The 42,169-nt window shown below is 46.4% G+C and carries 39 protein-coding genes and 3 other annotated features; of the genes, 35 read left to right on the top strand and 4 right to left on the bottom strand.

The window, feature by feature from the left end; all coding sequences use genetic code 11:
- Positions 1–434: 434 nt before the first annotated feature.
- From rplU to leuS, 10 genes are all read left to right on the top strand, one after another.
- A complete protein-coding gene (rplU, locus tag A7D23_RS09950) occupies positions 435–746 on the top strand; it encodes a 50S ribosomal protein L21 (protein ID WP_019226555.1) in 312 nt (103 codons plus the stop codon).
- 51 nt (positions 747–797) lie between these two features.
- Entirely contained in the window at positions 798–1,073 is a 276-nt protein-coding gene (gene rpmA / locus A7D23_RS09945; protein WP_015044630.1) for a 50S ribosomal protein L27, read from the top strand.
- 76 nt (positions 1,074–1,149) lie between these two features.
- Positions 1,150–1,662, top strand: coding sequence for a Spo0B domain-containing protein (locus tag A7D23_RS09940; RefSeq protein WP_019226556.1), 513 nt, complete (start codon positions 1,150–1,152; stop codon positions 1,660–1,662).
- Positions 1,663–1,760: 98 nt separating this feature from the next.
- Complete coding sequence (gene obgE, locus A7D23_RS09935; RefSeq protein WP_019226557.1) at positions 1,761–3,038, top strand: GTPase ObgE; 1,278 nt, start codon at positions 1,761–1,763, stop codon at positions 3,036–3,038.
- Between the two features lies 1 nt (position 3,039).
- Complete coding sequence (yhbY, locus tag A7D23_RS09930) at positions 3,040–3,330, top strand: ribosome assembly RNA-binding protein YhbY (protein WP_019226558.1); 291 nt, start codon at positions 3,040–3,042, stop codon at positions 3,328–3,330.
- Positions 3,331–3,471: 141 nt separating this feature from the next.
- Positions 3,472–4,113 (top strand): nicotinate-nucleotide adenylyltransferase, encoded by a 642-nt coding sequence (nadD, locus tag A7D23_RS09925; RefSeq protein ID WP_019226559.1) that lies wholly within the window; start codon positions 3,472–3,474, stop codon positions 4,111–4,113.
- 81 nt (positions 4,114–4,194) lie between these two features.
- Positions 4,195–4,449 carry an RNA-binding protein gene (locus A7D23_RS09920; protein WP_019226560.1) on the top strand — a complete coding sequence of 85 codons (255 nt, stop codon included), beginning with the start codon at positions 4,195–4,197 and terminating at the stop codon, positions 4,447–4,449.
- A gap of 203 nt (positions 4,450–4,652) precedes the next feature.
- Positions 4,653–5,237, top strand: coding sequence for a bis(5'-nucleosyl)-tetraphosphatase (symmetrical) YqeK (gene yqeK / locus A7D23_RS09915; protein ID WP_019226561.1), 585 nt, complete (start codon positions 4,653–4,655; stop codon positions 5,235–5,237).
- A 3-nt stretch (positions 5,238–5,240) separates the two neighbouring features.
- Complete coding sequence (gene rsfS / locus A7D23_RS09910) at positions 5,241–5,588, top strand: ribosome silencing factor (protein ID WP_019226562.1); 348 nt, start codon at positions 5,241–5,243, stop codon at positions 5,586–5,588.
- Positions 5,589–5,616: 28 nt separating this feature from the next.
- Positions 5,617–5,811, top strand: a binding site (T-box leader).
- Between the two features lie 119 nt (positions 5,812–5,930).
- The gene (gene leuS, locus A7D23_RS09905) at positions 5,931–8,423 is read left to right on the top strand and encodes a leucine--tRNA ligase (RefSeq protein ID WP_019226563.1); all 2,493 of its coding nucleotides are present in this window, start codon (positions 5,931–5,933) and stop codon (positions 8,421–8,423) included.
- Positions 8,424–8,429: 6 nt separating this feature from the next.
- Here the strand turns inward: leuS and A7D23_RS09900 are convergent, their stop codons facing one another.
- Positions 8,430–9,149, bottom strand: a complete 720-nt coding sequence (locus tag A7D23_RS09900) for a type II toxin-antitoxin system Phd/YefM family antitoxin (RefSeq protein ID WP_019226564.1) — start codon at positions 9,147–9,149, stop codon at positions 8,430–8,432.
- A 233-nt stretch (positions 9,150–9,382) separates the two neighbouring features.
- Positions 9,383–9,679, bottom strand: coding sequence for a hypothetical protein (locus tag A7D23_RS09895; protein ID WP_025205217.1), 297 nt, complete (start codon positions 9,677–9,679; stop codon positions 9,383–9,385).
- Between the two features lie 200 nt (positions 9,680–9,879).
- Between A7D23_RS09895 and A7D23_RS09890 the strand changes: the two genes are divergently transcribed.
- The 6 genes from A7D23_RS09890 (at position 9,880) to holA (ending at position 16,025) form a co-directional block, all read left to right on the top strand.
- Entirely contained in the window at positions 9,880–10,452 is a 573-nt protein-coding gene (locus A7D23_RS09890) for a helix-hairpin-helix domain-containing protein (RefSeq protein WP_019226566.1), read from the top strand.
- A gap of 189 nt (positions 10,453–10,641) precedes the next feature.
- Positions 10,642–11,247: a DUF4131 domain-containing protein gene (locus A7D23_RS09885; protein ID WP_242837016.1), complete on the top strand. Its 606-nt coding sequence runs from the start codon at positions 10,642–10,644 to the stop codon at positions 11,245–11,247.
- A 72-nt stretch (positions 11,248–11,319) separates the two neighbouring features.
- Positions 11,320–13,170, top strand: a complete 1,851-nt coding sequence (locus A7D23_RS09880; RefSeq protein WP_019226568.1) for a ComEC/Rec2 family competence protein — start codon at positions 11,320–11,322, stop codon at positions 13,168–13,170.
- An 86-nt stretch (positions 13,171–13,256) separates the two neighbouring features.
- Complete coding sequence (locus A7D23_RS09875) at positions 13,257–13,775, top strand: peptidylprolyl isomerase (RefSeq protein ID WP_019226569.1); 519 nt, start codon at positions 13,257–13,259, stop codon at positions 13,773–13,775.
- 288 nt (positions 13,776–14,063) lie between these two features.
- The gene (locus A7D23_RS09870) at positions 14,064–14,924 is read left to right on the top strand and encodes a methyl-accepting chemotaxis protein (RefSeq protein ID WP_019226570.1); all 861 of its coding nucleotides are present in this window, start codon (positions 14,064–14,066) and stop codon (positions 14,922–14,924) included.
- A gap of 36 nt (positions 14,925–14,960) precedes the next feature.
- A complete protein-coding gene (gene holA, locus A7D23_RS09865) occupies positions 14,961–16,025 on the top strand; it encodes a DNA polymerase III subunit delta (protein WP_019226571.1) in 1,065 nt (354 codons plus the stop codon).
- A gap of 124 nt (positions 16,026–16,149) precedes the next feature.
- On the opposite strand, the gene rpsT is transcribed toward holA, so the two are convergent.
- The gene (rpsT, locus tag A7D23_RS09860) at positions 16,150–16,422 is read right to left on the bottom strand and encodes a 30S ribosomal protein S20 (RefSeq protein ID WP_019226572.1); all 273 of its coding nucleotides are present in this window, start codon (positions 16,420–16,422) and stop codon (positions 16,150–16,152) included.
- 269 nt (positions 16,423–16,691) lie between these two features.
- Positions 16,692–16,955: a binding site (T-box leader), on the top strand.
- 239 nt (positions 16,956–17,194) lie between these two features.
- Here rpsT and A7D23_RS09855 point away from each other — a divergent pair.
- The 6 genes from A7D23_RS09855 (at position 17,195) to A7D23_RS16080 (ending at position 22,312) form a co-directional block, all read left to right on the top strand.
- Positions 17,195–18,385 (top strand): ABC transporter substrate-binding protein, encoded by a 1,191-nt coding sequence (locus A7D23_RS09855; protein WP_019226573.1) that lies wholly within the window; start codon positions 17,195–17,197, stop codon positions 18,383–18,385.
- A 34-nt stretch (positions 18,386–18,419) separates the two neighbouring features.
- On the top strand, positions 18,420–19,295 hold the full coding sequence (locus A7D23_RS09850; RefSeq protein ID WP_019226574.1) for a branched-chain amino acid ABC transporter permease: 876 nt from the start codon (positions 18,420–18,422) through the stop codon (positions 19,293–19,295).
- Between the two features lie 85 nt (positions 19,296–19,380).
- Positions 19,381–20,376: a branched-chain amino acid ABC transporter permease gene (locus A7D23_RS09845; protein WP_025205218.1), complete on the top strand. Its 996-nt coding sequence runs from the start codon at positions 19,381–19,383 to the stop codon at positions 20,374–20,376.
- A gap of 80 nt (positions 20,377–20,456) precedes the next feature.
- The gene (locus A7D23_RS09840) at positions 20,457–21,224 is read left to right on the top strand and encodes an ABC transporter ATP-binding protein (RefSeq protein ID WP_019226576.1); all 768 of its coding nucleotides are present in this window, start codon (positions 20,457–20,459) and stop codon (positions 21,222–21,224) included.
- The gene (locus A7D23_RS09835; RefSeq protein ID WP_019226577.1) at positions 21,217–21,936 is read left to right on the top strand and encodes an ABC transporter ATP-binding protein; all 720 of its coding nucleotides are present in this window, start codon (positions 21,217–21,219) and stop codon (positions 21,934–21,936) included. Before A7D23_RS09840 ends, A7D23_RS09835 begins: the two co-directional genes overlap by 8 nt.
- 193 nt (positions 21,937–22,129) lie before the next feature.
- Complete coding sequence (locus tag A7D23_RS16080) at positions 22,130–22,312, top strand: hypothetical protein (protein ID WP_156804699.1); 183 nt, start codon at positions 22,130–22,132, stop codon at positions 22,310–22,312.
- A 91-nt stretch (positions 22,313–22,403) separates the two neighbouring features.
- Here the strand turns inward: A7D23_RS16080 and ileS are convergent, their stop codons facing one another.
- The gene (gene ileS, locus A7D23_RS09830; RefSeq protein WP_019226578.1) at positions 22,404–25,505 is read right to left on the bottom strand and encodes an isoleucine--tRNA ligase; all 3,102 of its coding nucleotides are present in this window, start codon (positions 25,503–25,505) and stop codon (positions 22,404–22,406) included.
- Between the two features lie 97 nt (positions 25,506–25,602).
- Positions 25,603–25,871 (bottom strand) — a binding site (T-box leader).
- Between the two features lie 356 nt (positions 25,872–26,227).
- On the opposite strand from ileS, the gene spoIIP reads away from it, so the two are divergent.
- From spoIIP to A7D23_RS09765, 13 genes are all read left to right on the top strand, one after another.
- Positions 26,228–27,073 carry a stage II sporulation protein P gene (gene spoIIP, locus A7D23_RS09825; RefSeq protein WP_242871518.1) on the top strand — a complete coding sequence of 282 codons (846 nt, stop codon included), beginning with the start codon at positions 26,228–26,230 and terminating at the stop codon, positions 27,071–27,073.
- 55 nt (positions 27,074–27,128) lie between these two features.
- On the top strand, positions 27,129–28,688 hold the full coding sequence (murJ, locus tag A7D23_RS09820; protein WP_025205219.1) for a murein biosynthesis integral membrane protein MurJ: 1,560 nt from the start codon (positions 27,129–27,131) through the stop codon (positions 28,686–28,688).
- Between the two features lie 123 nt (positions 28,689–28,811).
- Positions 28,812–30,617 carry a translation elongation factor 4 gene (gene lepA, locus A7D23_RS09815; protein WP_019226581.1) on the top strand — a complete coding sequence of 602 codons (1,806 nt, stop codon included), beginning with the start codon at positions 28,812–28,814 and terminating at the stop codon, positions 30,615–30,617.
- A 135-nt stretch (positions 30,618–30,752) separates the two neighbouring features.
- Complete coding sequence (gene hemW, locus A7D23_RS09810; RefSeq protein WP_019226582.1) at positions 30,753–32,090, top strand: radical SAM family heme chaperone HemW; 1,338 nt, start codon at positions 30,753–30,755, stop codon at positions 32,088–32,090.
- Positions 32,091–32,248: 158 nt separating this feature from the next.
- The gene (hrcA, locus tag A7D23_RS09805; RefSeq protein WP_019226583.1) at positions 32,249–33,298 is read left to right on the top strand and encodes a heat-inducible transcriptional repressor HrcA; all 1,050 of its coding nucleotides are present in this window, start codon (positions 32,249–32,251) and stop codon (positions 33,296–33,298) included.
- Between the two features lie 21 nt (positions 33,299–33,319).
- Positions 33,320–33,895 (top strand): nucleotide exchange factor GrpE, encoded by a 576-nt coding sequence (grpE, locus tag A7D23_RS09800; RefSeq protein WP_019226584.1) that lies wholly within the window; start codon positions 33,320–33,322, stop codon positions 33,893–33,895.
- Positions 33,896–33,986: 91 nt separating this feature from the next.
- Positions 33,987–35,846 (top strand): molecular chaperone DnaK, encoded by a 1,860-nt coding sequence (dnaK, locus tag A7D23_RS09795; RefSeq protein WP_019226585.1) that lies wholly within the window; start codon positions 33,987–33,989, stop codon positions 35,844–35,846.
- Between the two features lie 315 nt (positions 35,847–36,161).
- On the top strand, positions 36,162–37,304 hold the full coding sequence (gene dnaJ / locus A7D23_RS09790) for a molecular chaperone DnaJ (RefSeq protein ID WP_019226586.1): 1,143 nt from the start codon (positions 36,162–36,164) through the stop codon (positions 37,302–37,304).
- Positions 37,305–37,348: 44 nt separating this feature from the next.
- Positions 37,349–38,275 (top strand): 50S ribosomal protein L11 methyltransferase, encoded by a 927-nt coding sequence (gene prmA, locus A7D23_RS09785; protein WP_019226587.1) that lies wholly within the window; start codon positions 37,349–37,351, stop codon positions 38,273–38,275.
- Between the two features lie 22 nt (positions 38,276–38,297).
- Positions 38,298–39,035: an RsmE family RNA methyltransferase gene (locus tag A7D23_RS09780; protein ID WP_015044595.1), complete on the top strand. Its 738-nt coding sequence runs from the start codon at positions 38,298–38,300 to the stop codon at positions 39,033–39,035.
- Positions 39,036–39,153: 118 nt separating this feature from the next.
- A complete protein-coding gene (gene mtaB, locus A7D23_RS09775) occupies positions 39,154–40,566 on the top strand; it encodes a tRNA (N(6)-L-threonylcarbamoyladenosine(37)-C(2))-methylthiotransferase MtaB (protein WP_176714411.1) in 1,413 nt (470 codons plus the stop codon).
- A gap of 86 nt (positions 40,567–40,652) precedes the next feature.
- The gene (locus tag A7D23_RS09770) at positions 40,653–41,510 is read left to right on the top strand and encodes a hypothetical protein (protein WP_019226589.1); all 858 of its coding nucleotides are present in this window, start codon (positions 40,653–40,655) and stop codon (positions 41,508–41,510) included.
- Positions 41,511–41,601: 91 nt separating this feature from the next.
- Entirely contained in the window at positions 41,602–41,946 is a 345-nt protein-coding gene (locus A7D23_RS09765) for a histidine triad nucleotide-binding protein (protein WP_019226590.1), read from the top strand.
- The last annotated feature ends 223 nt before the right edge of the window (positions 41,947–42,169 follow it).

The following is a 42,169-nucleotide window of genomic DNA, read 5'->3' as shown; positions in this document are numbered from 1 at the left end:
GTAGACGCTCCGAATCAGTGAGATGCTTGTTTTTTGCCATGGTAAATTCTCCTTTGACTCAAAGATTCCCGCAGAACACATCCTAAAGTTCTTGTCGGAATATTGCCAGACTAAATGCAATCACTCCCCCATGGGGGAGTGAAGAAAAAGGAGACTTTCGATTGTAAGACTTAATGCCACTATTCTGTTTGAAGATTTAAATGCAATCACCCAGTAATGTATAGGTTGCATTTACAAAGTCAATTGAGGCGAGAGACGAATGAATTGAACTGTAGGATCAACTGATTGACGAATATAAGGAAAAATGCTAAAATGTTAGAACGTGGTGGCTTCTCACCACAACCGCACTTATTAGGTATGAACTGGTTTCTTGCCGTTTATGCGGCAGCGGGCCGACCTACGCAGGCGAGTCTGGGACTGGGAGGTGTAGAAAAATGTATGTAATTATCGAAACAGGAGGCAAACAGTACAGAGTCAAGGAAGGCGATGTCGTCAATGTTGAAAAACTTGATGCAGCTGTCGGCCAGGTTCTCGACCTGAATCAGGTACTGCTTGTTGAAAAAGATGGTAATGTAACGGTTGGAGCTCCAGTTGTTGCCGGCGTGACAGTTGTCGCAAAAGTTCTGGAACAGGGCAAAGGCGACAAAGTCATTGCATTCCGTTATAAACCCAAAAAACACGTTCGTGTTAAAAAAGGCCATCGTCAGCCTTACACGAAGCTTTCAATTGAAACAATCAATGCTTAATGGTTGAAAATTAGAATACGATCAGCATGTTCTTTTTAGGAGGTGATCTTCATGGCCCACAAGAAAGGTGTAGGAAGTACACGAAACGGCAGAGACAGTAATGCGCAAAGACTCGGAGTCAAACGCTCTGACGGACAGTACGTTTTGGCAGGAAATATTCTTGTTCGCCAACGTGGAACCAAACTCCATCCTGGCAAAAACTGCGGCATTGGCAAAGATGATACGCTGTTCGCGCTCACAGATGGTTACGTAAAGTTCGAACGCAAAGATAAATTCCGCAAGCAGGTAAGTGTTCATGCGGAAAACGGGATTACTCAAGCCCAATAACAGATTACACGTCATACCCCTGGGTTAGCCCGGGGGTATGTTTTATTGTTAATTATCTTTGGTGAGGAGAAGAAAAATGGTCAATCTTGATAAAAAGATCCTTTATGAGCAGTTGGATAATTTCCAGATCCTTCGGCATGATTTTCTGAATTATTTTCAGGTCATCAAGGGGTATTTGCAGCTGAATATGCCGGACAAAGCGTTGGCTTATATTGATGAAGTCTTGGTGGAGATTCGGCCGCAGCAAGATATTTACAAGATTGGCCAAAAAACACTGCTTGGTATTCTCCTGGGATGGTATTTTAAGCTGCGTCTGAAAGGTGCAGAATTTGTGTTGGATTTTCCTCCGGAAATGAAAAATGAAGAATTTTGGCTTGATCATTGGCAGGAAGAATATGCCCTGAGTTTTTCTGGATACACTAAAGACTGTTTAGACCTATTCGTGCAGGGAGATCAGGATGTTGAAACATTAACGGCAAAGATCCAGTTCGGCGTTGTCGGCGGAGGATTTTCCTGCGAATTCAGACTATATAAAGAAGACAATCTTTTTGAGCAGAATGTATATTCCCCAGTCTACCAGAAAGCATGAGTTACTTTCTGATAGGTCTAAGCGCAGCTAAGGCTGACGTCAAAGGCTTGGCGCCAGCCAAGTTTTCTTTAGAAAAATCCGAATGAAGGGGTTAACGAATGTTTTATGATCGCGCAAAAATATATGTAAAAGCTGGGGACGGCGGAGCAGGAGCTGTATCTTTCCGCAGGGAGAAGTATGTCCCGTTGGGAGGGCCTAATGGCGGAGACGGTGGCCGTGGCGGGGATATCATCCTCGAAGCGGATGAGGGCCTGCGGACCCTGGTGGATTTCCGCTATCGCCGCCATTATAAGGCAGACCGCGGCGAACACGGGCAAGGCAAGGATATGCACGGGAAAGGAGCAGAAAACCTGGTGTTGCGTATACCGGCGGGAACGATAATCAAAAATGAAGGTACAGGCGAAATTATGGCTGATCTTACCCGGCATGGGCAAAGGGTCACCATTGCCAAAGGCGGCCGCGGCGGCCGTGGAAATGCCCGTTTTATGAGTAATACAAACAAGGCTCCTACAGTGGCGGAGCGCGGAGAACCAGGGGAAGAGCTTTGGCTTCTGTTTGAACTGAAGCTTCTGGCAGATGTCGGCCTGGTCGGATTCCCAAACGTCGGAAAATCCACACTGATCTCGAGGGTATCGGCTGCCCGTCCGAAAATCGCAGACTATCATTTCACGACCCTGGTACCGAATCTTGGCGTCGTTCAGGTAGAGGATGAGAGTTTTGTCATGGCGGATATCCCGGGAATTATCGAAGGGGCTCATTCCGGCGCAGGACTTGGACATGAATTTCTGCGTCATATCGAGCGTACCAGACTGCTTCTTCATATTCTGGACATTTCGGGTTCCGAGGGCAGAGACCCGCTGGAAGACTTTAAAATCATCAACCAGGAACTCAAACTGCACAGTCCGGCTCTTGCTGAAAGGCCGATGCTGGTTGTTCCGAACAAAATTGATGTTAACGGTTCCGAGGAGAATCTCCGGCGTCTCCGCGAGGAATTTGGGGATGCCTATGAAATCTACCCAATTTCGGCGGTAACCGGAGAGGGAATCGATAAATTACTGCATAAGATGATACAAATTCTTCCTGAGGTACCGCTGATTGGACTTTCAGCTGATCCTGATGAACATCGCATGGTTCAGGTCCAAAGCGAGGACAGATTTGTCATTACGCGTGAAGACGGCATGTATATCATTACAGGCAAAGAGATTGAAAGACATGCGGCGATGGCCTACCTCGATACGGATGACGGTGTCATGCGCTTCCAGAATATCCTTAAAGTGATGGGAGTCGACGATGCACTGAAGGAACAGGGGATCAAAGAAGGCAATAAAGTATCGATCGGAAAGTTGGAGTTGGAATGGTCGGAGGGAGGACAATAGCATGCTGACAGGCAAACAGAAAAGGTTTTTAAGGGCTATGGGGAATGAAATGGAACCTATTTTAATCGTTGGCAAAGATGAAATTACAGATAATATGATTAAACAGGCCGCCGATGCGTTGGAGGCAAGAGAGCTGATTAAAGGACGGGTGCTCCAGAATTGTGCCGATGCCCCGAAAAATATCGCCTCCGGGCTGGCCGAAGCTACCCATTCAGAATTGGTTCAGGTGATCGGGCGGAATTTCCTGCTCTATCGGAAGGCCAGCGAAAAACCAAAAATAGAGCTGCCCTGACATATTTTCTTGGTAAATGAGGACAATTTGCAGGCGGGATATTTCTCAGCATATTTTACTTAAGTATTCTCCTGAGATCAGTCTCCGTTATAGACAGTGTTACGGAGACTTGTCTAATAATAAAAATTTAGGAGATAAATAATGGAACGGAGTGTTCGCGAGTCAATCGCTGGCGGATGCCGGATTGGCATCATGGGAGGAACGTTTAATCCAATTCATTACGGCCATCTGGTGGCTGCGGAGACAGCCAGGGTCGAATTTGCGCTTGATAAGGTCTTATTCATCCCCACAGGCATTCCTCCGCATAAAGTCCATCATCAGATTGCAAATTCGGATCTGCGTTTTGCGATGGTCGAAATGTCTATCCGCGACAATGAGAATTTTATCGCATCCAGAATTGAGATCGACAGAGAAGGCCCTTCATACACCTATGACACTTTAAAAGCCTTGCATCTGTTGTTCCCCGAACAGGAACTTTTTTTTATCACCGGTTCCGATGCGCTCCGGGATATTTTGAGCTGGCGGGAAGCAGAAGGAATTATTGGAATATCCAAAATTATCGGGGCTTCAAGACCGGGGTATGAAATTGGTGGTTTTTTGGGAGAATTATTTGACAGATATCCTTATGCCCAAAACAGAATATTCGAGATGGAAATTCCCGCTCTGGCTATATCTTCGACAGATATCAGAAAAAGGATCTGGAATAACAAGTCTATTCGTTATTTGCTTCCAGAAGAAGTACGGCGTTTCATCATAGAAAATAATATTTACATCAGTAAATAAACATTTGACTTCCGATAGGATTGTATACTATAGTAATAGTTGTTTCATACTATAAACAAAATTATTTTAGAGGTGAATTCCATGACAAAAACCCTGTACGTGGGCAATCTCCCCTGGAGTACGACTTCAGAGGAACTGACTGAGTACTTTGCTCGGTTTGGCAATGTAATCGGCAGCAGAATCATTACCGACAGAGAAACCGGTCGCTCAAGAGGCTTTGGCTTTGTAGAAGTTGCTTCAGAGGATGCCGAGCGCTTAGCAGAAGAACTTAACGGTAGTGAGTTCAATGGCCGTTCATTGACAGTAAACGAAGCGAGACCTCGCCAAACTGTCTAATGTTTTTGGTTGGGGGTTTCTGTTAAGATAAATTCTGATCTTTAATGAGTCGTAGGACTCTATATAAATAGCATGAAGAATCCTGGTTTATCTTACATTCTCAGACCCTGGACCCGAGAGAATACGGTACAGCAAACTGTACCGTATTCTTGTATGACGCCCATGGATGGCAAGGAGCGGTAAAATAAGAGAGGTTGAACGTTGTGAACGACCGGCTGGAATATTTCAGAACTTTAGCCTCACAAAAACTTTCGCTGGAAAGATTTCAGCACACGCTTGGGGTAGAGGCTCTGGCCGTGGAACTTGCCCCGAGGTTCGGTGTAAAAGAGGGAGATGCGGGCTTAGCTGCCCTTACCCATGACCTGGCTAAGGAGTACACTTATTTGGAGCAGCTGAAAAAAGCCCGGGAATGGAACCTTATTCTTTATCCGGAAGATATGGAAATTCCCCAGGTCATTCACGGAAGAGTCGCAGCTTATATGCTGCAGATTCTTTACGCGATAAAAAACGAGGATGTCCTGAATGCGGTTGCGAATCATACCTTGGGGAGACCGGGGATGTCCCCTCTGGAAATGTTGATCTACAGTGTCGATCTCACGGAACCCGGGAGGAATTTCCCCGGTGTAGACAAGCTTCGCCAGAAGTTGTATCATGACCTTAAGACAGGTACACTGGCTTGTGTGGAGCATACCTTGTACTATCTGAAGGAGAACAATAAACCGATTCATCCGCTGACAATTCTGACGTATGAAGATTTGAAAAATGGAAAAGCGTCTAAAGGAGGTTAGAATTTGGAAATAAGTCATGACCAGCTGCAGAAAGTAGTTGACTTTATTGACGATAAAAGAGGCGGAAATATTCTGACCCTTGACTTAAAGGGAATATCCGTCATTGCAGATTATTTTATGATTGCCACGGGAAACAGCACGACTCAGACCAAAGCAATTATCGAGTACCTTGCAGAAAAATTGCCCGAGGTCGGGATTCCGGTTTTAAGGATAGAAGGGCTTCCTGAAGCTCAGTGGGTGCTGATCGACTGTGGTGATCTGGTTATACATATTATGACACCAGATACCAGAGAGTTTTATAGTCTGGAAAGACTGTGGGGCGATGCCCGGGAAGTCGTATTATATAATTAGATTTTAATTTGGATATCCAATCTAATATTTTTACGCTTTGAAGGAAAGCAGTACCTGAAAGGGATGGATCAGAGAGACGGCGGTTGGTGTGAGCCGTTTTCACCAGGCGGGGAACTCGTTCCTGAGCAGTGTCCGGGCAGCAACGGATGCCGGTGAGAACCGTTATAATCTTTAAGCGCACAGAATTAGGGTGGTACCGCGGGAGCAAACTCTCGTCCCTTGGGGATGGGGGTTTTTATCTATTTTTGGACTAGTAATATCTACCAGAAGAATGAACATTTGAAACATAAGGCAGGACAACTAAAGGCTGTTCTGTTGGAAAGAACTTTGGAGGTCGGATCTATGCAGGAAAGATATTTATTCAACGAGATTGAGTCAAAATGGCAGAAAGCCTGGCTGGAGAACAAAGCAGGAAAAACTGAGGAGAATAGCGGTAAAGAAAAGTTCTATGCACTTGCCATGTTTCCATACCCATCTGGAAACTTACATATGGGACATGTCCGCAATTATTCGATCGTTGATGTGATTGCCCGCTTCAAAAGGATGCAGGGCTATGATGTGCTGCACCCGATTGGCTGGGATGCCTTCGGCCTTCCCGCTGAAAACGCCGCGATCAAGCATCAGACACCGCCGGCAGAGTGGACCTGGAAAAATATTGCGAACATGAAGCGACAGCTTCAGGAAATGGGTATTTCTTACGATTGGGATAGAGAAGTTGCAACCTGCCACCCCGAGTATTACCACTGGACGCAATGGATTTTTAATCAGTTCTATCAACATGGTTTGGTCTATAAGAAGAAAGCCGCTGTAAACTGGTGCCCGTCCTGCGCGACAGTGTTGGCTAACGAACAGGTCGTGGACGGTGCCTGCGAGCGTTGCGACACACCTGTTACCAAAAAAGATCTTGAACAATGGTTTTTCAAGATTACGGATTATTCGGAACAGCTCTTAAACGACCTTGATAAGCTCACCGGCTGGCCGGAAAAAGTAAAAACCATGCAGCGCAACTGGATTGGCCGCTCTGAAGGGGCCGAAGCCAATTTTAAAATTGAAGGCACCACAGATATGATCACTGTATTCACAACCAGAGTCGATACGATTTTTGGCGTGAGCTATGTGGTTCTTGCCCCCGAACATCCGCTGGTTACACAGCTCGTCAAAGGAACACAGTATGAACAAGGCGTGCTCACTTTTATCGAGAAGATGAAAGGTTTGAACGAAATTGCGAGAACCTCATCGGAAGCAGAAAAAGAAGGGATGTTTATCGGACACTACTGCATCAACCCATTAAGCGGAGAAAGGATCCCGATCTGGATTGCCAATTACGTTCTTCTCGAATATGGAACCGGGGCTGTTATGGGGGTCCCGGGACATGATGAAAGAGATTTTGCCTTTGCCGGGAAGTACGGTCTGCCGATTGCGAGAGTCATTCTTGATCCTAAAGTTTCCGCTGCAGATAAAGATATGCCGATGAAAGAAGCTTATATTGAAGACGGGACCATGGTCAACTCCCTTGATTTTGACGGACTGGATAACCGGACGGCCTGGGGCAAGATGGCTGCCAAACTGGAAAAGCTGCAGCTTGGTGAGCGTAGAATCAATTACCGCCTTAGGGACTGGCTGATTTCCCGTCAGCGCTATTGGGGTGCGCCAATTCCGATGATTTACTGTGATACGTGCGGCGTTGTGCCTGTGCCGGATGATCAGCTGCCGGTGATGCTGCCCGATGATGTCGTGTTCAAGGCCGGTGAGAATCCGCTGACCACTTCCCAGAGCTTTGTGCAGACAACTTGTACGAAGTGCGGAGGCCCTGCCAGAAGAGAAACCGATACGATGGACACCTTCATGTGCTCTTCGTGGTACTATCTGAGGTATTGTGACCCGCGGAATCCGGATAAGGCTTTTGACGAGAAAAACGCGGCCAAATGGATGAACGTCGACCAGTATGTCGGCGGTGTTGAGCATGCGATCCTGCATCTGCTCTATTCACGCTTTTTTACTAAAGCCCTGAGAGATTTTGGCTACCTCCAGGTGGATGAGCCGTTTGCAAATCTGCTTACCCAGGGAATGGTCTGCATGGACGGTTCCAAGATGTCCAAATCCAAAGGAAATGTCGTCAGCCCTGAGGAGATCATCAGCAAATATGGTGCAGACACGGCCAGAATGTTCATTCTGTTTGCTGCCCCGCCTGAACGGGATCTGGAGTGGAGCGAACAGGGTGTTGAAGGTTGCTACCGCTTTTTAAACCGTGTCTGGCGGCTTATTGTCCAGTATCAAGCTGCCTTGGCTTCTGCAGGAAATGGCAGTACTGCACGTGAATCCTTCACGGAGCTCGATGCCAAAGCCAAACAAATGCGTTTTACCACACACAGTACCATCAGAAAGGTTACCAATGATGTCGGCAGCAGATTTAATTTCAATACCGCGATCAGTTCCATTATGGAATTGGTTAACGCACTTTACCTGTATAAAGAAGAAAAGGATGCCAACCTGGCCGTTGCCAGAGAAGGCATTGAAACACTGCTGAAGATCTTGGCACCGTTTGCCCCGCATATCACCGAAGAGCTCTGGGGAGAACTTGGAAACACCGAAAGCATTCATAAACAGGCCTGGCCCATTGAAGATGAGACGGCGCTGATCGAAGAGGAGATCACGATTATTCTCCAGGTAAACGGAAAAGTTCGCGACAAGGTTCAGGTCCCAGCCGAAATTTCTAAAGAGGAACTGGAAAAGATGATTCTGTCTTCAGAAAAAGTCAAACAGCACCTTAAAGGAAAAACCGTCATCAAAGTGATCACGGTTCTGGGTAAACTGGTGAATATCGTTGTGAGGTAAGACAGTTTAAGAAAATAGCTGTTCAAGAGGGACAGACAAGCCTTCAAAATATAGAGACTTGATCGTATCACTGCTCTGATAAACGCGGTATTCCCTGATGTCCAGTTCGGCAAAGCAGTATAAATAGACTTCTTTGCGCCAGGGATTCACAATCCAATATTCCGATATACCGGCCTGCAGATATAAATTTAGTTTTTTCAGCAGGTCTTTTTTTTGTGTGGAATCGGACAATACTTCAAGAACTAGGGTAGGTACGCCGGTATACCTGCCTTTTTCATTGATATTTTCAGTATCGCAAATCACAATCATATCAGGCTGGACAACATTTTTATTGTCACTGACTGAAAGGGTTACGTCGAACGGAGAAGTCAACGGACGGCATTTCTTGCCTTTGAAATAGTTGTACAGGACATTGGATATTTCCATGATGATGCACTGGTGGTCATAAGTAGGTGAAGCCAAAAGGTAGACCTCTCCGTCAATATACTCGTAGCGGTTTTCACTTGATTCAGAAAGCATTAAAAAGTCTTCATACGTGATCTTCTCTTGGTCCCAGAAATAGATTTCAGCTTTTTCAGCAACGACTGAAACATCTTTTCCGGGCTCCTCATAGCGTCTAACAACTACTGTTTTTTTGCCGTTTTTCGTGATGATAATGTCTTCAAACCAGGCTAGCTTCAGATAGCGGCCAAAATTATTCTGGGCTTCAGTTGAGGTAATTTCCATTAGAGCACCTCCGCGTTAGCTAATATAAAAAATTAGCTAATACAATTGTAACATATTTACCAGTTGTGTCAAATTAAAATAATACAGTTAAAACCAGCCACGATTCGAATAGAGAATCGTGGCTGGTTTGCCACGGACAATGACACGAAGTGCCTGGTGTCAACACGTTAGGGATAACAAAGTGTTCAACTGGCCTAATGCTGCGGTGCAATTCAGAAGATCAGAATGAGGAATCAATAATAAGGGTATGGCCTGTAAGGCCCGTACGGGTAGGGGCCATAAGCAAAACGGGAACCGTAGGCCAGGCCTGCGCCGTAAGCAAAAGGAACACTTAGTGCTAAAGCGGCTATAGCCAGGAACGGAAGAAACAGAAATCCTGGGTTATTGGAATGAAACAGAATACCGTCCTGACGGACTTCAACAATTTGTCCGTGGTAGCTTTTACCGTCAAAGAGACTTACTGTGGCCTGATTCCCTGCATAAGGAGCAACAAGCTCATAATTCAGATGGGTTCCTCTAAATAATGTCATTGGGAGTAAGAGCACCTCCTTGTAAAAATTTGCCAGTTTCGGCTGATATATTCTATGTTTTGGAATAGAAATGGGAACATTCTCATGATCAGGTTTAAAGTTTAAGCGCGCTGATTAACTTGGAAACGGCAAAAAAGTAATCCACACAAAGGAATTTGAAAATAAATGGAGAATAATGGAAAAAGAGGAGGTATGGACGATTGGAGAAAAAGCTGAGGCTGCTTTGGTGGGGCATTTTGGGTGTATTACTGGTTCTGGCCGCTGTGAAACTGTTTTTGCCAGTAAACAGTCCGGTTGAAGTTAATCAGGCAGAAGAAAACAGGGAGATTGTAGTTTATATTTCGGGTGCAGTTGTGCATCCCGGTCTTTTGCACCTCTCTTTGAATGCCAGGTTGGATGATGCGCTGCAGGCAGCGGAACTGACAGCTGAAGCTGACCTTGAAGTATTGAATCCTGCCCAAAAGCTCAAGGATGGACAAAAAATAATTGTGGCCTCAAAGAGTACCGGAACGGGTCAATTAACCGGAAAGACCGAAAACAGCGCAGCTCAGCCGGGTACAACAGGTGGATTATCGACAAAGGTCAATATCAATACCGCAGGTATTAATGAACTGGATACTATTCCGGGGATCGGTCCGGCCTTAGCCCAGCGAATTATTGATTATCGTACGGAAAACGGGTGGTTCTCCGCACCGGAAGAGATTCAAAATGTTTCGGGGATCGGTTCAAAGACCTATGAGAAAATGGAGAAGTATATCTCTGTCGGTTCGTAACGTGATAAAGCAGTATGTTTGAGGCAAGTCTGCGGGCCACAATATCCGCATGCCATGAATGGCACAATCCGCAAATAGCTGCGCTGCGTTATCCTATTCCGCTCATAGCGGAACTGTAGCTCTCGGACTGAGCATAGGGTGTTTGCATACCAAAATGAGAAAAAGGTCATGAAGGGGCATGAAAGCGTCATGAAAGATAAACTGGTCAGTCAGGCTATAGCTGTGCTGACAGGTGGATTGCTGGCCGTTCAAAGTGAAAAAGAAGTAAGAATATTCATATTGGCCATTTGCTTGCTTTTAGCTATAGGAATTGTGGTTATATGGAAACCGCTCGATTTTTTTGGTAGGGCTTCCAAACCTGAAGCGGTACTGCTGGCCTGCGGGCTTTTAACAGGTTTTTTGTATGGGATGCCGGCAGAGAACAATATCGCTTCTCCGCTGCTTATAGAAAGAATTGAGATACAGGGCAGATTATCGGATTGGCGGATTAATGATAAGACCGGCCAGGGTATTTTCATCCTGGAAGATGTCTATCCCGGAACGGAAGAACGCTTGGGGGAAAAATACAATTTTCGTGTTTATCCCGAAAAAGATGGGGTATATATGAAGGGATGGGATCGAGTTAAGCCCGGAGACACCATCTTGGTCACAGCCAGACTGGAACATCCCAAACCTCCGGGAACAGAGGGCGAATTTGACCTTCCGCTTTATTATGCCGTAAGAGGCTTAAGCGGTACGATTACAGCCTTCGGGGAAGCTGATGTACTGGAGGAAGGTGTTCCGGGTTTTACCTGAAGGATACGTCAGCATGTACATGATATTCTGACCGCGTCCTGGCCGGAGCAAGCCGGTATTCTTGAAGGAATTTTGTTTGGGGATTCCAGCGGGATATCTGCGAAAACACTGGAGATGTACAAGGCCGCAGGAGTCATGCATGTTTTTGCGGCTTCGGGATCTAATGTGGCCTTTGTGATGGCCCTGGCATGGCTGTTTCTGTTTGGCCTGCCCCGGAAAGCCAGGATTGTCGCAACGATTGGAGTTATCTTGTGTTATGCAGTCTTATGCAACGGTAATCCGCCTATCTTACGGGCAACCATTTTAGGAACCTCAGTCTTAATCGGCCGCTTAGGCAGTGGAAAGATGTCGCCGCTTAGATGGCTTCTCTTTGCTGCGTTGATTCTTTATTTATGGAATCCTTTATTTTTGCGTGATATAGGTTTTCAGCTTTCCTTTGCTGCTACTTGGGGAATGCTGGTTCTATCACCCCAGTTGATGAAAAATGCCTGGTTCGGCAGGCTGCCTGAATTACTGAGACTGCCTGCAGCAGTATCATTTGGGGCTCAGATTGCCGTGATACCCATTATGATGAATGTTTTTCACAAACTGTCTCTGGCTGGGCTGGTCACCAATATATTTATCCTTTTTATGCTCGGCGCAGTTCTGCAGATCGGGCTTATTGGAACGGTACTGATTTTTGTTCCGGGTATCCCATCCGTTTTTTTTCAAGCTGCAGTATGGCTGCTTGAGATCTCTGACCGTATATTGACGCTGATTGCATCTTTCCCTTGGGCCTATTTCTGGGTATTAAACCCCGGCCTGGCCTTTTGGATAGCCTGGTATGGATTTTTGGCAGCGATGCTATTCGGTACAGAAAGAATACAATTCATTTCGAACGTACAGGTCAGAAGACTCAGAACGACAGCGAAGAGATTACAATTTCTGCCCTACCTGTACAGAATGGTTGACACGCTCAAACTTGGAAAGAACGAAAATAAGCCACACCATATGGGATATTCTAATCTGTGGTCTGCAAAGTTCCTAGATTCTGCCAAACAACTAATTCCTGCGAAACTGTTAAGTTTTATCAAATTTAGACATGTCTTTGCTTTGCTTATGATGCTGCTGCTCTGGCACCCCTGGTCGGCCGGCAATGCCCTGGAAATTTCGTTTATTGATGTGGGCCAGGGGGACTGTATCCTAATTCAGACAGCCCGAGAGAACCTGCTTGTCGATACCGGTCCCCGTAGGGAGAACTACAATGCAGCGGAAAAAATTGTGCTTCCTTATTTGATGGAAAAAAGGATAGGTCAACTGGATTTTCTTTTTATCACGCACGAGGATGCTGATCATTTGGGAGGGGCGCAATATCTGCTGGCCAATTTGCCTGTGGCAAAAGTCGCAGTACCCGAAGCGGGTGATAGAATAACAAATGAAGAATGGCAGTCGGGAATTCCAGCGGAATACTACCGGAACGAAGAAAAGTTTGTAACGCTCAAGGCAGGGGATTATATCCATTTTTCTTCCGGTTTGCAGATTGAGATTATGGCCCCGGTCGAAGAAATGAACAACACCGGCGCTGATTCGAATAATAATTCTCTGGTGATACAGATGGAATATCTGGGAAAGAAAATCCTATTGACGGGAGATATGGAAGCAGAAGAAATGGAATCCATCTCAGACAGAGGAACTGACTGGAATTCGAATTTTATAAAAGTTCCACATCATGGCGGAAAAGGCTCTCTGGATACAGCTTGGTTTGACAGTACCAATCCCCGGGCGGTGTTTGTTTCTGTAGGCAAAAACAGCTTTGGTCATCCTTCCCGGGAGGTTATCAACTACTGGGAAGAAAGAGGTGTACCTATATATCGGACAGATATGGACGGGACAATACAATTGATGATCAATAAAAAGGGCTGTCAGATAACGACAGGCAGGTGACAGCTGCAAATTTCTTTTTTATCCAAATTTATGCTATAATCAACAACTGAACGAATAATTCACACGTTGAAAAGGAGTTATCGATCATGGAAAAACCGATTGTAACAATTGAAATGGCCAACGGGGATGTCATTAAGGCCGAGCTTTATCCTGAAATAGCCCCAAATACTGTCAATAATTTTATTTCATTAATTAAAAAGGGCTTCTATAACGGTCTGATTTTTCACAGAGTCATTCCTGGTTTTATGATTCAGGGAGGATGCCCGCAGGGTTCGGGAATGGGCAATCCAGGCTACAGTATTAAAGGGGAATTCTCCGGTAACGGCTTCAAGAATGATCTGAAACATAGCCGTGGAGTCCTGTCTATGGCCCGCTCCAGAATGGAAGATTCAGCCGGTTCTCAGTTTTTTGTCATGGTTAATGATGCACCTCATCTTGACGGTCAATATGCAGCTTTTGGCAAGGTGATCGAAGGCATGGAATCTGTTGATCATATTGTTTCTGTCGAAAGTAACTATCAGGACAGGCCCAATCAGGAACAGGTAATGAAAAGCGTAACCGTCGACACCAAAGGTGTAGATTACGCTGAACCAGAAACCGTCTAAATATTTTGGTCTGAAACATCAAATTAGTCCAGTAAAGACTAATTTTATACGGAAATACAAAAAATATCAAAGAACATGAATAAAAAGAGGAAGTGCATGGAAATAATACCAAATGAACATCTCTTTTCTCCTCCTCTTTCTTTCCCCTTCATCCGTTGAGGGGGACTTTTTTTGTTGTAAGATCCCAATGATCTTTGGTTGAAAAGTTATTTGTTCTGCGTTATAGTAGAGATAATTCAAAATAATTACTAAATAGGTCATTTTGGGAAGAGAGAGGAAGATATTTTAATGGATTTTGCAGAAAATCATGTAAAAAGCTATGAAGAAATCTTGGAAGCCTACGTGATGGTATTAGCCGATTTAAAAGAAATAATGCAGGAAGACATCATGGTGCTGATAACAAATAGGACGGACGCGCTCTGTCATTACTCCGGCTATAAACTTCATACGAAGGTGGATCAAAGTTTTAAGGTTAGTGATCACGCTCACCTTGTTGAAGCGATGAGAACAGGTAAAACCAGATCGGATATTATGTCCAAAGAGAGATACGGTATTCCGTTTGCGTCATTCACATACCCAATTAAAGCACCCGATGGAGAAATCATCGGCTGTGTCGGAATCGGTAAAAGCCTAGAAAAAGAGGGTAGAGTTGAAGAAATTTCTCAAGGTTTAGCAGCAACGCTTCAGCAAGCAAACGCTGGATTGCAGGAAGTTGCCTCAGGATCACAAGGGCTTTCTTTCAAAATCAGCAATGTGGTAAAATCCGCAAATGAATCCGCCGTGAAAATTAAAGAAATTAATAAGGTCATTAGCGCTATTTCGGATATATCCTCACATTCCAACCTGCTGGGTTTGAATGCTGCAATTGAAGCGGCTCGCGCCGGTGAACAAGGTCGCGGCTTTGCAGTGGTTGCAGAAGAAATGCGCAAACTTGCTGCCCAAAGTAACGACTCAGCTAAAATGGTTACCGAAATACTTACCCAGATGAGAGAATCTATTGAAGGCATTATTATGGAAATCAACCAAATTGGCGGTATTGCTGAAAATCAGGCCGCAGCGACTCAGGAAATCACCGCTGCAATTGAGGAAGTAAGTGAAAATTCACAAAACCTGGTTGAATTATCAAAAATCACATTGGGTGGCAAGTAAGAGAGTTTCTTCTTAACTTCAAGGAGAAAATAGGATATGACATTAGATATCATCAAACTGGATATAAAGAACCGCGATATCCCCTCCGTTTATCTCTGGTACGGCGAGGACCGCTATTCTCTAACCGAGGCTTTAAAACTGCTAAAAAACTATTATTTGCTGGATGATCCTTCCGGCAGCAATACAGAACTTCTTAACGGAAAAGAACAAACCCGGGAAGAAATGATCCAGGCTGCCAATATGACAGCCTTTTTTTCCGGAAAACTCGTGGTTGTTGATGATCTTCCATATTTCAGTACGGGCAGGAGCAAAGGCACTTCCGAATCGGAAAACAGCGCCGAAGAAACAGAACGATCCGATTCAGGGAGAGGCAGCGACCCGGATATCCTGCTGGAATACTGTCTGAACCCCAATCCGTCCACCTGCCTGGTCCTGATATCGGAAAAAGTGAACAGAGGCAGAAAACTGTTTAAGGAAATTAATAAAAATGGAAAAGCAGTGGAATTTGCATTTCCGAAGGGCCAGTCGGAATGGACGGCCTGGTTGCAAAAAGAAGCGCTTCAAAACGGAAAGAACCTGAGTGTTCCCGCCGCTTTGTTTCTTCTGGAATGGGCTGGCCATCAGACGGGGGTACTCAGTCAGGAACTGGCCAAATTAGCTTTATATACTGGAGAAAAACAAAACATAGAAATTGAAGATATCCGGAAGATATGTCTGCCGATGATCGAGACGACGGTCTTTGCGATGCTGGATGCCATCGCGGCAGAGAATACCAAAGATGCCCTGACCAGGCTTTGTGAAGTGCTCAGTCAGGAACATTACCTCAAGGTGCATACTATGATCGTCCGCCATATCCGGCTGTTGCTGGTAGCGAGCATTTGGCGGGCCCGCAGGGGCACAGTCAATGATTTTATGGACACTGCAGGGATCAGGACGTTCTTTGAAGGGAATAAGCTTTTTCAGCAAGCGGACTCTTTTTCAGCCAACAGATTGGCTGAAGCCATGGAAGATTGTCTTCAGACTGAACTGGCGTTAAAGAGCAGCGGAGGGAGCCCTCAGCTGCTGCTGGAAATAATGGTTATACGATTATGTAAGAAATAACGTAATTATAAAAAGAGGATGCCTCAGGGTTCTGAGATATCCTCTTCAATGTCTATGGAGCGTGAAGCGTTTAAATAGCCTTCACGGATGCTGCGACGTCCATGGAGGGACTAGTGCAGCGTTGTTAGCTGGCTTTATTATTCAAAGCCTGAAATTTTTTGGCCATTCTGGATTTTTTGCGAGCTGCTTTGTTTTTGTGGATCAAACCTTTGGCAGCAGCTTTATCAAGTGCACGGGAAGCTTTTTGCAGAGCTTCAACAGCATTTTCAGGATTATTGTTTACAACTTCCTCAAAACGACGAATAGCGGTTCGTAAGGAAGATCTGGCAGCAGTATTCTTGGCATTCTGTAATTTGCTTAGTTGGACCCTCTTAATTGCTGATTTAATATTTGGCATACAGTCACCCCCTTCGAAACATCTAACTACCGCACGTTTTTTAGACAAAAGTTATTTTATCATATTTTAGCAAGACTATGCAACTAAATTCTAAAAAAAGAATACCTTGCCTTTACTATTGCCATGTCAATCCTAAATCTTATACCATCCTGAAATATATTTTTACTTTTACTATAGTGATACAGAACAAATATATTTCTAATGATATTTCTAATTGACGAATCTCAAAGCCCTGTGATAATATAGATTCAAATCAACACCATTATTGTATAAAAGTAATGATGGGGTAAAGTAAACGGTATGAGCTTTCCAGGGAGGAAACGTCTTAGACTGAAAGCGTTTCTATCGCATTGATCGTTGAAGGTTCACCCCTGAACTTCCGGACTGAAACCTTTGGGTAAGTAGGTCTGGACGGAGGCTCCCGCCGTTAAAAGGGAGGGGGTATAAGGAAGAATAAAGTCCTGTACCTATTGAAAAGTGGGGTCTGCTTAGACCCAAATAGGGTGGTACCGCGAAGCACTTTCGTCCCTTCAGGGATGAGAAGTGCTTTTTTAATTGGCTGCAAGGAGCGGCTAGCAAGGCCACGGATGGCCACGGACCACACTAAGTTTCAGTAGGGAAAGATTTCTTTATTCGTACTCTTAAGAGAGGGTTGGAGTGATCCAGCTAACTGGGGTGGTACCGCGGAAGGCCACAGCTTTCGTCCCGGCGAAGGCTGTGGCTTGTTATTTTCTGGTGTATCAGAAAAATATGAATGTAGGAGTGAAGGATGATGAAAAGAAAGTTCAAAGGTTTCACAGGGAGTATGGTAGTAGCTTTATTATTGGCGGTCAGCCTGATATTGGGGGGGTGCAGCTCCGGGAAAAGCAGTAAGGCAGGCAGTGAGACAGCAGAACCTTACAAAGTGGGTGCGGTTCTCGATATCAGCGGGACTTCCTCTTCTTTGGGCACACCTGAACGCGATACGCTGCTAATGATGGTGGACAAAATCAATGCCGAAGGCGGTATTCAAGGCCATCCGATTGAACTGATCATTGAGGATAATAAAAGTGATGAGATGGAGGCTGTACTTGCTGCAAATAAGCTAATAGAAAAAGGCGTCCTTGCAGTTTTGGGCGGCAGCTCCAGCGGGACCTCGATGGCCATCATGAAAACTGTCCAGGACGCGCAAATTCCGATGATTTCTCTGGCAGCAGCCAGCAGCATAGTTGAGCCGGCGGCTGAAAGACAATGGGTATTTAAAACAGCCCAGAGCGATATCGTCATGATCAATAAAATCATTGAATATCTCAAGAAGAATAACATGACGAAGATTGCCTTTATGTATATGAACAATGCTTATGGCGACAATGGCAAGAAAGCCATCAGCGCAGCAGCTCCCCAAAATGGGATCACCATCGTCGCCGAAGAAAAATTTGATGCGACAGACAATGATATGACACCGCAATTAACGAATGTTAAGAGCAGCGGGGCTCAGGCAGTCGTCGTATGGGCGATTCCGCCTTCGGCCTCCATCCTGACGAAGAACTATAAGGATCTTGGACTGACGATTCCGCTCATTCACAGCCATGGCGTCGGCAATCAGAAATTTATTGAACTTGCCCAGGACGCCGCTGACGGAGTGATCCTTCCAATCGGCAAGCTTCCAGTGACCGATCAGATTGCGGATTCTGATCCGCAGAAAGCAGTGCTTACAAGTTATATCAATGATTACCAAAACAAATACAATACCGCGCCCAATTCATTCGGCGGTTATGCGGCAGATGCTTTAAGTCTCCTGGTCAAGGCGATCGAAAAAGCTGGTCCGGATCGCAGCGTCATTCGGAATGAACTGGAAAAAACGCAGGGACTTGTCGGTGTATCCGGGGTATTTAATATGTCCGAACAGGATCATAATGGCTTAAGCGAAGATTCCGCCGTTTTGGTGCAGATCGAAGACGGCAAATGGAAAATATTACAGTAACGAGGGCAAAATTACAGTAACGGAGTGAAACCTGATGGGAGAACAACTACTGCAGCTATTATTCAGCGGGCTTACGCTTGGAAGTATTTATTCTATTATTGCCCTTATCCTGGTCATTACCTATAAAGTAACAGGCATATTAAATCTAGCCCTTGGGGAATTCCTGGTTATCGGGGCACTTTTGACGGTTAGTTTCAAATCGATGGGGATGCCGCTAATAGCGGCCTCCCTTCTTGCCATCATTATTGTCGCCTTGTTGGCGGGGGTACTCGAAAGGCTGACGGTCAACAAAGCCAGGGGAGCCAGCAGCCTGACGATGCTGATCATTACAATTGGTATTTCGATATCCTTAAGGGGACTGGCCCTTCTGATCTGGGGAACGGATACCTACTCTCTGCCCTCCTTTACGGCTAGTGGACCAATCATGGCAGGCGGGGCGGCACTCAATCCTCAGAGTATCTGGGTATTTTTGCTGGCAGCGGCAACACTGATCTGTGTCAACACTTTTTTTGGACGGACGTACTGGGGAAAAGCAGTTAAAGCTTCCGTCCTCAGTCCCATCGGAGCCCAGCTGCAGGGGATCAATCTGAGTACGATTTCCCTAGCCGCATTTGTTTTTTCAGGGGCTTTGGCTACCGCCGCAGGAATCTGCATTGGACCGGTGACGATGGTCACGTATGATATGGGTTTTATGTTAGGCGTCAAAGGTTTTATCGCGGCAACAATTGGCGGATTGGGCAGTATATCCGGAGCTGTTCTGGGGGGATTAATCCTGGGGCTTTTGGAAGCCTACAGTTCAGGACTGATTTCCTCCGGGTTGAATGATGCGATCTCTATTGTGATTCTTCTTGCAGTCCTTTTAATCAGGCCGGAAGGGATCCTGGGTGCAATCAGCGAGCGTAAAATTTAATCTTAAAACAGGGTTTCCTTTTGGTATAGATTTGATTTCTTTTGAGTAAGATTTACAGCGTCATATGGTAAGGAGCGTATCTTTGGTGAAAAAGATTATATTTAAATTCAGCGGAGCTGTCATCATGCTGGTATTGTTGATTATCCCGCTCCTGCTTAACAGCAATTATCTTTATGGATCACTGATTGTTATCGGCCTGTATGCGATCGTTGTCCAGGGCTTGGGAATGCTGATGGGTTATGCGGGGCAGGTGTCGTTCGGTCATGCGGCGTTTTTTGGTTTAGGCGCTTATACGGCCGCGATATTAACCACGCGTTTTCATTGGCCGTCACTGTTAGCCCTTCTGGCAGCAATTCTTCTTCCCGGAATTGTTGCGGCCCTAATTGGCCGACAGACCCTTAAGTTACGCGAGCTATACCTTGCCCTCGCGACGCTCGGCTTTGGGATTTTAGTCCATATATTATTTACCGAAGGCGGAGAAATAACCGGAGGGCCATCCGGGATCAGCGGTATTCCGCATCTGGGCATTGGCAGTCTTATTTTAAACAGTGACAGGAAATTTTATATCCTGATCTGGATCATTCTGGTCCTGATACTGCTGGGAATACGAAATTTAGTCCGTTCCAGAACAGGCAGGGCCTTATGTGCGATCCGAGAGAGTGAGTATGCGGCAGAAAATGCCGGTATTGACTGTATTAGGCTTAAGCTGCAGGCCTTTATTTTCAGTGCGCTGCTTACGGGTTTGGCAGGGGGCCTTTATGCTTTTTATGTGACCTTTATCAGTCCGTCACCATTTACTTTTCATGCTTCCGTCCAGTTTGTACTGATGGCAGTGATTGGCGGCCTGGGTACCTTTTGGGGGCCTTTGCTTGGGGCTGTGGTCGTCGTGGCCTTAAACGAGATCTTAAAAGAGTTGATACCGCTCATCGTTCCCGGAGCCGGCGGTGAATACCAGATCATTATTTACGGAATCATCCTGGTTGCACTCATGATATACCGTCCGCAGGGGTTAAGCAGTATCGGGGAATTCTTTCAAAGTTCAAAAAAGAGTCTGGTTCAAGATGGAAATGAAGTCAATTAACCTATATACAGAACGATGATTCAAATATGAAATAAGAATTATAGATTGAGTATCAATCCTATAGAAGGAGGGAAAAGGCCATGCTTCTGGAGTTACACAGAATTACAAAACATTTTGGCGGCATTATGGCTGTCAAACATGTGTGCTTTGGGGTTGAAGAAGCAAAAATTACAGCGCTTATAGGACCTAACGGGGCAGGAAAAACGACGATTTTTAACTTGATTACCGGAACGTATCAACCGGATGAAGGTGAAGTGTTATTGGAAGGAAAAACGATCACTGGAATGAAGCCGTATAAGACAGCTCAGGCTGGAGTAACCAGAACTTTTCAGAACCTGCAGCTTTTCGGCAGCATGACCGTGCTGGAAAATGTTATGACTGGTGCTTACCTGCAGGGGAAAAAGGGCTTTGTCAAGTCGTTTCTTTCTTCCCCTGAACGGTCTACCGAAGAAAAAAAAATCAGGGCTGAATCCCTGAAACTGCTTGAAGAGGTTGGTTTAGCGGAGTCAGCTGGTTTGCCGGCAGCAGTTTTGCCGTTCGGACAGCAAAGACTGTTGGAAATTGCCAGAGCCCTTGCTTCTCAGCCCAAACTGATCCTGCTTGATGAACCGGCTGCAGGATTAAATGCTGCTGAATCTGAAATCCTGACAGAATATTTGAAAAAACTTCGCAGTCAGGGTATGACCATGATAATGATTGAACATGATATGGAAACGGTCATGGAAGCTGCTGATGAGATTGTTGTCCTAAATTTCGGGGAGGTGATCACCCAGGGAACCCCGGCAGAAATTCAGGCTCACCCGGAAGTGATCAAAGCCTATCTCGGAGAGGATGAGCAAATTGCTTAGTGTAAATGGTCTCGATGTTTATCATGGCTATGTGCATGCGCTCAAAAATGTATCCCTGAATGTCAGGCAGGGAGAATTGCTGGCGGTTCTTGGAGCCAATGGTGCAGGCAAAAGTACCCTGCTAGGGACTCTCGCGGGGTTATACAAGCCTGCTGCAGGAGAAATCATTTTTCAGAACAAAAAAATAGCCGGCCAGTCACCGGAAAAAATCGTCAGAGCCGGTATTGCTCTTATACCGGAGAAAAGAGAGATATTCAGCGGGCTAAGCGTGATGGATAACCTGATGATGGGGGCTTTTCACCGTTATCGTCAGGACAAGGCGGATATCCCAAACGATGTGGAGGAAGTCTTGGAATTATTCCCTCTGCTGCAGGGAAGAGAAAAGGATTTGGCCGGTTCTTTAAGCGGTGGTCTACAGCAGATGCTGGCAATAGGCAGGGCCCTTATGGCCAGGCCCTCACTGCTGCTGCTCGACGAACCTTCCATCGGGCTGGCCCCGCTTGTCGTACGCGAGATCATGGCGATCCTGGTCGGGATGAAAGAGTCCGGCGTCACAGTCGTACTGGTCGAACAAAATACAAAAGCCGCCTTGAGAGTGGCGGACAGTGTACTCGTCATGGAGCGGGGTAAAATTGTTCACCACGGAAGCTCCAAAGAAGCAATCTCGGATTCTCTGCTTCAGGAAGCTTATCTGGGCCGGACCCGGATGTGACCAGCCAATAATGCGGGATCTCGATCTTCTTTGACGATTCGTTTTTGTCGCCCCGAAACGTAAAATATGTCAGACTGGACTACGTTGATCTCGTATAAGATTCTGAAAAATATTCGTCTGGTTTTTCCTACACTGAAGAAGCGGTGTTTTAAGTGCGTAAATGACATCTGCCAGTATATAGCGGTACTTATAAATGATAGCAGAAAAATTAGATCTCAAATTCTTTACAGGATTGCTTAATGGACGAGATATTAACGGCATGGTGCTGTCCGCGCCAAGTGGAGCTGGATGCGGAACGCGGCTGTTTGTGCCATGGATGGCACAACAGCTGAAAAGCGGATGGCACCACGCCGTTAGCCTCAGCTTAAAAAAATAATGCTAATGATGGTCTGTGTTAACTATTATCAGCATTATTTCAGTTCAAGGTTACTTATTTTAAAAAATTCAGCTTAACGGAGCCAAAGCATTTAGATCCGTTCTACCCTGACGCCGGTATCGTGGTCATTCAGGTTCACCTTAGTCAGGTCTGCGGTACTCGGTGTTTTTTCGATGCTTTCAGCGAGCGTTTCTACTTTGATGTATTCTTGATAGCTTTGAATCGCACTCGTGACTTGGTCATCCCCATCGAAATAGATCCGGATGCGGTCCATCATTTCAAAATCATTGCTCTTGCGCATCTGCTGGACTTTGGAAACGAGCTCTCTGGCCAGACCTTCATCGATAAGCTCTCTGGTCAGCGTGGTATCAAGAATAACGAACAGGTTGTTTTCCATTGTGACCGTGAACCCTTCTTTGGCGGAAATCGACACGATGACATAGTCCTTGACGATATCTAGCTGTTCTCCATCCACATCCACTGAGAGCGATTCTCCAGCCTCCAGGGCAGCCACAGCCGTTGAAGCCTCCAGGCTTTCCAGTGCTTTGCCAAGGAGTTTGATTTTCGAGCCGAAGACGGGTCCAGCAGTTTTGAAGTTTGGCTTCAGAATGAAATTCATAAAATCGCTTAAGTTATTCGCAAAAATAACTTCCTTTACATTGAGCTCTTCCTGAATCAGTGGAATTAAATCGGCGATCAGGACTTCATATTTCCCGTCAACTAGGATTTGCTGGATCGGCTGACGGACTTTGATCCTGACCTGTTCCCGGGCAGATCTGCCGAGGGTGACTAAATTCCTGACCAAATCCATTCTGTTTTCGACGTTCTGATCGATCATAGTCGAGACATATTCCGGATAATCTGCCAGGTGGACCGAAGTCTCACCGGTCAGGTTACGGTAGATTTCTTCCGCCAGATAAGGTGCGAACGGTGCTGAGATTTTGGCGATGCCGACCAGGATTTCATACGTGGTGTTATAGACGGCCTTCTTGTCGTCCGATAGGCCGGAATCCCAGAATCTGCGGCGGGATCGCCGGATATACCAGTTGGAGAGGTCCTCGCTGACAAATTCTTGTATTTTTCGGACCGCTTTAGTCAGATCATAGACAGCGAGATTGGTTTCAACGTCATTGAGCAGGGCGTGATATTTGGAGAGGATCCACCTGTCGAGCTCCGGCCGCTTTTTGTATTCGATAAAGAAATCTCTCGGGTCGACCTCATCGGTATTCGCATAGAGCGCAAAAAAGGTATAGACGTTGCGGAGTGTCCCGAAGAACTTGCTCTGGACTTCCTTAAGGCCTTCGATGTCAAAGCGTTTAGGTGTCCAGGCCGGAGACACATAAAGCAAATACCATCTGAGCGTGTCGGCACCGTACTGGTCAAACAGTTCAAACGGGTCTACCGTGTTGCCTTTGGATTTGGACATTTTCTGTCCCTGCTTGTCTAAAACCAGATCGTTGACCAGAACCCGCTTATACGGGGAACGGCCCATCACAAAGGTCGAGATCGCGAGCAGGGAGTAGAACCAGCCGCGGGTCTGATCGATCCCTTCACAGATAAAATCAGCCGGGAACAGTTCATGGAAGTTCTCTTTGTTTTCAAACGGATAATGATGCTGAGCATAGGGCATCGCGCCGCTGTCAAACCAGCAGTCAATGACTTCACTGACCCGGGTCATCGGTTTGCCGCACTTTTCACAGCGGATATGAACATCATCGACGTAAGGTCGGTGCAGTTCGATGGTTTCATCAATCTTTTCGATTGCTTTTTCCACAAGTTCTTTGCGGGAGCCGACCGAAGCAGTATGGCCGCATCCGCAGCGCCAGATATTCAGCGGAGTCCCCCAGTAGCGGTTACGGGACAATGCCCAGTCATTGACATTTTCAAGCCAGTTGCCAAAACGTTTTTCACCGACAAAGTCGGGATACCATTCAACTGTTTTGTTATTGGCGACAAGCTGATCTTTTAGTTTGGTCATCGCAATGTACCAGCTTGGTTTGGCGTAGTACAGCAGAGGGGTCTGACAGCGCCAGCAGTGCGGGTAATTATGCTCCAATTTTTCCTTTTTAAACAGTTTGCCCTCGGCATGCAGCCACTTGATGATATCCAGGTCGGCATCCATCACAAAGCTATCCTTCCAAGGCGTTGCGATAAATTTGCCCGATTCGTCCACCGGTTGAAAAACCGGCAGGTTGTAGCGCTTTCCGGTGTTATAATCGTCTTCACCAAAAGCGGGTGCGGTATGGACGATCCCGGTACCGTCCTCTGTCGTGACATAATCGGCAGTCGTCACAAAAAAAGCCTTTTTGTCGGCGGTTAAGAACGGCATCAGCTGCTCATACTCCATATATTCAAGCTCAGTGCCTTTTAATTCCTGCAGGACTTCATAATCGTCGCCGAGTACTTTCGGTGCAAGCGTCTTCGATAGATAATAAATCTCATCATTGCTGCGGACTTTGACGTAGGTTTCGGTCGGGCTTACCGTCAGTGCAGCATTGGAGGGCAAGGTCCATGGTGTGGTCGTCCAGGCCAGAAAATACTCGTCATATTCTTGGCGTTTGAATTTGACAATGACTGTATTCGTTTTAATTTCTTTATAGCCCAGCGCGACTTCGTGGGAAGCAAGTCCGGTTCCACATCTGGAGCAGTACGGAAGAATCTTGTGACCTTCGTACATATATCCTTCTCTGAAAAATTTGTCCAGAATCCACCAGACACTTTCAATATAATTGTTATCCAGGGTAATATACGGATGATCCAGATCAATCGAATAACCCATCCGGATCGTCATTTCGCGCCACTGTTTTTCATACGTAAACACAGAGTCGCGGCATTTTTCATTGAACTGGGCGATCCCATACGCTTCTATACCTTGTTTGTCGGAAAGATTCAACTGTTTTTCAACTTCGATTTCCACCGGCAGTCCGTGCGTATCCCATCCCGCCTTCCGTTTGACCTGAAAACCTTTCATGTTCTGATACCGGCAGACGGAATCCTTCAGTGTTCTCGCCATGACATGGTGAATACCCGGCTTGCCGTTGGCTGTAGGCGGACCCTCATAAAACACGAACGGTTCCGCGCCTTCGCGGTTTTCGATTGTCTTCTGCAGAATATCAATCGAATCCCAGTAATCTGATATTTGTTTTTCCCGTCCAGCAACGGGGTTTTCAGCTAAAGATTTAAATTTTTTCATAGAGATTCTCCTTTATCAATTCATTAATGACTAATTAGTTCCTCGTCAACCCTCAAGTTATCATATGAAAAAAGTAAAAATCCCTAAGTATGAATAACTTAGGGACGACTAAACCGCGGTACCACCCTGATTATATGTCTGAGGTACATGAAATTACGTCAAACACATCACTCTTACCCGTTAACGCAGGGCAGGCGAAACTTCTTACTGGAACCCTGTTAATTGATCACTTGACAGTGACAAGGTACATATTTCTGAAGTTCAGCTCCCGGGTGATTTTCACTTGAAAGTCGGACGCAATCTCTCAGCATTTGATTGCTTTCTGTGGACTTCCTTTTAAGCTACTGTCCCATTCCTTGCTGTTTGATACTTGAATTGTCTTCAAATTATATCTATTATATGACATCCCATGCAAAAATGCCAAGTACATCTTAAAAATTCTGCACTGTATAAATTCAGCGTTAATGCAGGTGTAAAATATTAAGGATATTTCAATGTTCTAAGACAGGTTTGTCCTTCATATTCCTAATTATGGAAAGGAGGAGATTATCCTGTTTTTTTGGAATACCCGTCTGAAAGCTGTTGGGGTCATACTACTCTTGGCGCTGCTTGCATTTTCTGTTTACTTTTGCATTTCCAACGATAGTTTTCAGTATACCATAAAAATATTGTCTGAAAAAAGTTTTCCGTTTGAGCTTATACTTCTGGAAGGCGCCCCGGGGATGTCTTATCCACAACGAACCTATATCAGTGATACACGGAATGCTGCTGCAGGGATCGGAATGTATTTGCTGACCGGAGTCAACATATCCGACGCTCGGACGTATTTTTTAAGTTTCTATGCACCTCCTTCCGAAGGGCCGACCTGGCTGGGCTGGGCCTATTATCCCAATGATCCTGAAATGGAGGGACCACTGCTCGAACCCCTCGATAATCCGTTTTATCATGATCCTGAACCGATTAAAAGTGCGCAGGATGTCCTGGTAAGCATCTATCACACCCACAGTGCAGAGTCCTATTCGGGGGATGGCGGTGCAGACCGGTCAGCTGGAGGTGAAAACGGAGATATTGTGGAGATTGGACAGCTATTGACTGAAAAATTGAACCAGGCAGGAATCAATACGGCACATTCCGAGGAGGTTAATGATGCTGTCTATATCCAGGCCTACAATCATTCCTATCTCGCAGCAAAAAAAATGCTCGAGAAAAACCCAACAACCCGTTTGCTGATCGATCTTCACCGGGACGGACTTCCTTCCCAGGTGGGCAAAGATACTGCAAAGATTAACGGACAGGAGTGTGCCAGAGTCATGATTGTGATCGGTCAGAAAAATCAAAACTGGGAAAAGAATGATGCAATTGCGCGTGAAATTATTAAGATTGCGGAAAAAAAATACCCGGGACTGTTTTTCCCGAAAATCCGCTATGCCTCAGAAGCACGCTATAACCAGTATCTCACGGACGGAGCAATCCTGCTGGAAATTGGCAGTCAGCTAAACACGTTGGAGGAAGCACAGGCTGCAGCCGGACCGATAGCCGAAGTATTGAAGGAATATCTCGGTAAATGATATAATTTGCAGTGAGTGCATTTCTTTGTATATAGAAAGGTCCTTCAGCATCATTATGACAAACAATCAAAAAATGATGAAAGCGGCAGGCTTCATGATGGCTGCCAACCTTGTTTCCAGGCTTCTCGGTTTTGTCAGGGAATCCCTGATGGCAGGCCTGTTTGGGAAAACGGCGGCTACAGATGCGTATAATACGGCTTTTATTCTTCCGGACCTGCTCTACTGGCTGTTGGTCGGAGGGGTGTTGAGTGCTGCCTTTATCCCTGTCCTATCCGAATATATTGCCAAAGAAAAGGAAAAAGAAGGATGGAAAGTCGTCAGCTCGGTAACCAATGCGACATTTCTTCTGCTCTGTATCCTGGTTATCGCAGGCATGCTGCTGACTCCGAAGTTTATTGAGATGCAGGTACCCGGATTCAGTCCGGCGAATAAGGAACTTACCATCTATCTTACCCGCATCTTACTGCTGCAGCCGGTCATTCTGGCTTTGAGCGGGATTACGATGGGTATCCTGAACTCGTACAAAATATTTTGGCCGTCCGCGCTGGGGACGGTCCTTTACAATGCCAGCGTCATCCTATTTGGGGCGCTTTTTGCTAATTCCGGTGAGGCCCGGAGTATCTCCGGTTTTGCGTTTGGGGTCGTGATCGGCGCTACGGTAAATTTTCTTGTCCAGGTCCCTTCCCTGCGCAGGGTTGGCTTCCGCTACTATCCAATGATCGATTTGAAACATCCCGGGGTCCGGAAGATCATGGTCTTGGCTGTCCCGATGATTATCATGTACACCTTGAATCAATTCCAGGTCATTGTGAATTCCAACCTCGGTTCTGCGCTTGATCCGGGAAGCTTGACTGCGATCTGGTACTCTTACCGTCTTTTCCAGGTCCCGGTCGGCATCTTCGCGCTGGCCATCGGTGTCGCTGTTTTTCCGACCTTAACAGAGCAGGCTGCTCTGAAAAAGGCCAAAGACTTTCTGGAGACGATCTCGAGTGCAATTCGTCTGATTATCTTTATTACGGTTCCGATATCCATTGGGATGGTCGTCCTGCGCTTCCCTTTGATTCGGGTTCTGTTCCAGCATGGTGAATTCAGTGCAGGGGATACGGATATCATGGCTGTGCCGCTGCTGTATTTTTCGCTGGGGATCACTGCTCAGGCTATTATTCAGATTCTGCCGCGTGCTTTTTATGCGATGCAGAACACCTGGATTCCGGTTATTCTTGGTCTTATCGCCATGGCTGCCAGCATAATCTGGATGTACATTTTAGTCGGGCCTTTGGCTTGCGGCGGCTTGGCCCTGGCTGTAACCCTCGGAGCCATTATGCAGATGCTCCTGCTGTTTATCGTACTGCGCCGCAAACTCGGCAAAATTGACGGGCGCAGAATCGCAGCCGTGTTTAGTAAAACACTGGCAGCCGCTTTGGCCATGGCAGCTGTCGTCATGATTTGGGCGAATCTGCTGACCCTTTGGGTCGGAATTGGCAAAATGGGATCGACGATTGTTTTAATCAGCGGAGCACTCGTAGGCATGCTCGTGTTTTTTATAGTTGCCCGTCTGCTGAAGATGGAAGAGTACCAAATGGCCATCGAGATGCTGATCAAACGACGCAAATAAGGAGGGCTGGGGGGCAAAAGGACTCCCCCTGTCCCCCCGGCATTCCGGAGCCGCCTTGCTTTTCAAGGCGGTAGTTTGGTATAATGATATGCTGGCATTATATTCGGGGAGAGAAGAATATCCATGGCAAACGCTTCATCTAAAATCAGAAATTTTTCGATCATTGCCCATATCGATCACGGCAAATCTACTCTTGCCGATCGGCTGATTGAGTATACCGGAACCATGTCCACCCGGGAACTCAAGGAGCAGGTTCTCGACTCCATGGATTTGGAACGGGAGCGTGGTATTACCATCAAATTGCAGGCAGTTCGTTTGCGCTACAAGGCAAAAAACGGAGAGGTCTATGAGCTGAATCTGATCGATACTCCCGGACATGTTGACTTTTCTTACGAAGTTTCCCGGAGTCTGGCTGCCTGCGAAGGGGCTTTGTTGGTGGTCGATGCGGCCCAGGGTATTGAGGCGCAGACTCTTGCCAACGTCTATCTTGCTTTGGAAAATGACCTGGAGATCATTCCGGTTATTAATAAAATAGATCTGCCAAGCGCAGAACCTGACAGAGTCAAACAGGAGATTGAAGATGTGATTGGGATTGACGCGAGTGAGGCGATCCTCGCATCGGCCAAAGTGGGGATTGGGGTCGAAGAGATCCTGGAAGCCATTGTCCAGAGGATTCCTCCGCCTAAGGGCGATGATGAAGAACCTTTAAAGTCATTGATTTTTGACTCAAAGTTTGATTCCTACAAAGGTGCGATCCCTTATATTCGATTATTTGACGGTAAAGTCTCCAAAGGAACGAACATCAGGATGATGTCCACCGGAAAAATGTTTGAAATCACCGAAGTTGGTGTTTTTACCCCAGGAATGACGATTGTCGATGAGCTGAGGGCAGGCCAGGTTGGCTATATCGCGGGCAGTATCAAGAATGTCGGGGATACCCGGGTCGGGGATACCGTGACGGATAACGACCATGCGGCGGCGGAACCGCTGTCGGGCTACCGCAAAGCGGTATCGATGGTTTTTTGCGGCCTTTATCCGGTTGAAACTTCCGACTTTGACAGGCTGAAGGATGCGCTGGAGAAACTTCAGTTGAATGATGCGAGTTTAATGTATGAAAATGAAACGTCCGCAGCGCTGGGTTTTGGTTTTCGCTGTGGTTTCCTGGGTCTCCTGCACATGGAAATTATCCAGGAGAGACTCGAGAGGGAATTTGGCCTCAGTATTATTACGACCGCACCGAGCGTTGTTTATAAAGTAAATACCACAGCCAAGGAACAGGTCTTTATCGATAACCCTGCGCTTCTGCCGCCTGAAGGAAAGATCGAATCGATTGAAGAGCCTGTGGTCAAGGCTACGATTATGGTACCCTCCGAGTACGTAGGCACCATCATGGAACTGAACCAGGAGAAAAGGGGTACGTTCCTGAACATGGATTACATCACCGCTTCGCGCGTAAGTCTCTATTATGAGCTTCCGTTAAGCGAAATTGTATATGATTATTTTGATCAGCTTAAATCCCGGACCAAAGGGTATGCGTCTCTGGACTATGAACTGATCGGATACAAGGAAGCGGATCTTGTGAAACTCGATATCATGCTGAACGCTGAAATTGTTGATGCACTCTCCTTCATTGTCCATAAAGACAAAGCATATTCTCGTGGACGCAAACTTGTTGAAAAGCTGCGCAGCCTGATTCCGCGGCAGATGTTTGAGATACCTGTTCAGGCCGTGATCGGTGCCAAGGTCATTGCCAGGGAGAATATCCGGGCTATGCGCAAAGATGTTCTGGCCAAATGCTACGGTGGTGACATTTCCCGGAAACGCAAACTGCTGGAAAAGCAAAAAGAAGGCAAGAAACGCATGAAACAAGTCGGCAGTGTGGAAATACCCCAGGACGCTTTCATGGCAGTGCTCAAGATGGACGATTAATTTTACTTTGCTCGGGTTAGACCCAAGGCAGCACCTCCTGCGCTGTGCTCCGCTTGGCGCTGGACATCCATTACGGTGACTTAGTCTGCAGCTTGGGAACGTAAATATTAAAAATCGCTGTATTAGGTGATTCGTATGACTTCTTTATATGTTCATGTTCCGTTTTGTGTAAAAAAATGTTCCTACTGCGCATTCTATTCGGTACCTTATACTGCTCCCATTATCGCAGACAGTAAAATATTCGGTAGCGTAGATGGGGCTGACCATATGTTATTATCAGACCCGGCCTCCGATTTGGTCTTCGTCTATTTGCGCGGACTGGAGCGGGAGCTTGAGTTGCGAGCTAAGGAAGCCTCCCAGGGGGTTTCTTCTCTTTTTATTGGGGGCGGAACGCCCACAGTTCTGAATGCCAGTCAGCTTGATCGGCTGCTGAATCTGATTTACCGGTATTATTTTAAGGCCCTGAGCCGGACAGACTCGACAGAACTATCTGATCCGATAAGGGATCCCCGTATCCATACTTCCAGAACCGGTCAGGTCCTAGAAAAAACAATTGAGTGTAATCCCGGCACACTTGACCGGGAGAAATTGATGCTCTGCCGGACGTACGGGATCAACCGGATATCGCTCGGCGCTCAGAGCTTTGATGACCGTCTGCTGAAAAGCATCGACAGAATCCATACCGTGGAGGATATTCACAGGAGCGTCACCCTTATCAGACAATCGGGGATAGATAACCTGAACCTTGACCTGATTTTTGGACTTCCGGGACAGAGAATGGGAGATTGGCAGGATACGCTTCGCCAGGCCATCGCATTGTCGCCTGAACACCTTTCACTCTATGCACTTACGCTTGAGGAAGATACCCCGCTGCATAAAGAATATGCATACAGTCAGGCAGGCAGTCCGGACTGCAAGGAAACCTTGGATGGCTTGAACAGCCGGAATCGCCTGGATCGTCTGCCGGATGACGACTTGCAGGCCGATATGTACGAATGGGCGGTTTCTTATCTTCAAAGCTGCGGCTATGGCCGCTATGAAGTTTCCAACTTTGCGAGGCCCGGTTTTGAATGCAAACATAACCGGTCTTATTGGCGAGGGCAGGATTATATAGGTCTTGGACCGGGGGCAGTCTCATGTCTGAACAACGTTAGAACCAGGAATCCAGAGGATATTGCCGGTTATACCCGGATATTGGAATCTGGACAAAGACCTTTGGACCCTTCGGCAACCGAAGTACTGACCAGAGAGCAGCAGATCTCTGAATTTATGATGCTGGGGCTGCGTACGGCAGATGGAATCGACACCGCAGAATTTTCTGCAAAATTTCAAACGGAAATTCAGGATATTTATGGACAAATTTTGCAAAACTATATTGATAGAGATATTTTCCGACTTGCCGAAGGCAGGTTGAAAATTAACCCTGCCTGCTTTTTCGTGCTCAATGCGGTTCTGGTGGATTTCATTTTGTAGCTAAATTTAACGATGATCTAAGCTGAATTGCAGCTACATTGTACACGATTCGATGATTATTCCTCTTGACATTATTTTACCATCATGCTAAATTATGTTCAGATGATTAGCACTCACCTTAGTAGAGTGCTAACAAATCAATCGGAGGTGGCACTTTGATGGAAATGGATGAAAGAAAACACAAGATTTTAAAAGCGATTGTGCAGGATTATATTGCCACCGCGGAGCCTGTCGGTTCCAGAACCGTTTCCAAAAAGTTTGAGCTGGGGGTGTCTCCGGCGACGATCCGCAATGAGATGGCAGATCTCGAAGAGTTGGGACTTATTGAACAGCCCCATACATCTGCAGGAAGGATTCCTTCCGACTCAGGCTATCGCTATTATGTCGATTATCTGATGGACCCTTTGAGCCTGAACCATGATGAAAAGAAAAATATCAACCAGGAGATCACCAGCAGACTCAGCGAAGTGCAGGAAGTCATCGAATACACCGGAAAGCTTATTTCCCAGGTGACGAACCTGACCAGTATTGTACTTGGACCAAAAAGCCGAAACGGTATTCTAAAGAATTTGTATTTTCTCCCCTACGAGCAGGGGAAGGCCATCATGGTGACCGTGAAAGAGAATGGTTCGGTAGAGAATAATATTGTCGATATCGGTTCGGATACAAGCCCGGAGGAACTTCAGATTCTGGCGAATATTTTCAACCAGAAAATGAGCGGAACCAGGGTACAGGATTTGAAAAAAGGCCTGATCAACGAAATATACAGCGAGCTTTCCAGAAAACGCCGCATTATTGATGGAATGATGGGTATTTTGGAAAGAATGTTTGATGATAAGGATGGAGAGTCCGAAGAACGGGTCTACCTTGGCGGGACATTAAATATGCTTGATCAGCCTGAATTCAGGGATATCAATAAAGTTCGAAGTCTCTTTTCCGTATTTGAGGAGAACAATAAGCTGAAGGAGCTTCTAAGTCATGACCAAAAGGGATTAAGTATCATGATCGGAGCGGAAAATGCTGATCAGGTATTTAAAAATTGCAGTATCATATCTGCAACCTACCAGATTAACGGGAAACAGATTGGTTCAGTGGGAGTTTTGGGTCCGACCAGAATGGATTACGGCAAAGCGATTGCGATTGTAGATTATATGACAAACAGCTTGACCGAATTGCTGACAGAGAGGCACCGGAGGACCCGGACTTAGATCAAGAAGGGAGGCAACTGCGTGAACAAAGAAAAAACAAATCAAGCGTCTGCAAACGCTCAGGAAGATAAAGAAAACCAGAACATTGGGCAGGAGAATGAAGAATGCCTGACTGAGGAGATTGATCCTGTCGATCATTTGCAGCGCCTGCGTGAGGAAATTGAAGAGCATAAGTTCAAAGCGGAAGACTATTATGCCCAGATGCAAAGACTGAAAGCTGAATTTGACAATTTCCGCAAAAGAACTCAGAAGGAAAAAGAAGACACTGCCCGATATGCTTCGGAAAGGGTCATTCAGTCCCTGCTGCCGGTCCTGGATAATTTTGAAAGAGCGATTGCTTCCAGTCGAAAAAACAAAGATTTTGAAGCATTATCCCAGGGTGTGGAAATGATCGAAAGAATGTTTGTGAAAGTTCTGGAAGATGAGGGGCTCAGAATCATTGAAACCGTCGGCCAGGAATTTGATCCGAATCTCCACGAAGCCCTGCTGAAAGAAGAATCCGACCAGCCGGAGAATATGATTCTGGAAGAACTTCAAAAGGGATATTATCTGAAGGATAAAGTGATCAGGCCTAGCCGGGTCAAAGTTTCAGGCTGATAGTATTAAGCTAAATCTCAGTCTGATCAAAGAGTATATGAGTTGAAAGAAACGAAAAATACGATATGAGAATTTGCAAGGAGGAAATCAAATGGGTAAAGTAATTGGTATTGACTTAGGAACCACCAACTCTTGTGTTGCAGTACTTGAAGGTGGTGAACCTGTTGTAATCCCTAATCCTGAAGGAGCACGTATTACACCTTCAGTCGTCGGCTTCTCCAAGAACGGCGAGAAACTGGTAGGTCAGGTGGCTAAACGCCAGGCTGTTTCCAATCCGGACAACACGGTTAGTTCAATTAAGCGTCATATGGGCACTAACTATAAAGTGACTTTGATGGATAAATCCTATACACCGCAGGAAGTATCTGCAATGATCCTGCAGAAGCTCAAAGCTGATGCGGAAGCTTATCTGGGGTCTTCAGTCACTCAGGCTGTCATCACCGTTCCGGCGTATTTTACCGACGCCCAGCGTCAGGCTACCAAAGATGCCGGCACGATCGCCGGTCTTGAAGTTCTGCGTATTATCAACGAACCTACTGCAGCAGCACTGGCTTATGGACTTGACAAAGAACATGACCAGACCGTACTCGTTTACGACCTTGGCGGCGGAACATTTGACGTCTCGATCCTCGAACTGAGTCAGGGAATGGTCGAAGTTAAAGCGACAAATGGGAACAACCTTCTCGGCGGTGACGACTTTGACCAGCGTTTAATGGATTACATTGTTGCCGAATTTAAAAAGAGCAACGGTGTTGATCTTGCCAAAGACCGGATGGCCCTGCAGCGTCTGAAGGAAGCTGCTGAAAAAGCCAAAATTGAGCTTTCCGGCGTTGCCCAGACTAATATTAACCTGCCGTTTATCACAATGTCTGCTGAAGGGCCGCTTCATCTGGATATGAATATCACCCGCGCCAAATTTGAAGAGCTTGTAGCAGATTTGATCGAAAAAACAATGGGACCTACCCGTCAAGCGATGGAAGATGCCAAACTTTCCTTCAACGAAATCGATCAGGTGATTCTTGTCGGGGGATCTAGCAGAATCCCTGCAGTCCAGGAAGCCATTAAGAGAATTAGTGGCAAGGAACCACATAAAGGTGTTAACCCGGATGAAGTCGTTGCGCTCGGCGCGGCTATCCAGGGCGGGGTTCTGGCCGGTGAAATGAAAGATATTGTTCTGGTTGACGTTGCCCCGCTTTCCCTCGGGATTGAGACCCTGGGCGGTGTATTCACCAGGATCATTGACCGGAACACGACCATTCCGACCACCAAATCTCAAGTCTTCTCGACTGCAGCCGACAGCCAGACTTCGGTAGATATCCATGTGCTTCAGGGTGAGCGCGAGATGGCTGCTTACAATAAGACACTCGGCCGCTTCCAGCTTACCGGAATTCCGCCTGCCCCAAGAGGTGTGCCGCAGATCGAAGTCAAATTTGATATTGACGTAAACGGTATTGTACACGTTTCGGCGAAAGATATGGCAACCGGTAACGAACAGAAAGTAACCATCACGGCTTCAACCGGCTTAAGCAAAGACGAAATTGAAAAGATGCGTCAGGATGCCGAGGCCAATGCTGAGAAAGACAAACAGGCCAGAGAACTGATTGATGCCAGAAATCAAGCAGATTCACTGGCATACCAGGCTGAAAAGACCCTGAAGGACTTTGAAGGCAAAGGCGACGACACCGAGCGGGATGCGGTCAAGAAGGCTGCTGAAGAACTCAGAGCCACGGCCGGCAGCGATAATGTCCAGGAAATTAATGCAAAATCGGAAGCGCTGACCAAAATCCTCTATCCGTTTGTGGAAAAAATGTATCAACAGCAGGGAGCACCCGGTGCAGGTTCGCAGGGACCTGACGCAGGACCAAATCCAGGACAGCAGGATACCGGAGCCGGCAAGGAAGATGACAATGTTGTCGATGCTGAATATACCGAAGTGGACAAGGATAAATAAACAGAATCAGTATTAATCAGATCATTTGTTTAATCGATTAATCATGAAGAGTCTGCAGATAATAACGATGTTGAAACACAAAAAGTACCGGTATTTAGCCTCAAAGCTAAATACCGGTACAACGCGCCTTAAATCTTAACATATTAATGATAATGGTAGTATAATGATACATTAGAAAGAGTCTATAGGTAATCAAAAGGGTCTAAGGGTGCAGTAGTATCTTTGGACCTGCTTCGGCATTCGGAGGAATGCAGGTCTTATTTATGTCTTATGCGGTCTTGTATTGATATTTAGGGAGGAGTTTCGGCTTAAATTATGAAACGCGACTACTATGAAGTTCTGGGTGTCAGCAAATCTTCCAGCGTGGATGAAATTAAAAAAGCTTACAGGAAGATAGCAAAGGAAAACCATCCCGATGTCAAACCGGGAGATAAGCAAGCGGAAGAACGCTTTAAGGAAGCTACCGAGGCTTATGCGGTATTGAGCGATCCGGATAAGAAAGCAAAATATGACCAATATGGCCACTCCGGGGTGGACTTTAACGGACAGGGCTTTGGAGGATTTGGCGATTTCTCTGATTTTGCTGATTTCGGCCTTGGAGATGTTTTTGAAATGTTTTTCGGCGGTGGTATGGGCGGAGGTTCCAGAAGAAAAGGCCCGGTGAAAGGCGCCGATTTGAGATATGATCTGTCCATCACGCTGCATGAAGCTGCCTTTGGCATGAAGAAGCAGATCGAAGTTCCGGTCTCAGTATACTGTACCGAGTGCGGAGGAAGCGGCGCGGCTCCCGGCACGAATCCGACCACATGTTCACAATGCGGCGGTACTGGGCAAATCAGGGCAACTCAGCGTACACCGTTTGGGCAGATCGCTACGACCAAGACTTGTGTTGCTTGTGGCGGAAAAGGGACAATGATCAGCTCTCCGTGCAGCAAATGCAACGGCAAGGGTAAAGTGAAAGAAGTTAAAAAGATCGAAGTCAATATCCCGGCAGGCACTGAGGATGGATTAAGTCTGCGTTACAGCGGTTATGGCGAGGCTGGAGAAAGAGGAGGACCGTCCGGAGACCTATATGTTGTTCTGCTCGTTAAGAAGGATGAATTCTTCCAGAGAAACGGCAATGATATCTACGTTGAAATTCCGATCACTTTTGTTCAGGCCGCCCTGGGTGATGAAATCGACGTGCCTACCCTTCACGGAGATGTCAAAATAAAGATACCCGAAGGAACCCAGACATCGAAAGTCTTCAGAGTCAAAGGAATGGGTGTTCCTTACCGGAGGGGCAGCGGGTGCGGTGACCAGCATGTCAGGGTGATTGTAGCAACGCCTACCAAACTCACGGAACGTCAGAAAGAGCTGCTCAGCGAATTTGGAAAAATAACGACCGAAGGTCAGCAGCTTGGAAAAAAATCGCTTTGGGACAAGGTGAAGGATAATGTCCGGGATGCTATCGGTTAATTGCAGTTTAACGGTGAATAAGATCTGAGAAAAGGGAGTTTGCAATGAATTGGACTGAGATAGCGGTAACAGTATCATCTGAGGGAGAGGAGGCTGTTACCGATCTTTTTTATCGGATAGGCAGCAAGGGTGTGGTTGTCGAATCGCCTGAGCTGATTAAAGGGTATGTTGAATCCGGGATCTGGGATTATCACATCTATGCGGATTTAGAAGTAACAGGAAAGTGTGTGGTCAAGGGTTATTTCCCGGAGGATGAAAGCTTAAGTCCCAGGATCGCCTCCTTACGGGAAGAACTTCTGCTTTTCAAGGAATTATTTCCGGACTGGATGGTGGAGACGAATTCCGTGATGGTGAAGGAAGAAGACTGGGAGAATGAATGGAAGCAATACTTTAAACCAGTCCGAATCGGCAAACGCTTCCTGATCAAACCGACCTGGGAACAGGCGGACACGCAGGATCAGGTGGTCATCATTGAGATTGATCCCGGGATGGCTTTTGGGACGGGTACCCATCCGACAACCGCTCTCTGCCTGGAGGCGCTGGAAGACTATATTCAGGAAGGTTCGGACGTCTTTGATATTGGCACCGGCTCCGGGATCCTGGCTGTGGCGGCCGCCAAGCTCGGGGCAAACGTCCAGGCCGGAGACATTGACTCCCTGGCTGTGCGGATTGCGCGGCAAAATGCAGCGCTGAATCACATGGAAGATAAAATTAAGGTTAAAACGGGAAACCTCGGTGAGGTCTTTACGGGGAAAGCTGATGTCGTCATCGCTAATATCATCGCGGATATAATCATTGAACTCCTGCCTTCCCTGCCTCAGCTGATGAAACCGGAGGGTATCCTTCTTGCTTCCGGCATCATTGATACCCGGGAAAACAATGTTCTGGAAAAAATGAATGCGGCAGGCCTCCACTGTATTGGAAGGCTTGAAGATGCAGGCTGGGTACTGCTGAAAGCTACGTTTACTTGAGTGTATCGAGAGAGGGAATCCTATGCACCGTTTTAAAATCTCGTCCCGCGAAAAGGACACTTTTAACATAACCGGAGAAGAACTTCATCACCTGACTCATGTGGTGCGGCTTGAATGCGGCGCTAAAGTCATGGGCTTTGATAATTCCGGCGGTCAGTGGGTCGGGGTCATTGAAGAACTAGCCAGGGACTCAGCCTGCTGCAGAATTGTTGAAGAGGAATTCCCTGACGTGGAAGCAAAGGCAAGGGTATACCTTGTCATGGGACTGGCCAAGGGAGAAAAGATGGAGTGGGTCATCCAAAAAGGGACTGAGCTCGGAATGGCCGGACTTATCCCTTTAAGGACGAAACGGTCTGTCCTGCAACTGGAAGGAGCTAAAGCACGGGACAGGGTGGTCCGTTGGCAAAGAATCGCGGCTGAGGCTGTGAAACAATCTCACCGGGTTATCGAACCGGAAATTATGGAAGTAGCCGATTGGACGCAACTGAAGGGACTGCTGCCGGCAGAGACGCAGTGGCTGATTCCTTATGAAGATGAAAAGACGCACTCCTTAAAGGAAGTGCTTCAGGGATATGAACCCAGATACCCGATTGCCGTGCTTATCGGGGCCGAAGGGGGCTTTGCGCCGGAAGAGGTGGCCTGGGCCGAGGAAAAACTCCAGGCCAGGAGTGTCTCTTTGGGACCACGTATTCTGCGGACAGAGACGGCAGCTCTGGCAGCCCTTGTAATGGCTCTCGCTTACTTCGGCGATCTTGGATAGATGCTTTGATCATATGGTCATTTATGTTAGTTCATAAGCCAGAAGAATTTTTATATTTTCTATTTGGGCAGTTATTTGATGGATGTTGTATTTGTTAAGAGGAAAAGAAGCCAAGCGTATGAATAAAGAAGATAAGCAGATGATAACCGAAAACATGAAAAACGCAGAAGGCTTGAAGGTAAGTTTTCTGACGCTTGGCTGCAAGGTCAACCAGACTGAAAGCGAAGCACTTTCTCAGCTGCTGGCCGGTGAAGGTTATAAGACCGTCCAGGAGGCTGATTCTGCCGACGTGATCATTATTAATACCTGCACCGTAACCGGTACAGGGAGCATGAAATCCCGCAAGCTCATCCGTAAGATGGTCAAGGATCATCCGGGGGCGATCATCGCTGTCATGGGCTGCTATGCCCAGCTAAGTCCTGATGAGGTTGCAGGGATCGATGGAGTTGGTCTGATCATGGGAACTCAGGACCGGAGTTCCCTGCTTCAGTTTTTACGCGATATTCAGGACGAACGTACTGCTGGTGCTTCAGCAAAGAAGCCGGCCGAATCTTTAAAACCTCTCCGAAAGGTCAAAAGTTTTGAGGAAAGCGTGAAATATGAAGAGCTTCCGCTGATCAAAAGTGAGAGCCGGACACGGGCCATGCTGAAGATTCAGGATGGCTGCAGCCAGTTTTGTACATACTGCATCGTACCCTATACCAGGGGGCCGTCACGTAGCCGTGATCCTGAAAATGTCTACCGGGAGGCCAGGGAACTTCTGAAGGCAGGATACAAGGAAATTGTACTGACCGGTATTCATATCGGCGCCTTTGGCAGGGACTTTGCCGATAAGAATATGAATCTGGGACTTCTGGTCAGTGAGCTGGTGAAACTTCCGGGGATGAAGAGACTCCGGCTTGGCTCGATTGAACCGATGGAGTTTTCGCTGGAATTACTGGAGGTTATTGCTGCCAATGCAGCAGTATGCCCCCATTTCCATATTCCGCTTCAGAGCGGTTCCAACAAGATCCTGGGAAAAATGAACAGACCTTATACGATAGAGGATTATGCTGCTTTGCTGAAGCAGATAAGGGCCAGAGTTCCAGACGCGGCAATCGCCACCGATATTATGGTCGGCTTTCCCGGAGAAACAGATCAGGATTATCAGGACGGCCTGCGTTTTATTGAGAGCTGCGAATTTTCCGGTATTCATGTTTTCCCTTATTCCCGGAGGCCCGGTACGCCCGCGGCGGATATGCCGGAGCAGATACCCAACCGTATCAAAACAGCCAGGGTCAGGGAACTGATTCAGATCGGTCAAAAGAGCCGAAGAAAATACGAGAGAAAATTTATTGGAAAACAGCTTGAAGTACTTTTGGAGAATGTGGATCAAGACGGAAGAGCCCGCGGACATACCCGAAATTATCTGGAACTTCGAATTCCGTCCATCCTGGCTGAGAGCAATCTCATCACTTATACTGTCCGTGAGGAGGATCTGGTTTCTGTCCCGGGAAACGCTGCTAGCAGAGAAATCAATGAAGCTGAATAAAGCACAATTTGTCAAATGGTGTTTAATCTTCTAATATTTTATAATATAATAATTAACAAATAATCCTCTAAATACAAGGAGCCACAATGAAGAAGATCGGGAATTGGAAGAAGCCCCTTATTATTGTTTTAATTGTAGTCATTGCGCTGGGTGTATTATTATTAAAAGCACCATTGTACGCACAAGTCCGAAGCTATGCGGTGATGTGGGCTTACACCAAATATGAAAATTCCAAGAGCCTGATGGATAAACAGCAAGTCTCTGTTCAGATCCCGGGCGGTTCCAGTACGGAAGAAAAAGACTGGTACCCGTTTGTCATGGTATTTAACGATAATAAAGGTTTTTCGCAGTACACCGGAAGAGACCTTTCCCTGTCGATACTCTATAATTTTGGCGCGTTCAGCTGGAATTACGGTTCGTCCACGCTTTACAAGGATGACTCGCCTTATTATGCGAGCTTTTATGGCGGATATCTGATCAAGGACAACTCCGGGCAAAGCAAGTATGGTTTTTCGGTGGATGGGAAGCTGAATAACAACGAAATAATGGCTGTAGCGAAATATGATTATCAGAAGCTGATCCTGGACGGCCTGGGATGCCCTGCCAAGCAGCAGAAAATGAACGTTCTTTCTTCCGAGGTTAAGAGCGGGGTTACGTATGCAGGTTATGAAGGCTGGGAACAAATCGATGCAATCATCTTGGTAAACAGTCCGGCCCACAAATATGAGGGCAGCCGGCGGGCTTACATTCAGTACGGTAATCCGCTCAAAAAAACCAGTCTGGAGGATTTCCCACTGATTGAATCCCGTGCAAGAATTTATGCGAGATATTTTAAGGAGTTTGACAGTACAGTCTTTTTGTATATTTTGACTCCTTTTGCAGATACGCTGGAGCAATGCGACCAACAAATTCTCAGTAAGACAGTGATTGCAAAAAGCGAATAACCCGGAAGCAAAGGACATTAATCTAACCAGTAGGAACATGTAGGTTTAGAGTTGATAGGGTATTAAGGATACAAAATTGGAGGTTCGGTTCGTGGACAATTGTATTTTTTGCAAAATCGTGAACAAGGAAATTCCTTCAGCAATCGTCTTTGAAAACGAAGATATCCTGTGCTTTAAGGATATTAACCCCGTGGCGCCTGTTCACATTCTGGTTATTCCGAAAAAGCACTTAACCAGTCTGAATGATCTGACAGAAGATGACATGGCTGTGACCGGCAGGATTTTTGTCCTGATCAAGCAGCTTGCAGCAGAATCCGGGGTCGCGGAATCGGGCTACAGGGTTGTTGTGAACTGCGGACCTGACGGAGGTCAGGAAGTCGGACATCTGCACTATCATCTGATCGGCGGCAAGCCGCTGGGCAAGAAAATCGGCTAAACATCTTTTGGAAAAACCGTCAGATTAGGACTGAGTTGTGTTTTGATATGCCAAAAAAGCAGGCTCCTTCCAGCTTGACGTGTCCATATTCATCCTTTATAATCTCATCTTTGACACTTTAAAGAGCAAAAAAGCCTGGAACCCCTTGCAAACAAGGGAAATCCGGGCTTTTACATTTTTAAAAAAGTGAGTAATGTTTTTATGACTTTGTACTTTTGAGAAT

The sequence above is a fragment of the Dehalobacter sp. TeCB1 genome (genome assembly GCF_001707455.1).
GTDB classification, from domain to species: domain Bacteria; phylum Bacillota; class Desulfitobacteriia; order Desulfitobacteriales; family Syntrophobotulaceae; genus Dehalobacter; species Dehalobacter restrictus.
This window is presented reverse-complemented; position numbering and strand designations above follow the sequence as displayed.

Coding starts and splice junctions, on each gene's coding strand:
- lepA (WP_019226581.1), top strand. CDS start 28,812: ATGGCAAACGCTTCATCTAAAATCAGAAATTTTTCGATCATTGCCCAT.
- A7D23_RS09920 (WP_019226560.1), top strand. CDS start 4,195: ATGACAAAAACCCTGTACGTGGGCAATCTCCCCTGGAGTACGACTTCA.
- spoIIP (WP_242871518.1), top strand. CDS start 26,228: ATGTCTTATCCACAACGAACCTATATCAGTGATACACGGAATGCTGCT.
- rpmA (WP_015044630.1), top strand. CDS start 798: ATGGCCCACAAGAAAGGTGTAGGAAGTACACGAAACGGCAGAGACAGT.
- A7D23_RS09875 (WP_019226569.1), top strand. CDS start 13,257: ATGGAAAAACCGATTGTAACAATTGAAATGGCCAACGGGGATGTCATT.
- rplU (WP_019226555.1), top strand. CDS start 435: ATGTATGTAATTATCGAAACAGGAGGCAAACAGTACAGAGTCAAGGAA.
- mtaB (WP_176714411.1), top strand. CDS start 39,154: ATGAATAAAGAAGATAAGCAGATGATAACCGAAAACATGAAAAACGCA.
- A7D23_RS09885 (WP_242837016.1), top strand. CDS start 10,642: ATGAAAGATAAACTGGTCAGTCAGGCTATAGCTGTGCTGACAGGTGGA.
- dnaK (WP_019226585.1), top strand. CDS start 33,987: ATGGGTAAAGTAATTGGTATTGACTTAGGAACCACCAACTCTTGTGTT.
- A7D23_RS09850 (WP_019226574.1), top strand. CDS start 18,420: ATGGGAGAACAACTACTGCAGCTATTATTCAGCGGGCTTACGCTTGGA.
- holA (WP_019226571.1), top strand. CDS start 14,961: ATGACATTAGATATCATCAAACTGGATATAAAGAACCGCGATATCCCC.
- A7D23_RS09900 (WP_019226564.1), bottom strand. CDS start 9,149: ATGGAAATTACCTCAACTGAAGCCCAGAATAATTTTGGCCGCTATCTG.
- obgE (WP_019226557.1), top strand. CDS start 1,761: ATGTTTTATGATCGCGCAAAAATATATGTAAAAGCTGGGGACGGCGGA.
- murJ (WP_025205219.1), top strand. CDS start 27,129: ATGACAAACAATCAAAAAATGATGAAAGCGGCAGGCTTCATGATGGCT.
- yhbY (WP_019226558.1), top strand. CDS start 3,040: ATGCTGACAGGCAAACAGAAAAGGTTTTTAAGGGCTATGGGGAATGAA.
- dnaJ (WP_019226586.1), top strand. CDS start 36,162: ATGAAACGCGACTACTATGAAGTTCTGGGTGTCAGCAAATCTTCCAGC.
- leuS (WP_019226563.1), top strand. CDS start 5,931: ATGCAGGAAAGATATTTATTCAACGAGATTGAGTCAAAATGGCAGAAA.
- A7D23_RS09840 (WP_019226576.1), top strand. CDS start 20,457: ATGCTTCTGGAGTTACACAGAATTACAAAACATTTTGGCGGCATTATG.
- ileS (WP_019226578.1), bottom strand. CDS start 25,505: ATGAAAAAATTTAAATCTTTAGCTGAAAACCCCGTTGCTGGACGGGAA.
- prmA (WP_019226587.1), top strand. CDS start 37,349: ATGAATTGGACTGAGATAGCGGTAACAGTATCATCTGAGGGAGAGGAG.
- A7D23_RS09940 (WP_019226556.1), top strand. CDS start 1,150: ATGGTCAATCTTGATAAAAAGATCCTTTATGAGCAGTTGGATAATTTC.
- A7D23_RS09780 (WP_015044595.1), top strand. CDS start 38,298: ATGCACCGTTTTAAAATCTCGTCCCGCGAAAAGGACACTTTTAACATA.
- A7D23_RS09770 (WP_019226589.1), top strand. CDS start 40,653: ATGAAGAAGATCGGGAATTGGAAGAAGCCCCTTATTATTGTTTTAATT.
- hrcA (WP_019226583.1), top strand. CDS start 32,249: ATGGAAATGGATGAAAGAAAACACAAGATTTTAAAAGCGATTGTGCAG.
- nadD (WP_019226559.1), top strand. CDS start 3,472: ATGGAACGGAGTGTTCGCGAGTCAATCGCTGGCGGATGCCGGATTGGC.
- A7D23_RS09870 (WP_019226570.1), top strand. CDS start 14,064: ATGGATTTTGCAGAAAATCATGTAAAAAGCTATGAAGAAATCTTGGAA.
- rpsT (WP_019226572.1), bottom strand. CDS start 16,422: ATGCCAAATATTAAATCAGCAATTAAGAGGGTCCAACTAAGCAAATTA.
- A7D23_RS09895 (WP_025205217.1), bottom strand. CDS start 9,679: ATGACATTATTTAGAGGAACCCATCTGAATTATGAGCTTGTTGCTCCT.
- A7D23_RS16080 (WP_156804699.1), top strand. CDS start 22,130: ATGATAGCAGAAAAATTAGATCTCAAATTCTTTACAGGATTGCTTAAT.
- A7D23_RS09855 (WP_019226573.1), top strand. CDS start 17,195: ATGAAAAGAAAGTTCAAAGGTTTCACAGGGAGTATGGTAGTAGCTTTA.
- hemW (WP_019226582.1), top strand. CDS start 30,753: ATGACTTCTTTATATGTTCATGTTCCGTTTTGTGTAAAAAAATGTTCC.